The organism is Falsigemmobacter faecalis (genome assembly GCF_003863335.1).
Lineage (GTDB): Bacteria > Pseudomonadota > Alphaproteobacteria > Rhodobacterales > Rhodobacteraceae > Wagnerdoeblera > Wagnerdoeblera faecalis.
This window is the reverse complement of sequence record NZ_RRAZ01000008.1, coordinates 1-57,671: the sequence shown is the minus strand read 5'-3', so window position 1 is coordinate 57,671 and position 57,671 is coordinate 1. Positions and strand designations below refer to the sequence as shown.

Below are 57,671 nucleotides of genomic sequence, written 5' to 3'. Positions count from 1 at the left end.
AGGTGGTCGGGTGTTCTTCGCGCGGCTCCTCTTCCGCGTTCAGAATCGGAGTGCAGCAGACCCCCGCTTATCAGGCACGGGAAGGGCGAAGCTGTCCAGATAAATGTCTGACAATCCTGTCTGCCCTGGCAATCTGAGGTCCAGGCTGTCTTCAGTAAATCCTCCCGAAGGCGGTTGCCTGACCCGTAGCCAGACCTTGCTGCATTATTATTTTATCATTTAATTTCAGCCTGTTATTTGGGCATACCAGTATACCGGGATGGCGAAGTGCCTGCGGTTTTCCGCCCGGCCAACTGGTGCTGCTGCAATACGCCCTGCACGTGCTGCGGTGCGCTGAGAGACAGCCTGCCTGGGACAGCGCCGGTTCCACCTGGCCTGGAAACCGGGCTTTCCATCTGAAAGATAGTCGGCAGCTTCGACCCGTCTTGCCTTTTCCATGAAGAGGCAGCCTGGAGTGCCACTTCGGCAGCCAAACTTTGTTGCACAGGCTCCGCCTCGTCCTGCGGGGCCGGACCGGCGCTTGAAGTCGTCCGGACAAGGCGGGTGCAGGGGCTGACGGCGCTCAGGCTGTGGCTTTTGAAGTCCTGACAATCCATATCCATGACCCGGGCTGACGAGCCGACACGCCGCCTCGCTTGATCGCGATGTGCAGGTGAACGACCGGCCAGAGACTGCGCTCTGCCCAGGCCCGAAAGGAAAGTCAGACCTTTGCGCAATGGTGACAGCCCGGGGCCTCAAACGCCGCGGGGTGAGGCGGTTGTCGTCATCGGGCCGGTGCTGCTCAAAAACGGCCGCTGGTCTGACGGCGGCGCATGTCTACTGGCTGGCCAGCCGGGAGATTTCCACCACACGCTCCAGAAGATCCCCCTCGAGCGTGCTGGTTCCGATGCGGACGTGGTTCAACTCTTTCGTTCCATAACGCCTGCCGGGCGAGACGGCGATTCCATGTGCGGCGAAGGTCACAACGGCAAAGGTTTCGGAGCGCACCGGAAGCCAGGCGGACAGTCCTGCTCCCGCCTGACACGCGCCGCCGAGGGCCTGCACTCCGGTGACAAACCCGCTGTGGCGCGCGTTATAGATCTCGCGCGCCTGTGTCACCAGGGCGCTGGTCCCGGCATCCTCCAGCAGCCAGGCTGCCGCGCCCTGCAAAATCCGGCTCGACCACCCCGAGCTGAAAAGCCGATAGGCCCGGATGCTTTCCACAATCTCAGCGGGACCGGACAGAACGGCCATCCGCAGGTCGGGGCCATGGCTTTTGGAAAAGCTCAGAACGTGGATGACCCGCTCCGGAAAGCGCCCTCCCAGCGATTGCGCCGCAACGCTCGACAGAGAGCCGATGCCGTCATCCTCAATAATCAGCGTTTCACGGCCCTCAAGGACATCGCCGAGGGCCGCGAGACGCGCAGGGGTGACGCGCTGCCCGGTCACGGCATGCTGTCGCGGCTCAAAAAGAAAGGCGACGGGCTGTTTATGCAGCGCCCGGGCCAGGCTCTCTGGCAAAGGGCCTTCGCTGTCGGTCGCCACCGGCAGAATTTCACAGCCCAGATCCTCAAGGATATCGAGGTGCCGCAGCCCGGTCGGCTCTTCCACCGCAACGCGGCAGCAGGCAAAAGACAGGGCGTGAAAAAGCGTGTGGATGGCGCTGTAGCCCCCCGAGGTCGCAAGCAAAGCCTCTGGCTCATAGGGCCAGAGCCGCCGCGCCGCCCGCTCAAGGGCAGGTAAGATGGCGATGCGCTCATAGGAGTTCAGATCCTCCGCCTGCGCGCCCTGCAACAGGGCCGTCTGCAGTGGCGGCAGCAGCCGCGCATCCGGCACCGCGAGCGAGAGATTCAGCACATCGCGGGAAAAATGGCCCGAACTGGCGAAACGCGCGGGCGTCATCCGGCTTTGCTGCCCGCAGATCCAGCACCCGTTGCGCCCGCGGCTTTCAATCAGCTTTTGCTTTTGCAGGTTCTGCCAGACCGCCGAGATCGTGGCGGGCGAGACCCCGCATTCCAGCGCCACCTCCCGCACGGTCGGCAGCCTGCTGCCCAATGGCAAACGGCCCGCCTTGATCAGGGCCCGGAGCCCCATGGTGATTCCCGCCAGCGTCCGGTCCGGTAAAGCGGCGGCAAGTTCGGCGGCAGAAAGGCTGGTTTGGTGCTGATTTTCGATCATTTATCGTTCAATAACATAATAAAGATTGATTTTAACAATAATAACAAAAATTCTTTACGAAAGACAGTCGGGGATTTTCTGATGGTATTAAAATTACGCCTTGCGATGCGGGACTGGGACTATCTGACCCCGCTTGTCGTAGGGGATCTGCAGTCCGACCGACTGGAACTTGAGATCGACCGCGTGGGCACCCTGGTGAACCATGTCGGACGTGACCCCGCCTATGAGGGCGCGGAGGCCTCCTTCAGCCGCTACAGCCAGTTGCGGCTGGAAAATGACACCTCGCTCGTTGGGATACCGAATTTTATCATGCGCGGGTTTCGCAATCGCTGCGTGATCACCCGGGCAGACAGCCCGCTCACCCGCTTTGGTGAGCTGAAAGGAAAGCGCATCGGGGTGACCGGCTGGCGCGATTCCGGCAATACTTGGACCCGGGCGCTGATGCGCCGCGAAGGCGTGGGGGTTGAGGACGCGTTTTGGTATGCAGGTCGGCTGACCGAAGCGCATCCGATCACCGATCGCCTCGACGGCTTTGGTCGTGAGGGCCGCATTGAGGCCTGCCCCGAGGAGCGGCCGATGGTCGATCTGCTGCGGGAGGGCTTTCTGGATGCCGTCTGCACGCCCTTCATGCCGGATGGATTTTTCGACCCGGCCAGTGGTCTGCGCCAGCTGCAGCCGGATTACAGGGCTGCCGAGGAAGCTTATTTCCGCGATGTCGGCTATGTGCCTGGCATGCATCTTGTCACCCTGAAGGCCGATATTGTGGCGCAAAATCCTTGGGTTGCGGATGAACTCAGCCGGCTTCTGGCCGCATCGCAGGAGATGTGGCTGAGCAAGCGGCGGAAATATGCGGATACCACGCCCTGGATGTTTGACGAGCTGGCCCGCACCGCCCGTGCGCTGCCCGAAGACTGGAACCGCTCGGGTCTTCCGGCGAATGCGCGGATGATCGACGATTTCTGCGAAGAACTCTTTGCACAGGGTCTGAGTGCCCGGCGGATCACCGTTGACGATCTTTTCCCGAATTTTTCGGCCCATTGAGCCACAGCTGAGAGAAAGAGACTGATATGCGCGCGATGAAATCCACCCTGTTCGCTGCCACCGCTCTGCTCGCCGTCTCGGGCGTGGCACTGGCGCAGCAAAGCAACCTGCCGCCTCTGAGCAAAAACCAGGCCCTGCACGATCAGCTGCCCGAGAAATTCCGCACCGCGGGAAAGATGATCTCGGTCAACAATGGCTCCTTTCCGCCCTATGAAATCCTTGAGGGGCAGAAACTGAACGGTGCCTCTGCCGATCTTTCCGACGCCCTGAGCGAAATCCTCGGCGTGAAGATTGAGCATTCAACCGTGGGCGGGCTGCCCGCGCGGCTGACCGGGATTGATGCGGGTCGCTTTGACTTTGCTCTCGGGCCTGTCGGCGATTTCAAATCCCGCCAGGAGGCGAATGATTTCGTGGACTGGGTCAAGGAATATGTCGTTTTCGCTGTGAAAGCCGGCAATCCGGCGGGCATTACCTCGCTGGAAACCGCCTGTGGCACGCGGATCTCGGTCATGGCGGGCGGCTCTGCCGAGCGCGTGATTACCCGGGCTGCGGAAGACTGCGAAAAGAATGGCCAGCCCAAGCTGGTCGTGCAGTCCTTTACCGACCAGCCCACTTCGATCCTCGCCGTGCGCTCGGGGCGTGCCGATGCCTTCTTCTCTTCACAGGCCCCGCTGAGCTATTTTGTACAGCAGTCGAACGGCGAGCTGGAGCTTGCCGGTGTTGGGCAATCCAACGGGTTTGATGACCTGTTCCAGGGCGCGGTCGTCCAAAAGGGCTCGCCGCTGGGGCCGGTCCTGCTTGAGGGGATCAAACTGCTGCAGGAAAGCGGCCATTATCAGGAAATCATGACCCGCTGGGGCCTTGAGAATAACATGCTGCTCGAACCGGGCATCAATCTCGGGAAATGACGGAAATGACCCTGCATTCCCCGTCCCGCGCAGAGGCCCCTGCCTGGCAGGACGTCAGCGCGGCGCATCAGCCCGTCCAATATGGCCGCATCGCGGCCTGGGCGGTGGTGTTGCTGTTCCTGGCGAACTTTCTTTGGATCTGCGCCATCAATGCCAATTTCCGCTGGCCGGTGATCCGCGAGTTTTTCTTTCACCCCGATATTATGCGCGGCCTTGGCTTCTCGCTGATCCTGACAGTGGTGGGGATGGTGTTGGGCACCGTGCTGGGGCTTTTGCTGGCGGTGGCCAGGCTGTCGAATGACGGTCTGGCCAAAAGTGCCGCCGGGGCGTTCATCTGGTTTTTCCGCGGCACACCTTTGCTGGTGCAGCTGATCTTCTGGTTCAACCTCTCAACGCTGTTCCCCCATATCTCCCTGGCGATCCCCTTTGGCCCGGCGCTGATCAGCTGGGAGACCAATGCATTGATCACGCCGATGACCGCAGCCATTCTGGGGCTCGCGCTCAATGAGGCAGCTTATATGGCGGAAATTATCCGCGGCGGGCTGCTCTCGGTTGATCGCGGGCAGAATGAAACGGCTTCGGCTTTTGGCATGACACGGGGCCGCGCGTTGTGGCGGATCATCATTCCCCAGGCGATGCGCTCCATCGTGCCGCCGACCGGCAATGAGCTGATCTCGATGGTGAAAGCAACCTCGCTGGTCTCGGTCATTGCGATGTCGGATCTGCTTTATGCGGCGCAGTCGATCTACAACCGCACCTTTGAAGTCGTGCCGCTGCTGCTGGTTGCGGTGTTCTGGTATCTGATCATCACCACCGTGCTGAATATCGGCCAGGGCTTTATTGAGCGCTATTACGCCAAAAGTGACCGCCGGCTGACCACCCCCCAGACGGAGGCAGACCTATGAGCCAGACACCGCTTGTCCAGGCCCTTAATGTGCATAAAGCTTTTGATCAGCTTGAGGTTCTGAAGGGCATCAGTCTGGATGTGGCGCCGGGGGAAGTTGTGGTGATCCTTGGCCCCTCGGGCTCCGGGAAATCCACGTTTCTGCGCTGCATCAACAATCTCGAAGACATCCAGCAGGGTGCCGTCCTCGTCGACGGGGAGCAGATGGGCTACCGCCATGCCGGGCAGAAGCTGCTGAAGCTGAAACCCGACGCCGCCGCACGGCAGCGCCGCAGGATCGGCATGGTTTTTCAGCAGTTTAACCTTTATCCGCATATGACCGTGCTGGAAAATATCATCGAAGCGCCGGTCGGCATTCACCGCGAGCCCCGGGCGGCCGCCGTGGCCCATGCGCGCGAGCTTCTCAAACGGATCGGCCTTGCGGAGAAGGAGAACTCCTATCCCCGGCAGTTGTCCGGCGGGCAGCAGCAGCGCGTGGCCATCGCGCGGGCGCTTGCGATCCGGCCGAAGCTGATGCTCTTTGATGAGCCGACCTCGGCGCTGGACCCTGAACTTGTGGGAGAGGTTCTGGCCACCATGCGCGATCTCGCGACCCAGGGATTGACGATGATCGTGGTGACCCATGAGATCGGTTTCGCAAAAGAGGCCGCAGACCGCGTGGTCTTTATGGACGGCGGCCATATTATCGAAGAAGGACCACCCGGGGAACTCCTTGTGGCTCCGAAGCATCCGCGCACCCAGGCCTTCCTTGCACGTTTCATATGACCGGCCCCGGGGGAGATTACTCCTCCGGCTGCTTTGCAGGAATTTACGGAAAGATATCTGATGATGACCGACAACGCCTATGCGCGCACAGAAGACTTCGAGGCGATGAAAGAAGAGCTGATCGCCACCCGGCGCTGGCTTCACCAGCATCCTGAGCTGTCCCACGAAGAAGCCGAAACCGCGCGCTATATCGCCGACCGGCTGGAGGGCTGGGGCTATGAGGTGACGCGCAATGTCGGCGGCCACGGCGTGGTGGCGCGTATGACCGTGGGAACCGGCAGCCGCTCGGTCGCGATCCGGGCAGATATTGATGCTCTGCCCATCGAGGAGGCCCGGGATCTGCCGTGGAAAAGCCTGACCCCTGGGGTGATGCATGCCTGCGGCCATGACGGCCATACCACCGTGCTGCTGGGGGCCGCAGACTATCTGGCGCGCACCCGCCGTTTCAATGGCACCGTCACGCTGATCTTCCAGCCCGCTGAGGAATCCGGGCAGCGCAGCGGCGCCCGCGCGATGATCGCGGACGGACTTTTTGAGCGCTTTCCATTTGATGCCATCTTCGGCCTTCACAACCACCCCGGCGAGGCAGAGGGTGTGGTCCTGACCCGCGAAGGCGGAATGATGGCGGCGGGGGACTCTGCAAAAATCACCGTGCGTGGCAAGGGCGGTCATGCGTCGCGTCCGCATCTGAGCATCGATCCGGTGATGATTGCCTGTCAGATCGTGGTGGCCATGCAGGCCATTGTCTCGCGCTCGATTGACCCGACGCGCGCGGCGGTGCTGACGGTGGGCACCATCCATGCGGGGACGGTTGCCAACGTCATCCCCGACAGCGCCGAATTCCAGCTCAGCATTCGTTCCTTCGACGCCGACATTCGGGACCGCCTGCAGGAGCGCATCACCCGTGTTGCCCGTGATGTCGCCTCCGCCTTTGAGGCTGAGGCGGAGGTGGACTATGAGCGCGGCTACCCCGTGGTGTGGAACTCGTCTCAGGAGACCGCCTTTGCGACGGAAGTGGCGCGTGAACTGCTGGGCGAAGATCGCGTCAAACTGTGTCCGCCGATCCCCGGCAGCGAAGACTTTGCCTTCTACCTCGAGCATAAGCCCGGCGCCTTCCTGCGTCTCGGCAATGGCGTGAATTCCGCCATGCTGCACAACCCGAACTACGACTTCTCAGACGAGGCCCTCACCACGGGCGCTGCGCTCTGGGCCCGTCTGGCAGAGCGCTATCTGGCGCAGTAACGCCTGCACCCCCGGGTTTCCGCCCCGCCACGGGGTGACGGGGCGGAAACCTGTGCAGGCACCCCAGATATTGCACATACGCCCGATCAGGCGTCGTTAGAGCCGGTTGATACCGCCGGCATCCAGTCCGTCTGGTCTGTCTCTGCATAAGATTGTCCGGGCATTGCGCTACGCCCGCCAGCGCCGCAAGGACCGGGTAACCTTGCGACACGGTCAGACTGTTCGTGACCGTGATCAGCCTCAAGACAGCCTGCGCAATGCCGCCGATCTTCTTTGCCTGACCAAAGGAGAGGCGAACGACAGAACGATCCAGGCCAGTTCGGTCGCCAGGTGTTTGAGCTTGGGGGCCCGCCTGCAGATGGTCACCGCCGCAGACTTGCCCCGATCCTCTTTGCCCCCCTGAGATCAGTGACCTCATCCGGCCTGGTTAGTCAGTCGGGCTCATCACCGGCCGGTGCTTTCTGCGCTGGCCGCTCCGGGCCGGTCACGGCCGGTTGCGCGCGCATCTGACCGACCGCCAGCGGGGCAATGCCCGGCTTCAGACGCCAGTCATTCAGGTAATCGTCCCGCCCGTTGAAGGGGATCGGAGCCCCGTCGAATAGGCCCTCAAGGCGGCGCTCCCAATCGGAGATCATGGCCTGGCGCTCAGCCTCGCTGCGATAATTGACCGAATAGCTGATCTGCGGCGGCAGAACGTCAAAGCCGGTAAAGCGCAAAATCCCGTTCCGGATCGGCCAGAGAATGATCTCCATCTCGCCGTTAGGCATTCAGTCCCGGCCTCTGGTGGATCGGATTGAGGATGAATCTTTCCGGCCCTGAAGTCCGGATTTTGCAGATGTATTCCCAGGGCGTGAGGCCGTTGCAGGTCTTCAGCCTGCGGGCGTAGTTACAGGCAGCCATATGGTCGCCCAAGTGTGCCTTGAGTTGCTGGTGATGCTGATAGTGGAAACGTTTGACGTTCAGCAGGAAAACGATCCCCCGGATCGTTTTCTGATCCTCCTCATACTTCAGCCGTCTGCACTTCGGCGATATCAATGTGGAAGAAGCCCATCGGGTAGCGCTTGAACTTCTGCCGCCTGGGTTTGTCGCCGCTGACATCCTCCAGCGTTGAGGTCCCGTGCCGCTGTAAACACCGATGAAGGGCCGATCTGCTGAGGTGCGGGATGCTGGGCTGGAGGGCATAGAGACAGTCGTCCAGGGACAGCAGAGTGTGGCGCCGGAAGGCCACCACAATAGCCTCTTCTCCCTCGGTCAGAACCGTTGAACGAGGCTCTTTTGGCCCCGTCTTCTGATTTCAACGGAAGTCCGCTTACGCCACTTGACGACCGTCTTCGGGTTTATCCCGAGTTCCCGGCTCAACTCCGAGAGCCCTCAGACCCGCCCTCGAACCGATGGCGGGCAGGTCTTCGACCTGCGATCACTGTATAGCAGCTCGGACGGCGTGCCCTCGCCATGGTCACTCGGACCAGTGGCGTGCCATGGCTCGATCGTGGCGCTTCCATGACGAATTTGTCCCATAGGGCATCCTTCCATTCCCTTGACAGGATCACACCATCAATCCGTGGGATCAAACACCTAGCATGGGTGCGCAAGAGGACCGATATGGCAGTGATCTGCTGCCGCCGCACCACATCCGTCCGAAAGACCGTCACTCTCGCATTGAGCGGGATTTTTTTGATAGCTGAGAGGAAATACATACGCTAGTATGTTCATAACTCATTTGCCCTGTCTTTCGGCTGGGCGACCCTTCCGTTTCTACAGCTTTGCTGTGAGGTCCCCTGATGGCTGGTGATAAAATCAGACCGACCGACGATCAGCCGCGTGCGGCCCAGCAGGCGGCCGCGCTGCAGCCCGGCCGCGCCGCAGTGCCTGAGCAGGCGGCATCGCGCAGCGGTGGCGATGGCTTTGTCGCCAGCATCACCGCGGCGACCATCGGCCTTGGTCTGGCCATGCAATCGCGCGCCGAAGCGGCGCCTGCCCCCGAGGACGGCCAGCCGGCTGAGGGTCTGACCGACGGCGCGCAGACCCCGCTCGCAGCTGAGGGCACGCCAGAGCCGGCACATCCCGAAAGTGATCCGCAAGCAATTGAAATCGCTCAGCTCTCTGAGGCTGTGGCGCTGAATGACCCTGGCAGCACTGCCGGGGTTAGCCCCCCGGTCGTCCCGGTTGAAACCCCGGTTGCGCCGCCGCCTTCGGCCTATTTTGCGCCCGCAAAGCCGCTGCGCGAAACCAGCGGTGCAGGCGATGCGCCGGTGCAGATCGCCAGCAATATCACCCTGCCTGAGAGCGACAGCCCCCTGATATCCGCGCTGCCGCGTCCGGGCGCAGGTGGCATGGACAGCGCTTCGCCGCAGCCCCCCCTGGCGGGCGGTATTCTGACCCCGGTGACCGGCGCTGTAACGGCGGTGCTGGCCCCGGTTGGCGGTCTGGTGGGCGATCTTCTCGGCCGCGACGGTGTGGTCGGCTCGATTGTGAACCCGATTCTCGGACCGGACGGTCTGGTCGGCAATCTGCTGGACCCGCTGCTGGGTGAGAGCGGGCTGCTCACCGGGGTGCTTGACGGCCTTCTCGGATCTGACGGGCTGCTGGGCGGCCTGACCGAGCCCCTTCTGGGAGAGGGCGGTCTGGTCGGGGGCCTGATCGGCGGGCTGACCGGGGGGGTGCTGAACCCGCTTTTGGGCGAAGGTGGTGTGATTGGCAGCATCACCGCGCCACTTCTCGGTGAAGGGGGGCTGTTGCCCGGCCTTCTGGCACCGCTGAGCGGCGCCGGCGGTCTGGTCGGCACGGTGACTGGGGCCTTCGGCGACGGGCTGATCAGCCCGCTGCTCGGTGAGGGCGGGCTGAGTGAGACGCTGCTTTCGCCGCTTCTGGGTGACAACGGGATCATCGGCGGCCTGCTGAGCCCGCTGCTGGGGGGGGGCGGCCTGCTGGCTGGCCTGCTGTCGCCGCCGGGCGGTGAAACCAGCGTGACAGCCGGGCTGGCGGACTCGCTGTCCGAGGGCATTCTGACGCCCGTCTTCGGCGAAAACGGCGCGCCTGGCCAGGTAGGGGCACCGCTGGTGGGTGCCGATGGTCTGGTGAGCGGTCTGCTCGGAACGCTTATCGGAGAGGGCGGTCTGACCACGCAGATCCTGAGCCCGCTTCAGGGTGCAGGCGGGCTCTCTGAAGCTGTTCTGGCGCCGCTGCCGGGCAATGACGGCCTTCTCGGAGGCCTGCTTTCGCCGCTGACCGGCACGGGCGGCACCCTTGCGGATGTGGTGACACCGCTGATCGGGCCGGAAGGGCCGCTGACCTCGGTTGTTGGCACTGTCCAGGCGGGCGTTCTTCAGCCGCTTCTGGGACCTGACGGGGTGGCCGGAACGCTGCTCGGCCCGATTGTCGGCGATGAGGGCGCGCTGCGCTATGTGCTGGAGCCGCTGGTCGGTGAAGACGGGCTTCTGGACCAGTTGTCGACGCCGCTGATCGGTGAAAACGGGCTGCTGCCGACGCTCCTCGATCCTTTGCTGGATGAGAACGGACTGCTTTCGGGTCTGCTCAATCCGCTTGTCGGCGGGGGGGGTATTCTGGACGTGACACTGACCCCGGTGCTCAACAGCCTCGGACCGGTTGGCCATGTTGTTGATTCGCTTTTGGGCGGTCTCTTTGGCGGGTGGCGCAACCGTGGATCATCACAGCAGGAAGCAATTCCCGTTCAGGATGCGGAAACGCTCTACCCTGACGAGAACTCTGACGCTGATGACTTCCTCAGCACCCTGATCGGCGATGCGGCGAGTGACATGCTTCCGGGGGATCATGACGCGCTTGCAGACCTGCTTGGCGCGCCCGATGCGGCATTTTTCGCCGAGCTTTTCAACGGGACGGATGGCATCGCCGACCGCGCTGAAACGGGCGGCGAAGATCTGCTCTCTGAGCTTCTGGGGCTGACCCTCACCGGCACTCTGGCAGCGCCCGGACTGCTCGAACCTGCGGTGCCGGCAGAGACCCGGCCGGATGCGGAACTCGATGATCTTCTCAATGAAATCCTTGACAGCGGTGAGCGCGCGCTGGCGGGCGTGGCCGATCCGCTGAGTGCCATTCTTGAAGATGTCGCAGGCGGCAGCGCGGCGGATTTGGGCGATCTTTTCGGTCTCGCGCCCTCCGTGGATGGCGCACTCCGGACCCTCTTCGGGGCGGCGGATGCAGAGGTGGAGGTCTATTCGGCCCTCGCCGATGCTGCGCTGCAGCCGGACCTGCAGTCAGAGGAGCAGCAGGGTTAAATCCCTCACAACCATTGAGGAATTTTTCCACTCCGGAAACAATGCTGCTTCCTCTCATTCATTAAAATCTCTAAACATTAAACTGTAACGCACCTTTTCCTGGGCGCTGCGCCCTGAAGTCCCGGTTTTGCCGGGATCCGGTGACGTATTGCCCGTTGACAAAGGAATTGTCGTGCGCCGAATTGTAAAACACATGACAAACGCTCTGTCGCTGTCTGCAAGGCCTGTGCAGCCGCGCACACTCCTCCGGAAGGGCAGTATTGCTCTGGTTGCAGCGGCGGTGGCTTTTTCGGGCTCTCAGGCGGTCGCTCAGACCGCGCTCAGCGAAGCGGTCCTCACCAGTTCTGAGCGGGATCCCGGCATCACAGCCCTGCGCCATAAAGTGGCCCGCCGCGGTGTGGAAATTGAGGCGGCCCGCGATGAGCGCTATCCCCGCATAGGACTTTCTGCCGATACCGCCACCACCTCGACCGACGGGCCGGGGGTGACCCTGACGGTGTCGCAGATGATTTTTGACTGGGGGCGCGTCAGCAGCACGATTGCCGCCGCCTCGCAGGACCGGATTGCCGCCGTTGCAGAATTAAAATCTGGGGTTGAGGAACTTTCTCTCGATGTCTCCGGTTACTTCATCGACGTCGAAGTGATTAACCGCAAAATAACCCACACGCAGGAGTATCTTCGGTTTGCAACGCGGATCTGCGATCACGCCGAGGCGAGAGCCCTGGCCGGAAGCGGCGATCTGGGAGAGGTCGCCCGCGCGCGGCTGGAAGTCTCGCGCACCGAAGAACGCCTTGTTCAACTGCAAAGCGACCGAAAACTCGCCCTTGCGCAGCTTGAGTTCCTGATGGGCCGCGCGTCGGGGGCGCTGCGCCCTGCACCCGACCTCGACTTCCTCCGCCGCTACAGCCGCAGCGATGCCGTGGCCTCTGCAATCCGCCTTGCGCCGAAGTTCATCGCGGCTCAGGCCGGGACCGGTCGGGCTGAGGCTGAGATCCAGCTCGCCCGCGCCGCGCGGCTGCCCTCCATTCGCCTTCAGGCCCAGGTGCGCGGCGATATTGACCGCGGCCGCACCCGGACCTCGGTCGGGCTCTCGACCGGGCTTGATGTCGGCATGGGGGCGATCACCGGCCGTCAGATGGAGGCTGCGCGTCTGGCCGCTGAGGCCGCAAAATCCAACCAGGAAGCCGTGCGCCGCAATCTGGCCAATGCCGTGCGCAGCGCGCTGGAACGCATCACGGTGCTGCGCGCGCGCGAAGCCTCTCAGGCGCGGCAGCTGGCGCAGGCCAATGATGTGCTTTCGGGCTATGAGGCGCAGTTTATCACCGGACAGCGCCAGCTGATCGACCTTCTGACCACCGGGCGGGATCTCTATGACGCCCAGGTGGACCGGATCGCCACCTATGAGGAACGCAAGCGTGCCGAATATGAAGCGGCCTTCGATCTGGGCGTGCTGGGCACGCTGATCCTGGCAAGCAGCAAAGGAAACTGACCCGATGGCCATCGCTCCGGACAGCGCCACTGCTGCAATTCTCCCCGAAAGCGATCCGGTTGTTCTCGGTCTGATCGAACTCTGCCGCGTCCATGGCATCACCGCCTCCGCGCAGCGTCTGACGGACGGCCTGCCGCGCGGCAAGGGCGAGGCGCTGAAGCCCGAACTCGCCGCACTTGCCCTGCGCCGCGTCAATATGAGCTGTCGGGTCAGCCATGAGGCGCTGAGCGCCCTGCCCGACTACAGCCTGCCGGCGCTGATCCTTTTGAAAGACGGCAGTGCCGTTGTGCTGGAGCGGATCCGCGGCGCGGACGCCCATGTGATCCTGCCGCAGACCGGCGGTGGCCGCGTCAGCTGGCCGCTGGCGGATCTGCAAAGCCGCCAGGACGGGCGCGTCATCATCTCAAAACCCATCGACATCGTCTCAGGCCGCCTGGATGATGCGAAGAAAAGCGGGCGCCACTGGATCATCGGGCCGGTGCTCGACAACTGGCCGGTGTACCGCGATGTGGTGATCGCCTCTTTTGTGGCGAACCTGCTGGCGATCGGCACGGCGCTTTTCTCGATGCAGGTCTATGACCGCGTGGTGCCGAACCAGGCCTTTGACACCCTGTGGATCCTCGCGAGCGGCGTCGGCATCGCCATTGTGCTGGAGATTTCGCTCAGGATCATGCGCGCCTCGCTGATTGATGTCTCGGGGCGTGATCTGGATCTGCGGCTCTCGTCGCAGCTTTTTGAGCATGTCTCCAGCCTGCGCCTGGCGCATCAGCCGAAATCGACCGGGGTTTTTGCCAACCAGGTCCGCGACTTCGCCACGGTGCGGGAGTTCTTTACTTCCGGCACCGTGACCGCGCTGTGCGACATCCCTTTCGTGCTGATCTTTGTCGGCGTGCTCTCCTGGCTCGGCGGGCCGATGATGGCGACGGTCTGTATCCTGGCGGTCGTCTTCAGTGTGCTTCCGGGCCTTTTGATGCAGCGCCGCCTTGGCGCCGCCTCGCGCGAAAGCACCCGCGAAGCCGCCGCGCTGAACGGTTTGCTGCTTGAAACCGTCTCCAATCTTGAGACCGTCAAAGCCGCCCGCGCCGAAGGGCGCCTGCAGCGCGCCTATGCCCAGCTGACCGCGACCATGGCCACCACGGCCGTCAAAAGCCGCAGCCTCAGCAATCTGATGACGCAGATTGTCTCCTCGGTGCAGAAGTTCTCTTATGCGGCGGTGGTCATTGTCGGCGTTTATCTGATCGACGCGGGCAGCCTGACCGTGGGTGGTCTGATCGCCTGCACGCTGCTCTCAAGCCGCACCCTTGCGCCTATGGCGCAGGTGGCGGGTCTGCTGTCGCGCTGGCAGCTGGTGAAAGCGGCGATGGAAGGCCTTGATAACATCATGAAGCTGCCGGTGGAACGTCCGGCAGACCGCGATTACGTCCGCGCACCTGCCATGGCGGGGTCGTATCGCCTTGATCAGGTGGAATACCGCCACGACCCGGATGCCGCCCCGGTGGTGAACATCCGCGAGCTGGCTATTCAGGCCGGCGATAAAGTGGCCCTTCTGGGCGGAAATGGTGCGGGAAAATCGACGCTTCTGCGCCTGCTGGCGGGCCTGACCGATCCCCAGGACGGCGCGGTTCTGGTCGACAACCTGGCGCTGAGCCAGATTGATCCGATCGACCGCCGCCGCCAGATCGGCTATCTGCCGCAGAATGTGGCGCTGTTTCAGGGCACTTTGCGCGACAACCTGCTGCTCGATCATGCGCTGCACAGCGACGAAGAGCTGCTGGCCGCCCTCGATGCCGTGGGCCTTGGTCCCTATGTGCGCCGCCATGCGCGCGGGCTCGATCTGCAGATCCACAGCAATGCCAATGTTTCGGGCGGGCAAAAACAGGCCATCGGTCTGGCGCGCGTCATCCTGCAGGACCCGCGCGTGGTGCTGCTCGATGAGCCGACCTCGGCCTTTGACCATGTGACGGAAGCGAAGGTGATCACCTTCCTGCGCGGCTGGCTTGAGGGGCGCACCGCCATCATCTCAACCCACAAGCGCGAAGTTCTGGGCCTGACCCGCCGCGCCATCGTGATGAAAGACGGCCAGGTCGCGCGGGACGGTGATCTGCTGCAGATCCTCAATGCCGCACGCTCGGGCAAGGTGGCACAATCGAGTGTCCAAGTCGTGTCATGAGCGACAGCATCAGCAGCAGCCATATCGACGGCAGCTATCGCCGCGCGGCCATGCGGCGGGCGAAATGGACCATCCGGCTGGTGTTTCTTTCCGTGGTGATCGCGATTGCCTGGGCGGCGCTGGCGCAGATCAATCAAATCACCCGGGGGGACGGCCGCGTGGTGCCGATGCGCCGCATGCAGACGATCCAGAGCCTTGAGGGCGGCATCCTGCGCGAAATTCTCGTGCGCGAAGGCGATATCGTGCGCGAGGGTCAGACCATTGCCACGCTCGACCCGACCCGCTCCCGCGCGGCTTTTCTGGCCGCACGCAGCGAGATCGACTCCCTTCAGGCAGAGGTGACGCGGCTTGAGGCCGAAGTCATGGAGGCCGAAACCCTCGATTTCGGCCCCGAGCCCACCCTGGCCGAGCAGACCGAGCTGCGGCTCTTTTCGGCGCGGCGCACCCGGCTTCTGGCCTCGCTTGCGGCGCTGAAAGATGAACGCCAGGCCCTGCAGGAGCAGTTCGACATCACCAGCCCTCTGGCAGAGCGCGGCGCCGTCAGCCGGATGGAAACGCTTCAGCTGCGCCAGAAGCTGGCCGAGATTGACGGGCGCATCAATGAAGCCCGCAACGGCTATGTCCAGGACAGTTACCGCGATCTCGCCGCCCGCCGCGCGCGTCTGGCGACCCTGCAGGAAGAGGTGGTGCGCAAGGAAGATGAGCTGTCGCGCACTGTGGTGAAAAGCCCGGTTGAGGGGCGGATCAACAATATCCAGATCACCACCATCGGCGGCGTTGTGCAGCCCGGTGAGGCCTTTATGGAGATCACCCCGTTGGACGATCAACTGCTGATTGAGACGAAAGTCCTGCCCCGCGATGTCGCCTTCATCGCGCCCGAGATGCCCGCCAGCGTGAAGATCACCGCCTATGATTTCGCGGTCTATGGCGATCTGCGCGGCGTGGTCACCCAGATCTCAGAGGATACCGTGGAAGAAGACACCCCTTCGGGCAAACAGAACTTCTACCGCGTGATGGTGCAGACCGAGCGCAGCTATCTTGAGCGCTTTGGCGAAGAGTTTCCGATCCGTCCCGGCATGGTCGCCCAGGTCGATATTGAAAGCGGCACCCAGACGATCCTGAGTTATCTCACCCGCCCGCTGCTGCGCGCCCGGTTGCGCTGAGGAGCGGAAGTTTTGCCGGAATATCTGATGCTGAGATCTGCCCCCGTCGCTGCCGCGCTGCTCGCGGCCCTCACCCCTGTTGCCCCGGCCCTCGCGCAGGAGAGCGGCTTTCGCAGCTACGCGACGGCCGAGATCCGCGGCGCTGAGTTTATCCCCGAAGCCGATATCCGGCAGACCTGCGGCGAGCTGGAGGGGGTGGCCCTTGATGCGGTGGATCTGGCGGCGATTGAAGACTGCCTGATGTACACCGGCGTCTTTGAAGAGGTCACCCTGACCCCCCAGGGCGATGTTCTGCTGGTCGAAGTCCGTGAAGTTCCGCTGCGCCCCGGCCGGATCGATGCGGGTCTGGCCTGGAGCAATGACTACGGCCTCAGCGGCACGCTGAATTATGAGCAGCTCAATCTGATCCCCGGCACCTGGCTTGCGGTCCGCAACACCTGGAGCGAGGATTATAAAGCCTATCAGTTCAGCCTTTATGCGCAAAAACCCAGCCTGGCCGGGTTGAAATTCGCCCTCGATATCGGCGGCACCCGCGAGCGCTATGGCGATCTGGATTTCTCTGCCCGCAGCGATATCGCAGAGCTCTGGGCGCTCTGGGAAGCAGATCCCGCGCTGAGCTTTGAGGGCGGCATCGGATATCGGGATCAGCGTCTCTACGACGTTCAGCCCGGCGCCAGCCCGCTTTTGCGCCAGGAGGCGGGGGCGGTCAAAGCGCCTTTCCTGCGGTTTGCCTTCGACTATGCGACCCCCGCCGCCCCTGAGGGCGCGGAGGAAGGCGCCCGCCGCCCCCGCGCAAGCCTGCGGGTCGAGAGCTATCTGTGGAACCTCGGCACCGGCCGCAGGCTGAGCGAGCTGCGCATCGAGACCGCCTACCTGCAGCCGCTCGGCTCCGATTACCGCGTCACGGCCGCTCTGCGCGGCGGGCTGGTGCGCGGCCTCGGCGGGGCGCTGCCCAACGCCCAGGACCGCGGCTTTGCCGGTGGCGAGACCCTGCGCGGCTTCGCGCCCCGCGGCCTCGGCCCCATCCACCAGGGCAGCCGCCTTGGCGGCGAGCGCTGGCTGAGCGCGACCCTTGAGATGCAACGCCGCCTGCCGGTGGATCTGGCCAAGGGTCTGACGGCGGGGGTGTTTCTTGATGCCGGCACGGCCTGGCGTCTGTCAGACAGCCTCGGGGGCGTGATCGACGACACAGCGCGGCTGCGCACCAGTCTGGGCCTGTCGCTGAGCTTTGATGTGAGCAATGTCCCGGTCTCGCTTTATATCGCAACCCCGCTGAAAAGGGTCACCGGCGACCGCAGACAGGTCTTCGGCCTCTCCGCTGCCGCACGTTTCTGACCGGGGGCCCGCCGGGTGTGGCGCAGACCTGCCCCGACCTTCCCGGCCCTGATTGCAGAGTGTCACTGAGGCATGCCCCACCTGCGCGGTCAATTTTCATTGCCGATTGACCGATGTGGCCCATCCTCCATCGCAGCGAGCGACGGCGGGGCAAACGGTGATCGGCCCTGGGGCTTTTGACTGCCCTCCGCCAAATGACGCTTCGGAAGATGCCCCGTCACATCTTTCCGTCGCACACCCCCATCGGGACCTATGTGCGTTTGATACGATCGACCCCCGGTTCGCGGGGCCGCAACGCCGCAGGCCCGATCCGCTTACAGGGAAATTGGCCCGCGGGCTCAGGACAGATGGCGGACGGGCCTTCGACCTGCGAGATCCTTCGGGCCTGCGGTTGAGCCGATGGCGGGCAAGCCCTCAGTTCGCATGGCCTGGGTGGTCATGGCGCTTTGATGCAGCATGAAGCCAGGGGATACACTTGAGAAGGCAGGGCCCTTCGGCTTTGGGTCTGCAGATCAGAGGGCTGATGCGCATAAAACGGGGGGTCTGTTCAAAACAGGCGGCTTCCGAGCCCGCGCGGTGCACGGGACCGGCGGGCCTTCAATCCCTGACCGCCTCAAGGCACGGGAGCCTTCGGTTTTTATCACCCGCGGGCACGCGCAAACAGATGAGCGCCCCTGCCCCCGACAGGCAAACCTCCAGTGTCAGATCAGCTTGCGATCCCGCGCGGCGATCACGGCCTGGGTGCGGTTGCTGACGCCCAGCTTACGGCAGACCGACTGCACATGCATCTTCACCGTCGGCTCTGCGAGCGACAAAGCCGCGCCGATTTCCCGGTTGGGCATGCCTTCGGCCAGCAGTTTCAGCACGCTGAATTCGCGCTTCGACAGGGGGGACGAGGGCTCCTCGGGGACGGCTGCGCGCATTCCGATCAGCTCTATCGGCAGATAGCGCCCGCCCCCCGCCATGAAGCGGATCTCATTGGGCAGGTTCTTCAGCGAGGCGGTTTTCAACACGATCCCCGCGCCGCCCATGGCCATGGCCTCCTCGACGACGCGCGCGCTCGGGCTGCTGGTCAGAATGCCGACGGGGCGGCCGGCGTTCTTCTCAATCGCTTTTGCCAGACCGTTCAGACCGTCCATTCCGGGCATATCGAAATCGACCAGAGCCAGATCGAAAGGCCCCTGCGCCTCCATGGCTTCAAGGGCGCGCGGCAAATCCGGGACCGTGCTGACCTCAATATCGGCGACGCCATTAAGATACATCGCCAGCATCTCAAGGATCATGGCATGGTCATCGGCGATCAGCAGGCGGATCACAGCGGTCTGGTTCTCATTCATTCTTGTGACCTCTGGCACATCCGTTGGCAGTCATTCTGAGCGCGCGGCCATGTCCGGGCAAAGCCTTGAAAAGCCTTACCTCTGTGACAGGGCAGAGCGGAGTTCGGGATACAGCATTCCGCAGAGGCGCGACAGATGGTTTCGTCATGATGGAAGCTCTCCGATCGCCTGTTCCGTCCGGTTGAGTGCATCAACCAGCAGACGGCACAGCGGCTCAAGTCGGGGATTCGTGACGGCGACCTCTGCTTCCGCCTGCCGCAGCACCCGCTCAACCGCGCGCAGGCCCGTCAGCCCACAGGCTCCAGTCGCGGCATGAAGGCGGCGACCGGTATCGGGGCCCGGGCCATCGCGGCGCAGCTCCGGCAGCACCTGGCGCGCCTCGCGCAGCGCGCGGAGCATAAAGCCACGTGCCGGCTCCACCCCGATCTGCGCGATCAGGCTTTGCGTGACCTCCCCATCGAGCGGGCGGTCCCCGGCAGGGCCGGCAGCGGCGGCGCGCGGGGCCGCCGGAGCGGCACCGTTCAGCACGGCCGTCAGCCCCGCCGCCAGATCATCCGCCTGGATCGGCTTTTCCAGCACCGTCGCCATGCCCGCGCGCAGGCAGGCCGCCCGAATGCGGTCATCGGCATGGGCCGTCAGCCCCACAACCGGACCGCGCCAGACCAGGGCGGCGGCGGCATCGCCGTGGCTCAGCCGGGCTGCAAGCTCGATCCCCGTCATCCGCGGCAGGGTCACATCCGTCAGCACCAGGTCGATCCGGGTGGCATATTCCACCCGCGCCAGCAGCGCGAGCGCCTCCGGGCCTGAGCCGACGGCGGTCACCTCAGCCCCCGAGTGCCGCAGCATATGGCTGATCCAGTCGCGGCTCGACGGGCTGTCTTCGACCAGCAGAATCTGTCGGGCTGAGAGCGGCAGCGGGCGGCCCCCCGCGCCCTGCGCTGCGGACTGCGGCAGGGCGGGGGCGCGTGGCAGGGTAAAGGTGGCGGTGAACACCGTGCCGATCACCCGCTCTTCGCTTTGGGGCGGCAGGGCGGCCCCATCGGCACCGCGGTCCGCGACCGTCATTTCACCGCCCAGCTGACGCAGCGCATGAGCAAGCACACTCAGCCCCGCCGAGGGGCGCTGATCACTGCCCGAGATGTCGCGCCCCTCCGCATCCGCCTGGCGCGACAGAGCCTCGGCCAGCCGAGCGCGGTGCTCAGGCGGCAGTCCGCCGCCCTCGTCAGAGAGTTCCATCCGCACGCGCCACAAATCGCCCCCGCCATCCGTCAGCGGCAGAGCGGCGCTGAGCGCGGCCGCACTCAGCCGCAGCTCAACCCGCCCGCCACCGTGGTTGACGGAATTGTCGATCAGATTTTGGCACAGCGCGCGCACAAAGCGCAGCGGCCCGTGCAGCGTCAGATCGGCGGGGGTGTCGAGGGTCAGCACCACCTCTGTCGCCCGGGCTGCGGCAATCGGCTCGACCAGGGAGACGAGGGCCGAGACCTCCTCAACAAGGCGGAAGTCCTCGTCAGGCTGCCCGCCGCGCAGGCTCTGCTCACCGCGGATCACCGAGAGCACGTTTGAGACCTGATCGAGCGCCAGTCCCGCCGCCCGGCGCATGCGCTGCGCCGTTTCTTCCGTGAGGCCCGGCCCGTCGCTGCGGGTCAGCGCCCCGGCGGAGGCGAGCAGGGATTGAATCGGCGTGCGCAGGTCATGGGCCACCCGCATCAGCGTTGCCGCCCGTGCCCGGTTGCGCAGCCAGGTCGATTCCTGATCGCTTTCCGCCAGGCGCAGCAGAAAGCCTTCGGCGGAGCCCAGCGGCACATGAACCACCTCGCCCTCAAAGCAATGCGCCTCCTGCTGCCAGCGCGCCGCCGCACTGCCCGAGCGGCGCGCCATGGTGCAAAGCGCCTCCCAGTCGAGGTGCTGCAAAAGGCCGTCGCGGTCGATTCCAAGGCGCTGCGACGAGAGATTGGCCAGAAGGATTTCGCCCCGCGCACTCGCCAGCGTGACCGCGCGGCGGTCGGTCACCATCACGCGGGCCAGTGCCTGAAGAATGGGACGGGCGGCCTCTGCCTGACGCTGACGGTCGCGGGCGGCGGGGACCTCTGGGAGCGTGGATGGCAAGGGCAGATCTCCTGAGCATCGGGCGGTCATCGGCGGTTCCGGCGCTGTCGCAACGCCAGCCGGGCTATTGTGATCTGCCCGCCCGAACCGGACAAGCGGGATCTGAGGCCCCTGGGGCGTGCCGTCCGTTGAAGAAGTCCGGACCTGCGCGTCTGAGATATCATCACATACTATGGTATCGAGATGAATAGATAAACATACTTATTACTGTGCTTCCCCCAGGGAAACGGCAGCAGCGGTTAAAGGAACGCTTATTCCCGGCGGTGTGGATCCCGTGGAGACGCCTGCAAAGCCAGGGCTACGGTCAGTTGACGCCGTGTCGGGGTCTGCGCCTCAAACTGACCGGCAGAGACGCAGATGCAAAGTGAACGCCCGAATCCTGGATGCACCTCTGCGTCAGGCGCAGCTATCCTGGCGCGGCCGATCGGAGACAGGAAAGGAAACGGGTTCCGCCCCTGCAGCGCCTGTCTGCGCGCCGGCCCGTCCGCGGCCGCGCCGATCCCCGGATACTCCCGACAACACCAGCCCGATCAACGTGCCAGCCCCCGGACACGCCTGAGCACAGAGCCGAGCCCCCGATCTGCGGCTTCACCGGGGCGGTGACCGCCGGTGAAGCCAGTCTCAGCACACACAGAGGATGGCCTTATCGGGCGGGAGACAGCTGCAGCAAGCTGGTCTGCAGAGTTTCATTACTGAAATAATTTACCGAAAAAGTTTTGGAAACTGGCGTAGTTGCTATCTAAAATCGGCCTGCCGGGAGGCAAGCGACACAGGTCGGCTATAAGATTCGCCCCAGAGTCCGAATATAAATTCAATATATTATCATTATGTTACAGTTAAAACCTATAACATAAGCGGGAAAATCTCTGTCAAATCCAGGATCACGCCCGGTTCACGAGAAATCCAGCCCGCCCCGAAATCTCATTAATAATTCGAAGAAATAGCGGAATTTTTCTTGACGCCGCGGCAGGATCCGCTCTGATGCATCCTGCACATATCAGGTAAGAGTCATGCCGACTGAAGCTGCCGCCTCCCGCTCTGCGACCCTGCTGACACTGCCTGGCCTCTCGGCGGCAGTTGAGATCCGCTATGATATCTGGGGGGTGCCGCATGTCACCGCCGGCCCCGAGCGGGACCTTTTTGTCGCCAACGGCTGGATCCATGCCCGCGACCGTCTGTGGCAGATGGATGCGGCGCGCCGCCGGGCGCTTGGCCGCTGGGCGGAATGGGTCGGCGCTGAGGGCCTCGCCTCGGACCGCCTGATGCGCAAACTCGGGATTGAGGCGGTGTCGCGGGCGGATTATGCGGCGCTTTCGGCGCAGACAAAAGCGATGTGTGAGGCCTATAGCGCGGGCGTGAACGCCTTTATCGCGGCGGGTGATCTGCCACCGGAATATGCGCTTTTGGCCGAGACCCCTGAGCCCTGGGAGCCCTGGCACTGCGTGGTGGTCATGCGCCAGCGCGGCCTGTTGATGGGATCGGTGTGGTTCAAGCTCTGGCGGGCGGCGGCCTATGCGGTGGCGGGGCCGGAAAACCTGCATCTGCTGCGCTATGAAGATGGCGGCATTGAAGAATTTGTCACCCCGCAGGATCGTCAGCAGCCGCGCTGGACGGCGGCCCTGAAGGATCTGGCCCCGGCCATTGAGGGGCTGCAGGCGCTTTTCCCGACGGATGTCACCGGGGGCGGGTCGAACAACTGGGCGATCAATGCGCGCCATTCGACGACGGGGATGCCGATTGTGGCGGGCGATCCCCACCGCGCCTATGAAATCCCGGCGATGTATACCCAGGCCCATCTGCGCTGCGACAGCTTTGCGGCCCTGGGGCTGACGATGCCGGGCGTGCCGCTCTTTCCGCATTTTGGCCATAATGAGGATATGGCCTGGTGTGTGACCCATGCTTTTGCCGATATCCACGATCTTTACGTCGAGGATTTCCGCGGCCAGGAGCCGGGTCATTACCGCACCGCCACCGGCAGTGCCAAAGCGCGCCTGCGCAAAGAGGTGATCGGCATTCGCGGCGGTGCAGAGGAAGAGATTGAGATCTGGGAGACCGCCAATGGCCCTCTGATCCTCGGCAGCCCTGGCGAGGGTGCGGGGCTGGCGCTGAAATCCATGCAGCTGCAGGCCGGGGACACTTCGCTCGATTGTCTGCGGCCCATGGTGTCGCAAAAGACCGTCGCCGCCTTTTATGATCTGATGGAGCCCTGGGGGCTGATTGATCACAACCTGGTGGCGGCGGATCGCCAGGATACCATCGGCGTTCAGGTGCGCGCCCGCATCCCTGAACGGGACCGCAAAAACGGCTGGCTGCCGGTGCCGGGCTGGGATCCGGCTTTCGCCTGGCGCGGGATCATCCCCTTTGCGCGGATGCCGCGCGAGGAGAACCCCGGCTCAGGCATCATTGTGACGGCCAATAACCGCACGGTGCCGGAAGACTGGCCGGATTATATCTGCACCGACTGTCATCCGAGCACGCGGGCAAAGCGCATCCGCAGCCTGTTGAGCACGGGGGCGAAATTCTCGCCCGCGGATATGCTCGATCTGCTTTATGATCATTCCTCGGCTGTCGCTAAAGAATTTGCCGCCCGCTTTCTGGCCCGTCTGCCCCAGGCGGGGCCGGGGAGAGAGATGGTCCTGGCGCTGCAGGGCTGGGCGGGGGATATGGAGGCCGGAAAGCTTGCCCCCACCGTCTATTACACCCTTCGGCAGCAGATGACGCGGATCCTGGCCCGCCGCTCGGGCCTCGATCAGGTGGCGGGGCAGGAGATCGCGAAACTGCCGCCCGGCATCTCTCCTTTGACGCATCTGTGGTGGGCCCTGCCCGACCAGCTGCGCCGCGATGACACTTCGCTCTTGGGCGGAGCATCTTGGGATGAGGTGATCGACCAGGCGATTTCTGAATGCGCGGAAGGCTTTCTGCCCCGCCCCTGGGGCGAGGCCCATCGCCCGGTCTTTGCCCATCCGCTGACCGCACAGTTCAAAGAGGCGGCCGGTTTTGCCCCGGCTTCGGCACCGGTCTCGGGCGATGGCGACTGCGTGCTGGCCACCGGGGCACTGCCCTCGGGCGGGCTGGTGGCCAGCTATGGGCCAGTTGCGAAATATATCTGGGATCTGTCGGACTGGGACAACTGCTCCTGGGTGGTCTTTCACGGCGCCTCCGGGATTCCCGGCGACGCGCATTACAGCGATCAGAACACCCCCTGGTCGCGCGGCACTCTGGTGCCGGCGCCCTGGTCTGACGATCAGATCCGCGCCGCCACCCGCCAGCTTATCACATTGAACCCGGCATAAGACCGGGCTGACTTCGGGGTTCCGGCACCAGGCCCGGGCCCTGTCTGACGACACATCAGGGAGACAACGGAAATGACCTACGCCTTGCGTCAATCGCTCGCTGCTGCCCTGCTGGCCGGGACCGCGCTTTGTGCAGCAGGACCTGTGCTGGCAGAGGAGACGCCGAAAACCGGCGGCACTCTGATCTATGCCACCAATGGCGGTCCGGGCCATCTGGATCCGCATGCGGGCTCGGCGCTGATTGATCTGGAGGTCATGCATCAGATCTATGAGGGTCTGCTGACCATTGATGCCGATTACAACACCGCCCCCATGCTGGCCGAAAGCTATGAGTTGAGCGCAGACGGGCTGACGCTGACCTTCAAGCTGCGCCAGGGCGTGAAATTCCACGACGGCTCGGTGATGACCTCAAAGGATGTCAAAGCCTCCTATGAGCGATATGGCAAAGTCAGCTCCAATGCCTCGCTGCTGGCCGATGTTGCGGGCTATGAGATCCCCGACGATCACACCTTCATCATCAAATTCAAAAAGCTGAATGCGACCTTTGTCGATGCGCTGAAATCGCCGGTCTATCCGGTCTCGATCCTGCCGGCCTCTCAGGCGGAAAAACCCGCCCGCGAAGCCGAGATGATCGGCACCGGCCCCTTCAAAGTCGGCGAATGGCTGCGCGACAGCCATATCATCCTTGAGAAATTCGCCGATTACAGCGTCGATCCGCGCCCGACCTCGGGCTATGCAGGCGAAAAGAAGGTCTATGTTGACCGCGTTCGGGTGAATTTCCTCTCCGAGACCACCGCGCGGGCCGCCGCCCTGCAGACCGGCGAGGCCCATGTCGTAAGCCCCATCGGGCCGCAGGCGGTCAAGACCCTCTCCGGGGTCAGTGAGGTCAAACTCGTTGAGATCGTGCCCTTTTGTCAGCAATATCTGATCGTCAACACCCAGCAGGCCCCGACCGATAAATCGGAGATCCGCAAGGCGCTGCGCACGGCCGTCAATGCCGAAGACATCTCGATCGTCGCCGGGGATCCGGCCACGCTCAATGGCTCGATGTCCTATCCGGGCGGGTTTTACTATGATGAGGCCCAGGCCTCAGCCTGGTATAACCTCAATGATCCCGACAAAGCCTCGGCCATGCTGAAAGAGGCGGGCTACAGCAATGATGAGATCGTGCTGCAGACCAATACCAATTATGACTATATGCGCGACAGCATTGTCCTTCTGGATGAGCAGCTGCAGGCGGCGGGCTTTAATTCGCGCGTGGATGTCACCGACTGGCCGACGCAATCGGCGAATATGAACACCGGGTCGGGCCGCTGGAACGTGGCGACCACGTCGTTTTGTTCCAACCCGCTGCTCGGGCCGCAACAGTGGCGCTCGGTGGTCTATCTCTTCCCGCAGCTTAAATCTGAGCCGGTGATGGATGAGAACTACGCGAAGATCTATTCCTCGCTTGACCCGCAGGAGCGCCGCACCGCCTGGCTCAACATCGAAAAGCAGATCCTTGATGAAGGCTATATGATCAAGATCGCCAACCGCGCCTCGGTGCGCGGCTACCGCCCCGAAGCGGTGGGCGGCTACCGCGAGTATTACATGAACTTCTTCTGGGGCGTCTGGATGCGTTAAGCGCCGCCCCCCTTCGGCCCGCACAAAGGCGGGCCGGAGACTGTCCTGACATTCTTTGCCCGCGCCGCACCCGCGCAGGCGACCGAGCCTCTGACGGAGTGCCCGATGACCTGGCTTATCTTAAGACGCATCGCCCAGGCCGTTCCGGTCATGCTGATCGTTGCGATCCTGACCTTCCTTTTGATGAAAATGCTGCCCGGAGATCCGGCGATCCTTCTGGCGGGAGAGGGCGCGGACCCCGATAAAATCGAGGCGCTGCGCCGCAGTCTGGGCCTTGATCGCCCGCTGCTGGTGCAGCTTGGCTATTGGCTGCTGAACCTTGTGCAGTTTGATTTCGGGATCTCGCCCTTCCTCAATCAGCCGGTTTCAGAGGCGATCCTTGAGCGCATTCCGGTGACGCTTTCGGTGGCGGTGGTGGCCTTTGTCATGACGCTGCCGGTCGGGATTGCGATGGGGGTGGTGGCGGCCTATTGGCGCGACAGCTGGATTGATACCACGGTGATGTCGCTGGCGCTTGCGGGCGTCTCGGTGCCGAACTTCTGGCTGGCCATTCTGGCGGTCATCCTGTTTTCCGTGACGCTGGGCTGGCTGCCTTCGGCGGGCTATGTGCCGATGCGCGAAGGCTTTTTCCCCTGGCTTCATGCGCTGATTATGCCGGCCGCGGTGCTGGCGCTGTTTCAGATCGGCTATCTGGCGCGGATGACACGCTCGGAGATGCTGGAGGTGCTGGATCAGGATTATGTCCGCACCGCCCGCGCCAAGGGCGTGACCGAGGTCCGCACCGTCAGCAAACATGCCTTTCGCAATGCGCTGGTCTCGGTGCTGACGGTCTCGGGCTATATCTTCAGCCTGCTGGTCGGCGGCTCGGTGGTGATTGAGCAGATCTTTGCGCTGCCGGGCATCGGGCGGCTGCTGGTTCAGGCGATTATGGCGCGCGATATCGTCGTGGTGCAGGGCAGCATGCTCTTTCTCGGCTTTCTCTTCGTGGCGATCAATGTGCTCGTCGATATCCTTTACACCATCGCCGATCCGAGGGTGAATTATGACTGACGCCCCGGTAATTTCCGCCCTCCCCGCGGTGGCTCACAGCCCCGCAAGACTGGCGCTGCGACGGCTCTTGCGGCACCGCTCATTCCGGATCGGGGTGATCCTGCTGCTGGTTTTGATCCTGGCGGCGGTGCTTGCGCCCTGGATCAGCAATGGAAAACCCAATGCCACTTCGGTGCGCGTTCGCTTTACGCCGCCCTCCTGGGACTATCCCTTCGGGACCGATAACTTCGGCCGCGATATCTGGACAAGGGTGCTTTACGGCGCCCAGGTCTCGCTTTGGATCGGGCTGACGGTGGCCATTCTCTCGGCGATCTTTGGCGCGATTATCGGGGTTTGCGCGGCCTGGTTTCGCCGCCTCGACAGCCTGCTGATGCGGGTGATGGATGCGCTGATGGCCTTTCCGGCGATCCTGCTGGCCATGGGGGTCAGCGCCGTGCTGGGGCCGCATATCAGCTCGGTCATCATTGCGCTGACCTCAGCCTATATCCCGCGTTGTGCGCGGATCGTGCGCGCCTCGGCCCTGGTGATCCGCGAGCAGGATTATGTTGAAGCGGCGCGGATCGCGGGCGGCTCTGATCTGCGGATCATTCTGCGCCATATCCTGCCCAATTGCCTGGCGCCGCTGCTGGTCACGCTGACCTTCATCTTTGCCTATGCGATCCTTGCCGAGGCCACGTTGAGCTTTCTCGGCATCGGCACGCCGCCGCCCCATGCCAGCTGGGGAAATATCGTGGCCCAGGGCCGTGATTTCGCGATTGAGGCCTGGTGGATCATGCTGTTTCCGGGTCTCGCCATCAGCATCGCGGCGCTCGCGATCAATCTGCTGGGCGACGGGCTGCGCGATGTCCTTGACCCGCGCCTGAAAATTGAGGGCTGAGCCATGAGCGATACAGTTTTGCAGGTGCGCGATCTGGCGGTTTCTTTTCGCACCGACCGCGGCTGGGTGCCATCAGTTGACAGCGTAAACTTTGCGCTGAAAGGCCGCGAGGCCCTTGGGATCGTTGGCGAAAGCGGCTCGGGGAAAAGCGTCACGGCGCTGTCGCTGCTGCGGCTGCATGACCCGCGCAACACCGCCATCACCGGAGAGGTGCTCTGGCAAAAGCGCGATATCCTGGCCATGGGCACCCGCGATCTGCAGCGCCTGCGCGGGCGCGAGATTGCCATGGTTTTCCAGGACCCGATCCACACGCTGAACCCGGTTCTGACCATTGCCGATCAGATCGGCGAAAGCCTGCGGATCCATCAGGGGCTGACCGGCAAAGCGGCCCGCCGCCGCGCGATTGAGCTGCTCGATCAGGTGCGGATCCCCGATGCGGCGCGCCGGGTGGATGACTATCCCCACCGCCTGTCGGGCGGTCAGCGCCAGCGGGTGATGATCGCCATTGCCATCGCCTGTCAGCCGAAACTGCTGATCGCCGATGAGCCGACCACGGCGCTTGATGTGACCGTTCAGGCCCAGATCATGGAGCTGTTGCGCCAGCTGCGCCAGGATCTGGGGATGGCGGTCATTCTGATCTCGCATGATCTGGGGCTGGTCTCGGAATTCGCCGATCGGGTCATGGTGATGTATGCCGGCCAGCCGGTCGAGCTTTCGCCCGCGGAGCCGCTGTTTGAGCGGCCTTTGCACCCCTATTCTGAGGGGCTTCTGGCGGCGATCCCCGATCTCGACAGCGATCTTGACCGCCTGCCCACGATCCCCGGCGCCATCCCGGAGCCAACGCGTCGCCCGCCAGGCTGCCGCTTTGCGCCGCGCTGCAGCTATGCGCTGGAAAGCTGCCGCAGCCAGGCGCTGCCGATGCTGGTGGCGGCGGATGGCCGCGCGGCCCGCTGCACCCGTCATATCCCTGAAAGGCAGGTCTCAGATGTCTGATCCCCTTGTCAGCATTCGTCATCTCAGCCGCAGCTTTGACATCGGCTCCGGCCGCAGCCGTCAGGTTCTGAAGGCGGTTGAGGATGTGAGTTTCCATATCAACCGCGGTGAGACGCTGGGGCTGGTGGGGGAATCCGGTTCGGGCAAATCCACCATCGGCAAGATGCTGGTCGGCTCGCTGCCGCCAAGCTCGGGCGAGATGGAGATCCTGGGCCAGACCATCACCGCCGGCTCCGGGCGGCGCGACTGGCGGCGGCTGCGCGAGCGGGTGCAGTTTGTCTTTCAGGACCCGCATGCGGCGCTGAACCCCCGGATGCGCGTCGGGCAATCCATTGCCGAGCCGCTGGAGATACAGGGCAAACTCAGCCGCGCCGAGCGGGTCGCGCGGGTCGCAGATCTGATGGATCTGGTGGGGCTGCCGCCCTCCTGGACGGAGCGCTTTCCGCATGAATTCTCGGGCGGTCAGCGCCAGCGCATTGTGATTGCCCGCGCCCTCGCGCTGAATCCGGAATTTGTGATCTGCGATGAAGCGGTGGCCTCGCTTGATGTCTCGATGCAGGCGCAGATTATCAATCTGTTGAAAGATCTTCAGGACCGCCTGGGGCTGAGTTATCTCTTTATTGCCCATGATCTGGCGGTGGTGCGGGCGGCCTCGCACCGCATCGCGGTGCTTTATGCCGGCCAGGTGGTGGAGACCGCGCCACGCAGTGATCTTTTCCGAACGCCACTGCACCCCTATACCCGCGCGCTGCTGGATGCCGTGCCGCGGGCGCGGCGGCGCGGCGAGCGTCCGCCGGTGCTGGGCGGCGAGGTGCCAAGCCTTCTGAATAAGCCGAAGGGCTGCAATTTCTCCACCCGCTGCCCGCTGGCAAACGACCACTGCCGCAGGGTGGAGCCGGCTTTGCGCAGCTTTGGCCCGCGTCAGGTCGCCTGCCATTTCGCCGGGGAGGGCGGTGATGCCATCTCTGCCGCCTGACAGCGGAGCGGTGCTCTCCGACACCGTCTATGAGCGGCTGCGCCAGGGGTTGATGCGGGCGGAACTCCATCCGCATCAACGGCTTAAGATCCGCGATCTCGCCCGCGAGATGGGCACCTCAGAGACGCCGGTGCGTGAGGCGCTGTTGCAATTGTCGCGCGATGGGGCGGTGGAAATCCGGCCGCGCTGTTATGTGCGCATCCGCAGGCAGAGCTTTCGGGACTATGCGCAGATCCGCAGGCTGCGCCTGCTGCTGGAGCCGCAGGCCGCCGAAGAGGCTTTGCCCTTCATCACCGCCGCGGATCTGCAGCATCTGAGCGCACTGCACGCCCGATTGATCGCCGCCGAAGCCGCGGCAGACTGGCCCGCCGCGCTGCAGGCCAATGCGGATTTTCATTTCACGCTTTATCGCCGCTCTGCCAATCCGCATCTGATCGGGGTGATTGAGACGCTTTGGATACGGATCGGGCCGATGCTCAGCGAACTCTACCCCCATGCCAGCCCGCGTTATCCCGGACGCCACCAGCATGAGCTGATCCTTGAAAGCCTTGGCGCAGGCAATCTGCCGGAGCTGCGCCGCGCCATTGCGCTGGATCTGACCGAGGGCGGCGCCCGCCTCAGAGAGCGGCTGCAGGCCGTTGAAAATTCCCCCGTTTAACGCCATCTGAGAGAGATCATCCTCATGAGCGACACGCCTTTTAAGTTTCCCGAGACCGGCCCCCATGCCATCCGTCCGATGGCGGTGCGCCGCATGTATGGCGATGAGCATTTTCTGGCGGATTACCGCTTTCAGTTCCCCCGCGAAGACCCCGCCCTGCCCGAAGTCTTCGTCTATACCGATGAGATGTCCTATGACCCCGGCGCTGTGGTGGAGTTTCACGGCTCCACCGATGCGAAAACCTGGTCGATCCGGATTTACCGCGATGGCCACCGCCCTGTCATGATGGTTGAGGCGGAGGATCTGCCGGGCAGCTTCACCCCCACCTCTGCCACCGCCTATCAGGACGGCTGCGACTGGCCGGTGGTCTTTCGCTGGCAGGTGCCGCAGGATGCGCCTTCGGGCTTTTACCGCGTGGTCTCAGAATGCCTGCGCCCCGACGGGCAGCGCTTTGTGCAGCATCACTTTGTGGTGGTGCGCCCGAAGCCAGGGCCGAAACCGGGCCGCATCCTTCTGATGCTCGCGACCGGGACCTGGACGGCCTATAATGACTGGGGCGGCGCGAACCATTATTTCGGCACCTGGGGGCCCAATGGCAATGAAAGCGCCCCGATCCTCAGTCTGAAGCGGCCCTGGACGCGGGGCATGATCTGGCTGCCAAAGGGGGCCGCACGGATCATGACCAATCCGCTGCCGGATATGGGCGATGCGCCGCGCTATCCCTCAAAGGAATGGGGCTATTCGGGCGGCTGGGGGCAGTTTTATGCCGCCGCAGGCTGGGCGCAATATGACCGCCATTTCGCCGTCTGGGCGGAATCCCAGGGCTTTGAGATCGATTACATCACCCAGACCGATCTGCAGTACCGTCCCGAAATTCTGAAAGATTACAGCTGCCTGACCAGTTGCGGCCATGATGAATACTGGTCGCATGAGATGCGCAGAACGGTTGAGGATTACGTCGCAGGCGGTGGCCATTTCGCCCGCTTTGGCGGCAATTTCGTCTGGCAGATCCGGCTTGAGAACGGCGGGGCCGAGCAGCATTGCTATAAGGCAAAGGCCAAAACCCATGATCCGGTGCGCGAGGATCCGGCGCGCAGACATCTGCTGACCACGGGCTGGGATTCGGCGGATGTGAACTGGCCGGGGGCCACCACCGTGGGGGTGAACGGCGCCAATGGCATCTATGCCTCCTGGGGCGGCTTTGCCCCGCGCGGCAACCGCGGCTTCACGGTTTACCGCCCCTGGCATTGGATTTTTGGCGAGACCGATCTGCGCTACGGCGATATCTTCGGCCAGGAGGCGCAGATCTTCGGCTATGAGGTCGATGGGCTGGATTATCAGTTCCATCAGGGCCTGCCCTATCCCGAACCCGGCCGGGGCACCCCGGAAGAGGTTGAAATCCTTGCCATGTCGCCCGCCACCCTCTTTGAGTTCCCCCATGAGGGTGAGGGGGTGCGCTATTACATCGGCGACAATGACCTCAAGGGCATCGCCCGCAAAGCCGGGGGCGACCCGGAGGAAGCTCTGGCGCGCTACCGCTTTGGCTCGGGCATGGTGGTCGGCATGAAGCGCGGCGCGGGCGAGGTCATCACCGCCGGAAGCTGCGAATGGGTCATGGGCCTGACGCGCAACTGCGCCCATACGACCACCATCACCCGCAACGTGCTGGAACGCTTTCGTCAAAGCTGATCCCGCCCATCGGCCCCTTTCCATGGGCCACCCCCCACCTCCCCGGAGCAATAACGTGAAGACAGACCTGGGCATCATTGCCGACGACATCACCGGAGCCCTTCTGATCGCGGGCGTTCTTGAGGGAGAGGGCATCGCCGCGCCGGTCTGTTTCTCCCCCGAAGCGGTTGAAAATGACGGCGATATCGCCGTCCTTGCCACCCGCACGCGACTGGTCCCGGTGGCAGAAGCCGAGGCGATGGTGACGTGCGCCGCGGCGGCGCTGAAAGCGGCGGGCATTGCGCGGATTGCCTATAAGGCCTGCGCCAGTTTCGATTCCACCCCGGAAGGCAATATCGGCCCTGCGGCGCGGATCCTCTCTGATCTCGCGGGCGGTGCGCCCGTGCTGATGAACGCAGGCTTTCCGCGCTTTCGCGCCACGGTGCATCACGGCTATCTTTTCTACCGCGGGCGGCTGGTCTCCGACTCCGTCAAGCAAAGCGATCCCGTCACCCCGATGAGCGATCCTGATCTGGTGCGGTTCCTGTCGCTTCAGACCGACACGCCGGTGGGGCTGATCCCCCATCTGACGCTGCTGCAGGGGGACGGCGCGACCGATGCCGCCTGGGCAGATCTGCGCGCCGCGGGCCACCGCTATATCCTGACCGATTGCAGCAATGATGAGGATGTTCAGCGCAGTCTGGCCCTGGCGCTGCGCCAGTCTGCGGTGGTGGTGGCCAGCGACCCGCTGGTCATTGGCTATGCAAAAGCGCTGGTGGCGGCGCGGCGCGATCTGACGCCCCCTGCCCCCGGCCAGCGCTCCGGGATTTCGGGGCCCGGCGCGGTTTTCGTCGGCAGCGCGGGCCCCACGGCCGAAGCGCAGATCGCCCGGTTTTCCGCCGAAGGACATGAGGTGCTGGCCCTTGATCTGCTGGACCCTGAAGCTGAGGCCCGCGCCCTCGCCTGGGCAGCCCCGCGTCTGGGCGAGCGGCCTTTTGCGATTGTCACCGCCCCCGACGCAGAGGCCGTCGCGCGGGCGCAGTCCGCCCTTGGGCGGATGGAGGCCGCGCGGCGGGCTGAAGGTCTGATTGCGGGGCTTGCCCGCGCATTGACCGCGCGCGGGCTGCGCCGTCTGGTGATCTCAGGCGGTGAGACGTCGGGCGCGGTCGCGGAGGCCCTCGGCCTGCGCAAAGTGCGCGCGCTGCCGGAAACCGCACTGGGGGCGGGGTTTTGTCAAAGCGAGGGCGAGACGCCCCTCGCGCTGTTCTTCAAATCCGGCAAGCTGGGCAGCGAGGATGTCTTTGCCGCAGCCCTGGCGCAGATGCGCGGTTAAGCGGCGGGAGGAGGCGCCTTTTCCGGCAGGATGGCCGGCTCAGCTGCCACCTCCAGCGCGGCAAGTTCCTCCTGCGTGGGCACTTTGGGGATCAGCACTTCGGGCAGAAAGCGCCGCAGATAGCTGACGGCCATGGCCGTGCCTTCGCGGCGCAATTCCTCGCTGATATAGCCATGACGACCATAGGAAAGCGACCAGATCCCTTCATTGGCGGAGGCCGCGGTTTCCAGCTTGAAGGGGAAATTCTCAATATAGGGCATATGGAAATAGGCCGCGAAAAGCCGCGCACGGCTGCGGGCAATCCGGGCGTTGCCGGAAAAATCCGCGGCGCGGATCGCCACACTGACGCCTGCGCCTAAGAAAAGCCGCAGGGCTGCGGGGCGGCTGTTTTGAAAGGCGGCAGCCCGGGCGTGTTTGCGCGCCAGCAATTCCTGCCAGGTTTCGGGCAGCGGCTCGGCAAAAGGCTCAATGGAGTTGCGGTAGATCTCTTCGTTGAACCGCAGCGCCAGGGCCTCAAAGGCGGCATTGCGGTTGGGGAAGAAGTGATAGACCGAGGGCAGTGGCACCTCAGCAGCCTCAGCGATCTGCGCGAGGCTGATATCTTCGTCGGTGTGCAATTCAAGCAGCTTTTCGGTCGCATCCAGCAGCAGGTTCACCCGCTCAATCCCGCGCCGCCGCATCGCCCGCCCCGAAACCACTTCCATAGCCACCTCTCATATGCGCTCAGCTTTGTCAGTAACCACAGAGCCGCCGTGACATCAATCAACTGCGGCAGGGGTCTGTGGCGGAGTCTCCTGTAAACCCGAATTATTTATCATGTATATCGCAATATGAGCGGCCAGTCCCGATATTCATGGTTGGAATGCCGAATTATCTGCGCTTAACCTGAAGTCAGGAAAAACGCGTTGAAAGGGGACTAGGGTGCAGGAGCAAAGCCTGAGGGAAGAGATCACGGCCCTGGTGGCGCGGTTTGAGGCCGAGGGGCTGAACCACGGCAGTTCAGGCAATATCTCGGTGCGCGCAGGATCGCGGACCCTGATCACCCCGGCGGGTGCGCGGGCGGCAAATCTGACGCCGGAGCGGATCGTCGCGCTGGATATTGAGGGCGCGCTTTGTGACGGCGGGGCGGATGTGCCCTCGACGGAATGGCGCATTCATACCGAGATCTACCGCGCAAGGCCCGAGGTCATGGCCGTGGTCCACAGCCATGCCGACAACTGTGTGGCGCTGTCATGCCACCACCGCCCGCTGCCGCCCTTTCATTATATGATCGCCGGTTTTGGCGGCGATGAGGTGCCCTGCGCGCGCTATCAGCCGCTGGGCTCAGATGCGCTGGCCTTTGCGGTGACAGAGGCGCTTGGCGCGCGGTATAAGGCCTGTCTGATGGCCAGCCACGGCATGGTAGCGGTGGGAACGTCGCTGTCGCAGGCCAGTGATCTGACGGTAAAGCTGGAGATGCTGGCGCGGCAATATCTGCTGGCCCGCCAAGCCGGAGAGCCGGTTTTGCTAAGCGAGGATGAGCTGCGGGAGGTACATCGCCGCTATGGCTATTACGGCCATTCCCGCATGCCGCGTTGAGGTGATCCTATGAAAATCACCGGAAAAACCCGCATCATGTTCATTCTGGCAGATCCGGTCGCGCATGTGATCGGCACCGATGTTCTGAACCAGGCCTTTGCGGCGCGGGGCCTTGATCTTGCCTGCTCGCCGCTGCATGTGCCGCCTGAGGGGCTGGCGAGCGTGCTGCAGGGGCTGCGGCAGATCCGCAATCTGGCGGGATTTGGCTGCACGATCCCGCATAAAGCGGCCGTTTTACCGCTGCTCGATCAGCTGACAGAGGAGGCCCGCGCCATCGGGGCGGTCAATTTCGTGCGCCGCGAAAGCGATGGCAGCCTGACCGGCACCAATGTCGACGGAGCGGGCTTTATGGCCGGACTGAAGGCCCAGGGCGTTGAGGTCACGGGCCGGCGCGCGCTTTTGCTGGGCGCCGGGGGGGTGGGGCGGCCGATCGCCTTTTCGCTGGCCCTGGCCGGGCTGTCAGAACTGGTCATCGCCAACCGCGATCTGACCCGGGCTGAGGATCTGGCCGAGGGGGTGCGCGCCCTGGTTCCCGGCTGCCGCACCCGGGCCTGCGAAAGCCGCGAAATGCCGCCGCCTGAGGGGTTTGATCTGGTGATCAATGCCACCTCGCTTGGCATGAAGCCCGATGATGCTTTGCCCTTTGATCCCCGCAGGTTGCAGCCGCAAAGCGTGGTTGCGGAAGTCATCATGACGCCCGCCGTCACCCCGGTGATGGCCATGGCCGCGGCGCGGGGCTGCCTTTGTGTGCCCGGCCTTGCGATGATGCGCCCGCAGGCGGGGCTGGTGGCAGAGTTTCTGGGGCTCTGACGCAAAAGGCCGCCGGTCTCCCGGCGGCCTTGGGACCCCTCAGAGGTGGCTTACTGCGCCAGCCATTCGGTCCAGCGGGCGCGCAGCGCGTCGCGGTTTTCACCGATCCATTTGAACTCGGGCTTCAGCAGCTGCGCATAGTTTTCGGGATAGGTCGCAAAGAGCTTTTGCTCGGCCTCATCGAGCTTCGACAGCCCGTTGGTCGCATTGGTGGCATAGAGTGCGGCGCGCATGAATTCCGGCTGGCCATCGGCATTGCCATAAAAGAAGTCGATGAACTTCAGCGCGCCTTCGGCATTGGGCGCATTCTTCAGAACCGAGAAATAGCCGGTATCGCGGATGCCACCGTTCCAGGCGATATCCCAGGGCGCGCCATCCTTGATCGCCGCCAGCGAGCGGCCGGAATAGGACATGGTCATCACCACCTCAGCGTCGCGCATGATCTGCGCCACCTGGTTGCCGGTTTTCCACCAGACCGAGATATGCGGCTTGATCTCATCGAGCTTTTTATAGGCGCGGTCGAGATCCATCGGGAAAATCTGATCGGGCGCCACACCATCGGCGAGCAGCGCCACTGCGGGCAGCCACCAGTCGCGGTCACCGGTATCGGGCAGACCGCGCGGTCCGGGGAAATCGGCGATATTCCAGAAATCCGCCCAGCTCTGCGGGGCTTTGTCTTTGAAAACTTCTTTGTTGTAGCTCAGCACCATGCCGCCGGTGGTGCGCGCCACGCCCTTGGCCTCGCAGGAGCCGGGAAGCCCGAATTCTTTGACATTCTTCAGCGCATCGCAGTCGATATCCATCAGCATATCGGCCCGGGCCACCAGATCAGGGCCGGTCGCGGTGACGATATCAAACTCCACCTTGCCCGAGCGCAGCATGCCTTCAGCCCGCGCCCATTGGTCGGGCACTTCGATGTCAAAGGGGATGATCTCGGTGCCGGTGGCGGCCTTGAAGGGGATATACATATGCTCTTCGAGCTTTTGGCGCATCAGCCCGCCGGTGGTGGCATAGACCACCTCATCGGCATGAAGCGCGGGCGCGCAAAGCAGCCCCAGGCTCAGCGCGAGCCCCGGCAAAGTGGCAGCAGTCAGGCGGGAAACAGACATCTAAGAACCTCCTGTTGGGGGGTGTTTATGGTTCAGACGGCGCGGCGGGGGCTTTGCGCTCTGCGGCGCGTTTCAGCAGCCAGCCCGCAAGAAGAACGACTATGGACAGCAGCGTGAGCAGCACGGCAATGGCAGGGATCACCGGGGTCAGATTCTGCTCGATATCGTCAAACATCATCCGCGGCAGTGTTTTGTCGCGAATGCCTGCCAGGAAGAAAGCCACCACCGGCTCGTCAAAGGAGATGATGAAGGCAAAGAGCCCGCCCGAGATCACATTGGGCAGGATGAGCGGCAGGGTCACCAGCCGAAAGGCAGTGACGCGCGAGGCACCGCAGCTCATGGCGGCATCCTCAAGGGCCGGATCCACCTGGCTCAGCGCCGCGGCCACGGTGAAAACCACGAAAGGCAGCGCAATCACCGTATGCGCCAGGACATAGCCCAGCCGCGTGCCCGAGAGCCCGGTCTGTTGGAAAAACAGATAAAGCGCCACCGCAAGTGCGATATGCGGCACCACGATCGGCCCGATCAGCAGGCCCTGGAACACCGCCCCCAGCCCGCCCGCGCCCCGCACCAGGGCATAGCAGGCGGCGGTGCCGATCACCGTGGTGCAAAGCGCCGTCAGCAGACCGATCTCCGCCGAGAAGCGCAAAGCGCCCATCCAGCGCGAAGAGGCAAAGAAGCTTTCAAACCAGCGCAGCGTATAGCCCTTGGGCGGAAAGGCCAGATAATCGGTATCAGAAAAGGCCATGGGCAGAATGATCAGGATCGGCAGCAGGATAAAGACCAGCACCGCATAGACAAAGGCGTTCAGCATCCAGTTCTGTTGGCTCATTTGCGGCCCCCCAGCATGCGGTCAAAGCCAAAAAGGCGCGAAAAGACCAGGGTGATCGCCGTAACAAACAGCGTCAGCAGCCCGACGAGTGCGGCGGCAAAGGGCCAGTCGAGATGCTCACGGATCTGCTGCGAGATCAGGGTTGAGATCATCATCTCTTTCGGCGAGCCGAGCAGCGAGGGGGTGATGAAATAGCCAAGCGCGGTCAGAAAGACCAGGATGAAGCCCCCGATCACCCCCGGCAGCGCCAGTGGCAGGGTGACATGCAGAAACCCGCGCCAGGGCGGCGCGCCACAGATCGCCGCCGCGCGGGCGTAATCGGCGGGGATATTGCGCAAAGCGCCATAGATCGGCAGCACCATAAAGGGCATCAGAACATGCACCATGGCCACCACCACAGCGCCCTGCGTATAAAGCAGTTTCAGCGGCTCTGCGGTCAGGCCAATGCCCTGCATCCCCTCATTAATCAGGCCCTTACGCTGCAAAAGCACCGACCAGGCGGCGGTGCGCACCAGCACCGAGGACCAGAAGGGCAGCAAAATACAGGCAGTGATAAAGGCCAGCTTCGGCCCCTCTGAGCGCGCCATCAACAGCGCCACCGGAAAGGCCAGCAGCAGCGAAACCGCCGAGACCCAGAGCGCAATCACCAGCGTGCGCCAGAGCACACGGGCATAGACCGGATTGTCGATCGCGCGCTGATAATGCGCAAGCGTCGGCTCCGGCTCCAGCACCGAGAGCGACAGAAGGCTCAGAAGCGGCCAGAGAAAAACCAGCGCAATCACCGAGAAAAAGGGCAGCATCAGCGCCGTGACCGCCGCTTTTGAAAGCCGCCGCCCCTCGGGCTGGAAAAAACCCGCAGCCATTATGCAGCCGCCGGATAAAGAAGCAGCCCCTCAGGCGGCAGGGCAAAGCCCAGAGGCGCGCCCGCAGCGGGCGGCGCGATCCCGGCAGAGGAGATCCGGGCGCGAAACTCGGTGCCGCCGGGCAGCTCAGCAATGATCAGCGTGCCCGCGCCGCTGTAGATCACATCGCGCACCACGCCCTGCAGATCGCCACTGCCCGGGGCCACCGGGCGCACGCGCTCGGGCCGGATGGTGAGCGTGGCGGGTCCGGGCGGCACGGGGGCGACCAGGGCCGTCTGCGGCACGGCCAGAGAGGTACCGTCGCTGAAATGCGCCCTTGCCCCGTCATAGCGGGCGTTCAACTGGTTCATCTCGCCAATAAACCCGGCGGCAAAGAGATTGGCAGGACGCTCATAAAGCTCACGCGCGGGGGAGATCTGCTGCAGCCGCCCGCTTTGCAAAATGGCCACACGGTCGGCCATGGTCAGCGCCTCACCCTGATCGTGGGTGACAAAAACCACCGTAATCCCAAGGCTTTCCTGCAGACGCTTGATCTCAATCTGCATCTCTTCGCGCAGGTTTTTGTCCAGCGCCGACAGCGGCTCATCCATCAAAAGAACGCGCGGATTATAAACGATCGCCCGGGCAATCGCGACGCGCTGCTGCTGCCCGCCCGAAAGCTGTTTGGGCAGCCGGTCGCCAAAAGCGCCCAGCCGCACGGTCTCAAGCGCGGCGGCGGCGCGGGCGCGGCGCTCTTCTTTGGCAACGCCGCGCATCCGCAGCGGAAAGGCCACATTGTCGAGCACCGACATATGCGGAAACAGCGTATAATGCTGAAACACCATACCAATATTGCGCCGGTGCGGCGGCACATGGGTGCAGTCCTCGCCGTCAATGCGGATCGTGCCCCCCGTCGGCGGCTCAAAGCCCGCCAGGGCCATCAGAACCGTCGATTTCCCCGAACCGGAGGGGCCAAGCAGGGCCAGAAACTCGCCGGGGTGAATATCAAGGTCCAGATGATCAATGGCCGTCACCTGGCCAAAAGCCTTGCGAAGTCCGCGTATTTCTATGCCCGTGCCGCGTTGCGTAAGCGTCATTCCCCGTCCCGTTCTCTGCCCGTCCCATGGCCGTGAAAGCCACCTCAGACAGGTTAACGCCAAAATGATATATCTCAAGAAAATTATGGCTATTTTCGGAAATCTTCGCAAGAGACCTGAGGCGCTGCTCACTTGTCATCGGGCTGCCATCCTGAGATTTAACTCGAATATATTCCTGAAATTGCTGCATTAAATTGAGTTGAGTGCAGTTAATTCACCACGTGTAGCGCCAAGGTTGCAGCAATATTAATCGAAATAATTTCCGCTAACTTCCGCAAAACGCTTGACAGAACCCGGTTGTATTTCCCCAACTGGAGACAGCCTGCCCGTGGGGATGATCCCCAGGGACAGCCATCTGTTACGGAGCGGTATATGACCCCGGCACCCCAGCATTCCCTGACCCCGGACCAAGATCTGCGCCAGCGCGCGGCAAGGGTAATTCCCGGTGGCCTTTGGGGCCACCAGCGCGCAGCCGCCGTGCCGCGCGGCTATCCTCAGTTCTTCAAAGGCGGCAAGGGCGCGCGCGTCACCGATGCCAATGGGCAGAGCTATATTGATTTCATGTGCGCCTGGGGGCCGATGGTGCTCGGCTATGGCAATGAGGTGGTCGACCGCGCAGCACTTGGCCAGATTGCCATGGGCGACAGCCTGAACGGGCCGACCCCGCATCTCGTTGAGCTGGCAGAGCTGATGGTGGAAACGATTCCCCATGCCGATTGGGCGATGTTTCAAAAGAACGGCACCGATGCGACGACGGCCTGCGTGACCATCGCGCGGGCGACCACCCAAAAGCGCAAGGTTCTGGTGGCGCGCGGGGCCTATCACGGGGCCGCGCCCTGGTGCACCCCCTCGCTTTTGGGGGTGACGTCAGAGGATCGCGCGCATCTGCTGCATTATGACTATAACGACGCCGAAAGCCTGAAAGCGGCCGTGGCCGAAGCGGGTGAGGATCTGGCGGCGGTCATCGTCTCGGCCTTCAAGCATGATCTCGGCAAGGTGCAATCCGCGCCCGATCGTGACTTTGCCACCGCCGCGCGGGCGCTGTGCGATGCCACGGGGGCGGCGCTGATCGTCGATGATGTGCGCGCGGGCTTCCGGCTGAACCTTGGCGGCACCTGGGAAGAGGTGGGGGTACGCGCCGATCTGTCCGCCTGGTCCAAAGCCATCGCCAATGGCTATCCGCTCTCGGCCGTCACCGGGGCGGAGCGTTTCCGCGAGGCGGCGGCGCAGATCTATGTCACCGGCAGCTTCTGGTATGGCGGCACCCCCATGGCCGCAGCCGTGGCCACCATCCGCGAATTGCACCGCCTGAACGGGCCCGCGCTGATGAAAGCCTCGGGCGAGGCCTTCCGTCAGGGCCTGAGCGAGCAGGCCGCGCGGCATGGCTTTGAGGTGGATCTCTCCGGCCCCGCCGCCATGCCGCTGATGAAATTTGCAGGCGACGATGAGCTGTCGACCCTCGGCGAGCAGTTCTGCCAGCAGGCCCTGGCCGAAGGGGTCTATCTGCACCACCGCCACAATATGTTCCTCTCAACCGCCCATGACGCCGCCGTCATCGCCGAGGCGCTGGAGCGGACGGAAAAAGCCTTTACCGCTCTGGCGCAGAACCGCCGGACCTGATCCTATAGCACTGCGCGGCGGCGGCGAAAGCGGCCGCCCGCAACAGGAAGCCGCGAGAGACGGCAGAGGGACATATGTCAGACAAGAGCTTTATCTACCCCGAGATGGGCCCCCATGCGGTGCGGCCCTGGAACGTCCGCAAAGGCTATGCGGATGAAAGCTATATCTCGGATTTTCGCTATAATTTCCCGCGCGAAGACCGCGAGCTTACGGAAGTCTTCGTTTATACCGACCGGATGTCTTATGATCCCGGCGAAACGGTCGAGCTGCGCGGCTCGACCACGGCGGACCGCTGGAACCTGCATATCTACCGCGATGGCTATACCCCCGAGATGGTGCATGAGGCCCGCGATCTGAGCGGCTCTTTCACCGCGACCTCAGAGACCGCCTATATCGACGGCTGCGACTGGCCGGTGGTTCACCGCTGGGAGATCCCGCAGAGCCTGCGCCCGGGCTTTTACCGCATTGTGGCGACCTGCCAGCGCAAAGACGGCAACCGCTTTGTGCATCATCATTTCGTCGTCGTGCGCGCGCGCAAAGGCGAAAGCCGCGCGAAGATCGTGATGATGCTCTGCACCGCGACCTGGCAGGCCTATAACGACTGGGGCGGCGCGAACCATTATTTCGGCACCTGGGGGCCGAATAAAAACGAAGGCTCACCGCTGCTGAGCCAGAAACGGCCCTGGTCGCGCGGCATGCTCTGGCTGCCCCAGGGGGCGGCGCGGGTCATGCAGGATGCCATGCCCGATATGGGCGATCACCCGCGCTATCCGACGCGGGAGTTCAGCTATACCTATGGCTGGTCGCAATATTATTCCTCAGCCGGCTGGGCGATGTATGACCGCCATTTCGCGATCTGGGCCGAAGAGATGGGCTATGATTTTGACATCATCACCCAGACCGATCTGCATCAACGCCCCGATCTTCTTGAGGATTATACCTGCCTCGTGACCGTGGGCCATGATGAATACTGGTCCTGGGAGATGCGCAAGGCGGTCGAAGACTGGACCGAACGCGGCGGCCATTTCGCCCGCTTCGGCGGCAACTTCCTGTGGCAGATCCGTCTGGAGGATGAGGGCGCGCGTCAGGTCTGCTACAAGGTCAAAGCGCCGAAGCTGGACCCTCTGGCCCAGGCCCCGGCGACGCAGCATCTCTCGACCGCGACCTGGGAGAGTGAGCTGGTAAACTGGCCGGGCGCTTCGACCGTGGGGGTGAACGGCTGCCATGGGGTCTATGCCTCTTGGGGCGGCTTTGCGCCGCGCGGCTCGCGCGGGCTGACGGTCTATCGGCCAGAGCACTGGGCCTTCAAGGGCACCCATCTGCGCTATGCCGATATCTTCGGGGCCGAGGCGCGGATCTTTGGCTATGAGGTGGACGGGCTCGATTATACCTTCCACCGCGGCCTGCCCTATGCGGTGCCCGCCCCTGGTATTCCCGATAACATCGAGATCCTTGCCATGTCCCCCGCCGTGCTGCGCGAGGATGAGCATGAGGGCCCGGGCCACCGCTATTATATCCGCGACGGCGATCTGTCCCAGGTGGCTGAGCTGGCGGGCGGCGATTACGATGAGGCTTACCGCAAGATGACGCTTGGCTCGGGGATGCTGGTCTCTATGGCCAAGGGCCGGGGCGAGGTTCTGACGGCAGGCACCTGCGAATGGGTGATCGGCCTGACGCGGCACTGCGCTTTCACGCAAAAAATCACCCGCAACGTGCTCGACCGGTTCTCGGGAAAATAAGCGCGGTGAATGAAAAGGGGGCGCGACAGATCTCTGCCGCGCCCCTCTTTCTTTGCGCTGCCGTCCTTATTCGGCAGTGATTTCCGACAGCGGCAGGTTGCAGCAGGCGCTGTAGCGCACGCCTTTGATGCCATCGCCATGCGCCAGCACCAGATTGGGCGAGACCATCGGCAGGATGATGCGGGCCTTCATCATCTCTTCACCCGCTTCAAACCAGATCTTCGCCGCCGCCTCTGCATCCGGGGCCGCAAGCGCCTGAGCCGTCAGCTCTTTCGTGCGGGTGCTCAGAATGGAAGGGTCCTTCGCGCCCCCCGCCCGGTTCGCCCAGACCGAACCTTCGCTCAGTCCGAAGACATCGACATATTGGCTCGCCCCGTAGAAATCCGGCGCAAAGAAAACGGCGGTGAAGGGGATATGATCGGTATTCGCGATCTCGCGCCAATTGGCGAGAGGCACCGGCTGAAGCTCCAGCTTCACGTTGATTTTGTTCAGATCCTGCTGGATCTTTTGCATCATCAGCGAGAAATCCACGCCGTAGACATTCAGATCCGGATAGATCGCCGGCAGGGTAAAACCGCCGGAATGGCCCTGCGCCGCCAGCAGCTCTTTGGCCTTTTCCGGGTTATACTGCGGCTCTTCATGGCCGTCACCGCCGGGGAACCCAAGGGGGATCGGCGAGGGCTGAATGCGGCCCTCGCCGCCAAGGGTGAAATCGATCAGCGAGGCGCGGTCAATCCCCAGCGAGATCGCCTCGCGCACCTCAGGACCCATGGGCGAAGGCGCGCCTTTTCCGGCGGGCGACAGCGCCACATAGACGAAGTTGAACGAGGGCAGCGTGGTCACGCTGACCCCGGCAACCCCCTGAAGCGAGCGGGCGGTTTCGGGATCAATCTGCATCGCCAGATCGACCGAGCCCGATTGCAGCATCTGCGCCTGGGCGACGGCATCTTTCACCTGGCGAAAGACCACTTCCGGCAGGGCGGGTTTTTCGCCCCAGTACGCGGCGTTGCGGGTCAGGCGCAGCTCAGAATTCGGCTCATAGCGGGTCAGAACGAAAGGTCCGCTGCCGGCCGAATTTTCCAGAAACCAGGTCTCTGCGCCGTCTTTATCGGCGGCGGTCTCATCGGCGAGCGCGCCATTGGCGGCGGCCACTTCGCTGTTAATGATGGCCATATAGCCCGCCGAGACCTGGCTCAGAAATTCAGAGCTGGGCTCGGTCAGGGTGATGACCACGGTGGCGGCATCGGGGGTCTCAATGGCGGCAATCGGCTCGGCCAGGAAAGAGCCGCTGGCCTTCATATGCTTCAGCCGCTCCAGCGACCATTTCACATCCGCCGCCTCAACCGCAGAGCCGTCAGAGAAAGTCGCCGCCGGGTTCAGCCGGAAGGTAAAGACCTTCTGATCGGGGCTGATCTCCCAGGAGGTGGCCAGCATCGGCACGACTTTGTTGTCGCGGTCCAGGGTGACCAGCTGCTCATAAACGGAAGTGTTGTAGATCTGGCAGGTGTCACACCAGGCCCGCGCCGGATCAAGCGCATTGATATCCATATCCCGCGCGATGATGAGCGCTTTTTCCGCAAGCGCCGCCCCCGGCAGGGTGGCCGCACCAAGCGCGGCGCTGGTAAGCAATAATTGCATCAGACGGGTCGTTGAGCGTTGCAGTCTGCCGATCATGGGTTTCCCCTCCCTGTGGCTGCCAGCGGTCAGTTCCTTAGTCAGAAAGCGGTGATGCGCTCCATCGCGGCGCGGAGATCTGCGACCTGGCCCAGAGCGGCGCGGTTCAGCACCGCCGAGACCGCAGGCGCCGCAAGCCCCCCCGTGACGCGCAGGATCTCATAATCAAGGCTGTCAAAGAAGCGCGATTGCAGCCCATCGGCCCAGCTCGCCCCCATGGAAAGGCCGCGCGCGGTCTGCTCGGCCAGGATCACCCGGCCGGTCTTTTCCACCGAGGCCCCGATGGTCTGCCAGTCGAGCCCGTTCATATCGAGATTGCGCAGATCAATGATCTCGGCATCAATGCCGCTTTCATCGGCGGCCCGCAGCGCCTGGCCGACCATGACCGAAGTGGCCAGCACCGTGCAGGCACGTCCCGCCCGCACCACCCGCGCGCTTTGCAGCGGCAGGCAGAAGCTGCGGTCGCCCTGAGGCACCTCATGCTCTTCCTGGTAAAAGGCGCTGTGCTCGAGGATCACCACCGGATCTTCGCAGCGCAGAGCCGTGTTCAGCATACCGATATAATCAAAGGCCGTGGTCGGCGCAAAGATCCGCCAGCCGGGGAACATGGCAAACAGCGCCGAAGGATCAGAGCTGTGCTGCGAGCCATAGCCGGTATGCGGCGAGACCCGCACCCGCAGCACCAGCGGCACCCCAAAGCCCGAGCCGAACATATGCCGCAGCTTGCCCGCGCCATTGGCGATCTGATCGGCGGCCACGAGGCAGAAATCGCCAAACATGATCTCCACCACCGGACGCAGCCCGCAGAGCGCGGCCCCCACCGCTACGCCGGTAAAGCCGTTCTCTGAGATCGGCATCGGCAGCACGCGGTCGGGCCAGGTCTCCAGCGCGCCTTTGGTAAAGCCCGAGACGCCGCCGCGCATCTGATGCACATCCTCGCCCATGACCACGATCCGGGGATCTGCGGCCATGGCCGCCGCCAGGGTCTCAGAGGCGGCAGTGACGAATTTGATCCGCTCGGTCGGCAGGCCCGCGAGATCGGCGTGATCGAGAAAGCGCGCGCCGTCAAATTCGCTCAGATCGCCCAGAATGCCGTCGTCCACCGTTGCGGGATCGGGCCAGAGAGCGGCGGGGATGCGCAGGACATTGCTGCCCGGCACCGCTTCGGTCAGCGCGGCGGCCGCCGCCGTCACCCGGCTGAGCATCTGCGCATCGAGGCGGTCCAGATCCGCCGCGCCGCAAAGGCCCAGCTCCAGCAGACGCCGTCTCGCCAGATCAAGCGGGTCGCGGGCGCGCCACTCGGCCTCTTCCTGCGTGCTGCGATAGCCAAAATCGCTGCCCGCGCGGCTGCCCGACTGGTGGTAAAAGCGGTAGAGCATCGCCTCGATGACCACCGGGCCCCCCTCTTCGCGGATGATGCGGCGCGCCTCGCGCATGGCGAGATGCACCGCCACCACATCCATGCCGTCCACCTCAATCGACGGGATGCCCAGCATCGCGCCGCGCGCGCTCATCCGCGTCTCGCGGGTGACGTCCGAGATATGGGTGGAGACGCCGTAGAGGTTGTTTTCCACAAAGAAAATCGCCGGAACGCTTTGGGCGGCGGCGATATTCATCGCCTCATAGCTGCCGCCGTTCTGCGCCGCGCCATCGCCAAAGAAGGTGACCGAGACCGCATCGCGACCGAGCAGCTTATCGGCGAGCGCATAGCCCACCGCCTGGGGCGGATTGCCCCCCACAATCGCCGAGGTGCCCACCACCCCTTCGGCGGCCGCCCGCATATGCATAGAGCCGCCGCGCCCGCCGCAATAGCCCGGTGCCAGCCCCATGATCTCGGCCATAAAGCGGGTGATGGCCGCATCCATGCCCGGTGTGAAGGCATCCTGCAACGGATCCCAGCCGGGAGGGGTTTCGCAGTTCACCAGCTTCATCAGCACCTGGTGGTGGGCGCGGTGGGTGCCGTTGATCTTATCTTCGCGGCGCAGCACCGACATGGCACCGACCGCCCCGGCCTCCTGGCCGATGCTGGCATGGGCGGGGCCGTGGATCAGACCGGCCTTCTCCAGCTCCAGCAGTTTCTCTTCAAAGCGGCGGATCAGCAGCATCTGGCCATACCAGCGCAGCAGCTCCTGCGGAGCGATGCTGCGCCAGTCGGCCAGATCAGCCTCCAGTCGGAACCAGGCAGGCGCGGGGGCCAGGGGGATCTGTCGGGCCATGAAGTCCTCGGTCGTCTGAAAGGTGGGAAAGGCTCAGGAGCGCGCGCGGCGCATCTCGCTCAGGATCGCGCCAATGGCGCGGGGGTATTCAAGATGGGGCAGATGCCCGCAGGCGTCAAAAGCATGAAGCGCCACCCGCCCCGGCAGATTGCGGGTCGACCGGAAAGGCAGGATACGGTCATCGCGCCCGAAGATCACCCGCGTCGGAAGGTCCAGCGCGGCCAGATCATCGCGGATCGACCAGGCCTGAGTGGCATCGGGAAAGACCCGCGCGGCAAAGCGCTGCATCGCCGCCGTGAGGCCGGGATCGCGGCGGGCCTCTTCGGTGGCCGACAGAAAGGCGGGGGTGATGAGAGACGGATCATGGACCAGCTCCTGCAGCCAGGGCTTCAGACTGGCGGCGGTGGCGGCACGCAGAACGCCTGCGAGAAAGGCCCCGTTGATCTGCGGATCAAGCCCGGCAGGCGCGATCAGCGCCAGACCCCGCAGATCACATTGCCCCCGCGCCGCGATCCGCGCCGCGACCAGCCCCCCGAAGCTGTGACCCACCATCAGACAGGCGCCGACGCCCGCCGCCTCCAGCGTTGCCTCCACCCCGGCAGCGATCGCATCGGGATCATCGGGGCAGAGGCGATGAGAGCCGCCATGGCAGGGCAGATCCAGCGCCAGGACCGGAGCACGGATCTGCGAGGCGGCGAGGAACCCGCGCCAGGCGTTCAGATCCGCGCTGAAGCCGTGCAGCAACACCAGCGGCAGGCCCTCGCCCTCGCGCAGCCAGCGATGATTGAGAATGTCTGCCCCGGACGTGCGCGCGCCACCGGGGATGGCCTCTGCCGTCCTGACCGGCTGACCGCGCCCGACATTGGCCAGCAGCGCCTGCACATCGCTGCGCTGCACCCGCCCGCGCGGGCCACTTCCCGCAAGCCCCTCGAGTGAAAGCCCGTTTTCACGCGCCATACGCCGCGCAAGGGGCGTGGGATTGGGCGCGCGGCCCTCCCCCTGCCCCGGTGCGGGCCGCGCGGGGACCGCGGGGGGGTGCACCCCCTCCGGCGCGCCGGGCTGCGGCGCGGGCGGAACCTCCGGCCTTCCCTCGCCCGCGAGGAGGATCTGAGCGACTGTCGCGCCGACCTCCACCGTCTGACCCTCGGCGATCCGCGCGATCAGGCGTCCGGAGGCCGGGGCCTCGGCTTCCACGGCGGCCTTGTCGTTTTCAATTTCAAAGATCACCTGACCTTCGGACACCTCCTCCCCTTCGGCCACCAGCCAGCGGCTGATGCGGCCGGTGACTTCTTCCAGTGAGACTTTAGGGTAGAGCACCGGCACGGGCATGGCAGATCCTTCAGCTTTCGACCGACGGCGAGATTCGGTTCATTTTCCCGAATTTTCCATCATTAAATTCGAAATGCAAGAACTCTCGCTCCGGGCCTCCCTCACAGCAATCCGGTGCAGGTCCGGTTGCAGGCCAGATATATCGCCGCCCTCCAAGATCGTCCCGGCGGGGCGACACAGCCCTGCAGTATCCGAAAATCAAAATTATTTTCATTTATGTTGACGCCTGCCCGGACCCCCGTCAATAGTTTCAAAGCAGGTCCGCGCGCGCCAGGCCGGGCCTGCGGAGGCCGAAGGGAGGGGCGGATGACAGGCTATATATTGCGCCGCCTGCTGGCGATGCCCTTCCTGATCCTGGGGATCATCACTCTGACCTTCGCGCTGACCTCGGTCACGCGCGGCGATCCGCTGGCGGGGATCATCTCAGACCGACAGATGACAAACCCTGAGGTGGTGGCCGCCGCCAAGGCCCGCTGGGGCCTCGATAAATCCCTGCCAGAGCGCTATGTGACCTATTTGGGAAACCTTATGTCCGGGGATATGGGCACCTCTTTCATCACCCGCCGCCCCGTCGCGCAGGATGTGATGGCGCGGCTGCCCGCCACGCTGGAGCTGGTCACGGCCGCGATGATCTTTGGCGCTGGTGCCGGGATCACCCTCGGCGTGGTGGCGGCGGTCTGGCGCAATACCATTGTCGATCATCTGGCGCGGCTTCTGGCGCTGATCGGAGCCTCTATCCCGGTGTTCTGGATGGGACTGGCGCTGCTGTATCTCTTTTCGGTGCAATGGGGCGTGCTGCCGGGGCCGGGGCGGCTGGATCCACGGGCCACGACGCCGCCACAAGTCACCGGGTTTATGACCCTCGACACTCTCATTGCCGGGGATCTGCGGCTCTTTGGCAATGCGCTTTATCATCTGCTGCTGCCGGCGGGCGTGCTGGGCTGGTCGGTGGCGGGGACGATCTCGCGGCTGGTGCGGGCCAATATGATTGAGATCCTGCACCGTGAGTTCATCACCACCGCACGCGCCAAGGGCGCCGGAGAGCTGCGCGTGGTGCTGCGCCATGCGCTGCGCAACACCCTGGTGCCGACGCTGACGGTGATCGGCTATTCTTTTGCCTATCTGCTGACCGGGGCGGTGCTGACCGAGACGATCTTTTCATGGCCGGGGATGGGCTCTTATGCCGTCTCAGCCGCGCGGGGGCTTGATTATCCGGCGATCATCGGGGTGACCATCGTGGGCGGGGTGATCTTTCTTATAACCAATCTGGTAACGGATATTGCCTATGTCATTGCCAATCCGCGCGTGCGGCCGGGGTAAGCCATGAGGGCCGCCGCGAGATCCTTTGCAACAGGGCCGCTCCGCCCGCGCTGGCTGAAGCTGCCGATGGCCTGCGGGCTGGTCATCCTTGGCTTCTGGCTGCTGGCGACCTTCGCCGCACCCCTGATGGCGCCTTATGATCCGCTGGATCTGGCGGGGCGGCGGTTGCAGCCCCCCTCGGCGGCGCATTGGCTGGGGACCGATGCGCTTGGCCGCGATGTCTGGTCGCGCACGCTGCACGGGGCGGTCCATTCGCTGCCGCTGGCGCTGGCGGTGGTGGCGACGGCCGTGGCGATCGGGGCCGGGCTTGGGGCGCTGGCAGGCTATATGGGCGGGGTCTTCTCGGGCGTCATCATGCGGCTTGCGGATGTCACGCTGTCCTTTCCGCCGATGCTGCTGGCCATGGCGGTGGCAGCCTCGCTGGGGCCTGGGCTTGGCAATGCGGCCATTGCCATGGTGATTGTCTGGTGGCCGGTCTATGCGCGGCTGATGCGCGCCCAGGTCCTGGAGGTGCGCGAGCGCGAGCATGTGGAGGCCGCGCGCGCCGCCGGAGCGGGGCGCGTTCGGGTGCTGACACGCCACATTCTGCCGCTCTGCTGGACGCCGGTTCTGATCAGCGCGACGATGGATCTGGGCCAGGTCATTCTGCTGGCGGCCTCGCTGTCCTTCATCGGCCTTGGGGCCACGCCGCCGACGCCGGAATGGGGAGCGATGATCTCGGACGGCGCCTCGCAGTTTTATTCCTGGTGGGTGGCGCTTGGACCGGGTCTGGCGATCCTCAGCATTGTGCTGGGCTTTAACTTCATCGGGGACGGCCTGCATGATTATTTCGACCCGAGGTCCGAATGAGCCACACGCCGCTTTTTGAGGTCAGCGACCTGCGGGTCAGCTTTGGTCGCGGGGCCGCCGCCCGCGAGGCGGTGCGCGGCCTTTCGCTGTCGCTTGCCGCCGGAGAGGTCCTCGGCATCGTCGGCGAAAGCGGCTCGGGGAAATCGCTGGCCATGCTCTCGGCACTGGGGCTGAACCCGGAGGGCTCTGAAGTGCGGGGCTCGGTGCGGTTTCAGGGCCGCGAGATCGCGGAACTGCCGCGCGCGGCGCTGCAAAAGATCCGCGGTGCGCAGATCGGGATGGTTTTTCAGGACCCTTTGTCCTCGCTGAACCCGGTGATGCGGGTGGGCGCGCAGATTATGGAGGCGCTTTATCTGCACAACCCCCGCCTCACCCGCAGGGAGGCTGAGGAGCGCGCCACTGAGCTTTTTGAGCGTGTCGCAATCGCCCAGGCCCGCGACCGGCTGCGCGCCTTCCCGCATGAGTTCTCCGGCGGGATGCGCCAGCGGGTGATGATCGCCATGGCCATCGCCAATACTCCCGCGCTGCTGATCGCTGATGAGCCGACGACGGCGCTCGATGTGACGGTTCAGGCGCAGATCATGGAGATGCTGTCGGACCTGCAAAAGCGGCTCAATCTGGGCCTGGTTCTGATCACCCATGATCTGGGCGTTCTTGCCGGCTATGCCGACCGGGTGGCGGTGGTCTATGCGGGCCAGGTGGTGGAACAGGCCCCGGTGCATGCGCTTTTTGCCCGGCCGGCGCATCCCTATACCCGCGGCCTGATGGCCGCCAGCGCCGATCTGAGCCAGCCCGGAGAGGCGCTTTACTCCATCCCCGGCACCCCGCCGCCGGCAGGACCGCTGCCGCCAGGCTGCCCCTTTGCGCCGCGCTGCGACCGCGCCGGGGCCATCTGCCGGGAAACACCGCCCCCCCTGCGACGCGCGCCCGACGGCGCGGCAGAGGCCCGCTGTCATTTCGCCTGGCAGGACGGGGAGTGCCGATGACCGAGCCGTTGCTTCAGGTGCGCGATCTGCGCAAATCTTACCCCCTGCGCGGCGGGCTGATCTTTGATCGCGTGATCGGAGAGTTGCAGGCGCTGAGCGGGGTGTCATTTACCCTCAACCAGGGAGAAACACTCGGGCTGGTGGGGGAATCGGGCTGCGGAAAATCCACCCTCGGTCGCTGTCTGCTGCGCCTGATTGAGCCGACGGGGGGCGAGACGCTCTACCGGGGAAGCGACATCAACCGGCTTTCTGCAGCCGGGATGCGCGCGCTGCGGGCGCAGATCCAGATGGTGTTTCAGGACCCCTATGGCTCGCTTCACCCAAGGATGCGGATCGGCGACACCATTGCCGAGCCTTTGCGCCTGATGCCGCTGAGTGCCGGAGCGCGCAAAGACAAGGTGCATGAAATCCTGACGATGGTGCGGCTCGACCCGAGCTATGCCGAGCGCTATCCCCATGCGCTTTCGGGCGGACAGCGCCAGCGGGTGGCGATTGCGCGGGCCTTTGCACCGGATCCGGATCTGGTGGTGCTCGATGAGCCGGTCTCGGCGCTGGATGTATCGGTTCGGGCCGGGGTGCTGAACATGCTGCGCGAGGTGCAGCGGCAGAAGGGCACCGCCTATCTCTTTATCTCGCACGATCTGTCGGTGGTACGCCACATCTGTGACCGGGTGGCGGTGATGTATCTGGGCCGGATCGTTGAACTGGCCCCGAAAGCGGCCCTTTATGCGACCCCGCGTCATCCCTATACCGAGGCGCTTCTCTCGGCCGTGCCGCGCGCGGATCCCGTGACCGAGCGCGGCCGCCAGCGGATCATTCTGCACGGCGAGGTGCCGGGGCCAATGAACCCACCGTCGGGCTGCCCCTTTCGCAGCCGCTGCCCGAAAGCCACCGATCTTTGCGCGGCAGAGCGCCCTGCCCTGCGCGATCTTGGTCACGCCCATGCCGTGGCCTGTCATTTCCCGAGCCCCGCTCCCCTCGAAGAGAAGGTGTAACCCATGCAAAAGCTGCCGCTTGAAGGCATCCGCGTGCTTGATTTCAGCCGCGTTCTCGCCGGTCCCTGGGCCAGCATGTCGCTGGCGGATCTGGGCGCTGAGGTCTGGAAGGTCGAACACATCAGGGGCGGCGATGACACCCGCGCCTGGTCGGTGCCCAGCCATAAGGGGGTCAGCACCTATTATCTTTGCGCCAATCGCGGCAAGCAAAGCCTGGCGCTGGATCTGAAAACCCCTGAGGGTCTGGCCATCGCCCGCGATCTCGCCGCCAAAGCCGATGTGATTGTTGAAAACTTTCGCGCCGGCACCATGGAGCGGCTGGGCCTTGGCTATGACGCGCTGCGCGAGATCAATCCGGGGCTGATCTTCTGCTCCATCTCGGGCTACGGACAGACCGGGCCGGAACGCGAGCGGCCGGGATATGACTTCATCATGCAGGCCGAAAGCGGGCTGATGGCGGTCACGGGTCCGGAAGGTGGCCCCCCGAGCCGCCTTGGCGTTGCTTTTACCGATGTGGTGGCCGGGATGCATGCGACGCAGGGGATCCTTGCCGCGCTCTATCAGCGCCGTGACACCGGGCAGGGACAGCATCTGGATGTGGCCCTTCTCGATTCCACCCTGAACCTGCTGATCAATCTGGGCACCGGCTATCTGAACGCCGGGGTCGAGCCTGGCCGCTACGGCAATGCCCATCCGAGCGTGGTGCCCTACCAGCTGCTCGACACCGCAGACGGGCAGTTCGCGCTGGCGGTCGGCAATGATCGGATGTTCCGGGATTTCTGCAACAAGGTCATAGGGCGTCCGGACATGGCGACCGACCCTGACTATGCCACGGCCGCCGCAAGGGCGCGCAACCGACCCGCGCTGCTGGCGCAGATCGGCGAGGTGATGCTGACGCAAAGCTCAGCGCACTGGCTTGCGGCCTGTCGCGCGGCGGATGTCCCCGCCGGTCCGGTGAAATCCGTGGCAGAGGCGCTCTCTGCCCCTTCGGTAACAGAGCGGGGTGTGATCCGCACGCTGAGCCACCCGCATCTGGGGGATCTGCGCGTCATCGGCCCGGCACAGGGACTGGCCGCGCAGCACGAGGCCGACCGGGTCGTCAAAGCGCCGCCGATGCTGGGCGAGGACAGCGCCGATCTGCTGCAGCGCGTCCTTGGCCTCTCACCTGAGCGGATTGAGGCACTTGCCCGGGCGGGGGTGGTCGGGATCTGGCAGCCACCGGCAGGCGGGGCTCTGTAGCGGCACCGCTGAGTTCGCACTGGTGCGCAGGCCACAGAATCGTGAAGGGTATGGGATCACGATTCGTCCTTTCAACGCTTTTGGCGGCCTCATCCGCAGCGGATCGGGGCGAAATCAGGAAGCGATGTCGCGAAAAATCTGTCGGCCTTAGCGCTTAATCCGTTGAAACTGCGGGGCAATACCAGGAAATCTCCCCCGTCAGAAAACGATTGATAGGTGACAACACATCGTGCAATGTGTACTCACGCTCAACAGCGATAATAGAGACGGGCAGCGTGAAGACGCGCAGAGGTCCGCAAGAGGCAGTGATGACGCAAACAGCAGGCCTGCACCAGACCGCCGACCCGGCAGCATCCGGGGTCGGCGCAGAGACTTTGAACCGCTATGCCGAAGCGCTTGCCGCTTCGCTTGATGAGGAAATGCGCAAGGCCTATCGCCCGACCGAGCGCAAAACCCTTCGCAAGTTCACCGTCAGCGAAGTCGCTGATATGACGGGAATTTCCGCCTCAAACCTGCGCCAGCGCCACAACGACGGCTCCTTCCCGGAAGTTGAGACCGACGCCCGTGGACACCGGCTTTATTCGGCTGAAGAAATCCTTCAGCTGCGCGAAATCATGTATCGCACCGGTAAAAACGGTGAGCTTTACAAGCCTGGCCGCCGCAGTGACGACGAGATGCAGGTCATCTCGGTCGTCAATTTTAAAGGCGGCTCGGGGAAAACCTCCACCACCATCTCGCTGGCACACCGCTATGCCCTGCGCGGCTATCGGGTGCTGGCGATTGATATGGACCCTCAGGGCTCACTTTCGACCTTTTTTGGCTTTCGTCCCGAGATCGACTTTGAGCAGGACGACAGCCTGACGATCTATGATGCGCTCTGCTATGACGATGCAGAGGCCGAAACCTCGCGGCGTCCGATGCGGGATGTGATCCGCAAGACCTATTTCCCCAATCTCGACGTCGCCCCCGCCAGTCTGATCCTGTCGGAATATGAGACCGAGACCGCCAATGCGCTCGCCGGAAATGCCGCGGGCCTGCCGCGCCAGTCAATCTTTGCGGTGCGGCTGACAGAGGCGCTTTATGGTGTGCGCGATGATTATGATCTGGTTTTGATCGATTGCCCGCCGCAGCTGGGCTTCATCACCCTGACCGCGCTGGCGGCCTCGACCGGGCTTTTGGTCACCGTAGTGCCGGGCATGCTTGATATTGCCTCAATGAGCCAGTTTCTGAAGATGGCCGCAGGCACGATGACGGCGATTTCCAACTCGCTCGGTCAGACCCATGAGTGGGATTTCGTGAAATTTCTGATCACCCGATATGAGCCGTCCGACGGCCCGCAGACCCAGATGGCCAGCTATCTGCGCCATATCCTTGGCAAGCAGGTGCTGATCAACCCGATGTTGAAATCGACCGCGATTTCTGATGCCGGGATGACCCATCAGACCCTCTATGAGGTTGATCCAAAACAACTTGTCCGCTCAACGCTTGAGCGGGCATTAAAGAGTTCCAATGCGGTTGCTGATGAGATCGAGGCAATCCTTCAAAATGTCTGGGGTCGCGAATGGCACGCAAGCTCTTCGGTATGATCGAGGCCGGCGCAGCCGGTGTTGTTGATAAAACCAATCCAAATTTGGACCAGGGACCGAATTCCGGTGCCGGTCGGATGATGTCTGTGAACCGCCTCAGCAGCGGGCTGATGGATCTGACGAATAACTCCGTGCGCGAGATCGCCTTGGATTCAATCATCGCCTCGGACATCAAAGACCGTATTGCGCTGGATGATCCGGGCATCCAGGATCTGGCCCGCGCGATCGCCAAACACGGTCAGATCGTACCGATCATGGTGCGCCCCCTGCCCGACCGTCCCGATCGCTATCAGATCATCTACGGCCGCCGCCGTCTGGCCGCCATTCGGCAGCTTGACCAGGCGCAGACCATTAAGGCCATCATCCGTCACGTTAAGGATGAAGATGCGGTGATTGCCCAGGGCCAGGAAAACAACCTGCGCCTTGATCCGTCTTATATCGAGAAGGCACTCTTTGCCCGCAGCCTTCAGGAGCAGGGCTTTGACATCACCACAATCGGTGAGGCGCTGAATATCGACCGCTACTCAGTGTCGAAATTCATCAAAGTCGCCGAAGATACCGGCGAAGATGTCATCAGCCTCATTGGTGCGGCCCATGAAATTGGCCGCAGACCCTGGCGTGAACTCGGTGATCTGGTTCAAAGTTTCGGACCAGAGGCCGCAGCCCATATCGCCCCGGCCCTTGAAGCGCTCGATGACAGCAATGATCGCTTCCGCACCGCTTTGACCCGGCTGAAGGCTGCCGTTGTGCAGGAACCGGACAAAACTGCGCCAAAGAAGCCGGCAAAAGCGATTTCAGCCCGGGATTTCCGTCTCGTTGGCAAGGAAGACGCCCCGCAGATGACCTATCGCGGCAGCAGCCGTCAGATTGCGCTGAGCATTGAGCGCACTGCCAACAAAGATTTCACAGACTGGCTGGATCAGAATATCGATCAGATTGCCATCGAGATCCAGCAACGCTGGAAAGCCGCGCGTCAGCCCTGACGCATCCCAGTCCCGTAACCCTCAATTCAGGAGCACGATCCCAGAGCAGAAAAGAGCCCCCCGAAGTCACCCCCGGAGAGCCCTGATCAACGTGTAGCAACCTGATCTAGCAGCCCGGTTTAACAAACGTCAAGCCTGCCTTCGTGCGGGACAAATGATTTGTACCATTTTTCTGTCACGCCTGTGTTACGGCGGACGGAAAGCGACTTCGTATGGCCTGCGATGCCCTGCCGTGATGACATATGTTTCACAGCCCTGCCCTGCATTCGGCGCCGCGCCGGATGCCCTGCCCTGTCATGCCCAAAACCTCCGAAGAGTTCTGGCCAATCTTTCGCGATCTGGTCGAAGCGCGCGAGCATTTCAACCTCGCGCGCCCGGTGCTGACCACGCTGCGGGCGCTGATCAGCTTTATGGACCAGGGCTGCATCGTCTTTGCCGGGAACCGCAAGATCTGTGAGCGTGCGGAAGGTATTTCACAAAGCTCGCTTCGCCGCCATCTCACTGCGTTGATCAGTGCGGGCCTGGCCCGACGGGTCAGCAGCCCCAATGGCAAGCGCTATGCGCTGCGCACGGAGGGCCTTGATGATCTGATCTTCGGCATCGATCTTACCCCGATGCGTGAGCTTGCGGATCAGATCGCCGACGCCGCTGAGATGCAGCGTAACAAACAGGCCCGTATCCGGCACCTTCGTAAAGAAATGGGCGCCCTTCTCTATCAATGCACGCTTGTGGGCCTATCAGAAGATCAACTGACATCCTGGCGTCGGGATTTGCGCCGCAAGCTGAGCGTAAATTGCTTTGAGATCCTCATTGCTGAGATTAAGGCCGTGCTCCACACCCTCAACGGTTCCACTGAAACAGCAGGCAAAACGCATGTCAGTGACAGTCAGAATGACTGCCAAATTGACACTACAAAAGAAAGAATCAAGATTGTTATAAAGCCTGGTTCTGAAACTGACTTTGATCTCATGGCCAAAGCCAGACTCTTTGCCCCAGAGGCATTGGATCTGCTCCAGAATGCTATGAATGAAGATCTGAATCTTACCGGGCAGGTTCTCGGAAAATGGATCGGCGTGCCCGCGTCACTTATCGAAAGGGCCAGCTTCAGCATCGGTGCACCGATGACGGTGATGAGCCTGCTTTTGGTCATTCAAAACATTGACCGTATCCGCAACCCGGCAGCCTATTTTTCTGCAATGACACTTAGCAATCGTCGCGAGGCCTTCCTACGCTCAATGAGCGGGCCGAAGGTCGGCCTTAAGCACTGAAGCCGTGCGGATAGAAGCGGTGGGTTCAGCGGCTCACTGGAGGCCGAGTGCAGGTATAATGATCAGTATGGGATCAAGGCCTAGGTGTTCAGTCCCGGCATCTGGTGGATCGGATTTAGGATCAATTTTTCCGGCTCTGAAGTCCGGATTTTGCAGATGCCTTCGTAAGGCGTGAGGCCGTTCAGGGTCTTCAGGCGGCGGGCTAGTTGTAGGCGGCCATGTCGTCGCCGAGGTGCGCCCTGAGCGGCTGAT

At 63.5% G+C, this 57,671-nt stretch carries 43 protein-coding genes and 3 pseudogenes; 31 read left to right on the top strand and 15 right to left on the bottom strand.

Translation table 11 applies throughout. From position 1 onward, the window contains the following. Window positions 1–816 precede the first annotated feature (816 nt). Window positions 817–2,157 (bottom strand): aminotransferase-like domain-containing protein, encoded by a 1,341-nt coding sequence (locus EG244_RS07015; RefSeq protein ID WP_124964300.1) that lies wholly within the window; start codon window positions 2,155–2,157, stop codon window positions 817–819. A gap of 81 nt (window positions 2,158–2,238) precedes the next feature. Between EG244_RS07015 and EG244_RS07010 the strand changes: the two genes are divergently transcribed. The 5 genes from EG244_RS07010 to EG244_RS06990 are packed head-to-tail and all read left to right on the top strand — an operon-like array spanning window position 2,239 to window position 7,017. Next, window positions 2,239–3,198, top strand: a complete 960-nt coding sequence (locus EG244_RS07010; protein WP_124964299.1) for an ABC transporter substrate-binding protein — start codon at window positions 2,239–2,241, stop codon at window positions 3,196–3,198. Between the two features lie 26 nt (window positions 3,199–3,224). Further along, window positions 3,225–4,106: an ABC transporter substrate-binding protein gene (locus EG244_RS07005; protein WP_233588925.1), complete on the top strand. Its 882-nt coding sequence runs from the start codon at window positions 3,225–3,227 to the stop codon at window positions 4,104–4,106. Between the two features lie 5 nt (window positions 4,107–4,111). Beyond that, entirely contained in the window at window positions 4,112–5,011 is a 900-nt protein-coding gene (locus EG244_RS07000) for an amino acid ABC transporter permease (protein WP_124964298.1), read from the top strand. Then, window positions 5,008–5,775 carry an amino acid ABC transporter ATP-binding protein gene (locus tag EG244_RS06995; protein ID WP_124964297.1) on the top strand — a complete coding sequence of 256 codons (768 nt, stop codon included), beginning with the start codon at window positions 5,008–5,010 and terminating at the stop codon, window positions 5,773–5,775. Before EG244_RS07000 ends, EG244_RS06995 begins: the two co-directional genes overlap by 4 nt. 60 nt (window positions 5,776–5,835) lie before the next feature. After that, the gene (locus tag EG244_RS06990) at window positions 5,836–7,017 is read left to right on the top strand and encodes a M20 aminoacylase family protein (protein WP_124964296.1); all 1,182 of its coding nucleotides are present in this window, start codon (window positions 5,836–5,838) and stop codon (window positions 7,015–7,017) included. 431 nt (window positions 7,018–7,448) lie between these two features. Here EG244_RS06990 and EG244_RS06985 read toward each other — a convergent pair whose 3' ends face one another. The 3 genes and pseudogenes from EG244_RS06985 to EG244_RS21450 all read right to left on the bottom strand — a co-directional run. Continuing rightward, entirely contained in the window at window positions 7,449–7,784 is a 336-nt protein-coding gene (locus EG244_RS06985; protein ID WP_124964295.1) for an NADPH-dependent FMN reductase family protein, read from the bottom strand. Continuing rightward, window positions 7,777–7,977 (bottom strand): annotated as a pseudogene (locus EG244_RS21455) (IS481 family transposase); the annotation flags it as partial. The gene EG244_RS06985 and the pseudogene EG244_RS21455, both read right to left, overlap by 8 nt. A 49-nt stretch (window positions 7,978–8,026) precedes the next feature. Next, window positions 8,027–8,376: pseudogene (locus EG244_RS21450) on the bottom strand (IS481 family transposase); the annotation flags it as partial. Window positions 8,377–8,798: 422 nt separating this feature from the next. Between EG244_RS21450 and EG244_RS06970 the strand changes: the two are divergent. The 5 genes from EG244_RS06970 to EG244_RS06950 all read left to right on the top strand — a co-directional run bounded on the left by EG244_RS06970 (window position 8,799) and on the right by EG244_RS06950 (window position 17,430). Beyond that, complete coding sequence (locus tag EG244_RS06970) at window positions 8,799–11,273, top strand: hypothetical protein (RefSeq protein WP_124964293.1); 2,475 nt, start codon at window positions 8,799–8,801, stop codon at window positions 11,271–11,273. A gap of 193 nt (window positions 11,274–11,466) precedes the next feature. After that, complete coding sequence (locus EG244_RS06965) at window positions 11,467–12,762, top strand: TolC family protein (RefSeq protein ID WP_124964292.1); 1,296 nt, start codon at window positions 11,467–11,469, stop codon at window positions 12,760–12,762. A 4-nt stretch (window positions 12,763–12,766) separates the two neighbouring features. Further along, a complete protein-coding gene (locus EG244_RS06960; RefSeq protein WP_124964291.1) occupies window positions 12,767–14,932 on the top strand; it encodes a type I secretion system permease/ATPase in 2,166 nt (721 codons plus the stop codon). Then, entirely contained in the window at window positions 14,929–16,095 is a 1,167-nt protein-coding gene (locus tag EG244_RS06955) for an HlyD family efflux transporter periplasmic adaptor subunit (RefSeq protein WP_124964290.1), read from the top strand. The genes EG244_RS06960 and EG244_RS06955 overlap by 4 nt, the downstream gene beginning before the upstream one ends. Window positions 16,096–16,122: 27 nt before the next feature. Beyond that, entirely contained in the window at window positions 16,123–17,430 is a 1,308-nt protein-coding gene (locus EG244_RS06950; protein WP_124964289.1) for a BamA/TamA family outer membrane protein, read from the top strand. Between the two features lie 701 nt (window positions 17,431–18,131). Here EG244_RS06950 and EG244_RS06945 read toward each other — a convergent pair. Then, a complete protein-coding gene (locus tag EG244_RS06945; protein WP_124964288.1) occupies window positions 18,132–18,767 on the bottom strand; it encodes a response regulator transcription factor in 636 nt (211 codons plus the stop codon). Between the two features lie 144 nt (window positions 18,768–18,911). Next, a complete protein-coding gene (locus EG244_RS06940; RefSeq protein ID WP_158617261.1) occupies window positions 18,912–20,876 on the bottom strand; it encodes a hybrid sensor histidine kinase/response regulator in 1,965 nt (654 codons plus the stop codon). Between the two features lie 1,010 nt (window positions 20,877–21,886). On the opposite strand from EG244_RS06940, the gene EG244_RS06935 reads away from it, so the two are divergent. The 9 genes from EG244_RS06935 to EG244_RS06895 all read left to right on the top strand — a co-directional run bounded on the left by EG244_RS06935 (window position 21,887) and on the right by EG244_RS06895 (window position 33,347). After that, window positions 21,887–24,169: a penicillin acylase family protein gene (locus tag EG244_RS06935; protein WP_124964286.1), complete on the top strand. Its 2,283-nt coding sequence runs from the start codon at window positions 21,887–21,889 to the stop codon at window positions 24,167–24,169. A 72-nt stretch (window positions 24,170–24,241) separates the two neighbouring features. Continuing rightward, complete coding sequence (locus EG244_RS06930; RefSeq protein ID WP_124964285.1) at window positions 24,242–25,792, top strand: ABC transporter substrate-binding protein; 1,551 nt, start codon at window positions 24,242–24,244, stop codon at window positions 25,790–25,792. A gap of 105 nt (window positions 25,793–25,897) precedes the next feature. Then, a complete protein-coding gene (locus EG244_RS06925) occupies window positions 25,898–26,842 on the top strand; it encodes an ABC transporter permease (RefSeq protein WP_124964284.1) in 945 nt (314 codons plus the stop codon). After that, window positions 26,835–27,719: an ABC transporter permease gene (locus EG244_RS06920; RefSeq protein WP_124964283.1), complete on the top strand. Its 885-nt coding sequence runs from the start codon at window positions 26,835–26,837 to the stop codon at window positions 27,717–27,719. Before EG244_RS06925 ends, EG244_RS06920 begins: the two co-directional genes overlap by 8 nt. Window positions 27,720–27,722: 3 nt before the next feature. After that, window positions 27,723–28,712 carry an ABC transporter ATP-binding protein gene (locus tag EG244_RS06915; RefSeq protein WP_124964282.1) on the top strand — a complete coding sequence of 330 codons (990 nt, stop codon included), beginning with the start codon at window positions 27,723–27,725 and terminating at the stop codon, window positions 28,710–28,712. Further along, window positions 28,705–29,688, top strand: a complete 984-nt coding sequence (locus tag EG244_RS06910; RefSeq protein WP_199737842.1) for an ABC transporter ATP-binding protein — start codon at window positions 28,705–28,707, stop codon at window positions 29,686–29,688. Before EG244_RS06915 ends, EG244_RS06910 begins: the two co-directional genes overlap by 8 nt. Next, window positions 29,669–30,346 carry a GntR family transcriptional regulator gene (locus EG244_RS06905; RefSeq protein WP_124964280.1) on the top strand — a complete coding sequence of 226 codons (678 nt, stop codon included), beginning with the start codon at window positions 29,669–29,671 and terminating at the stop codon, window positions 30,344–30,346. Before EG244_RS06910 ends, EG244_RS06905 begins: the two co-directional genes overlap by 20 nt. A gap of 24 nt (window positions 30,347–30,370) precedes the next feature. Continuing rightward, window positions 30,371–32,035, top strand: a complete 1,665-nt coding sequence (locus EG244_RS06900; RefSeq protein ID WP_124964279.1) for a N,N-dimethylformamidase beta subunit family domain-containing protein — start codon at window positions 30,371–30,373, stop codon at window positions 32,033–32,035. Between the two features lie 55 nt (window positions 32,036–32,090). Continuing rightward, window positions 32,091–33,347 (top strand): four-carbon acid sugar kinase family protein, encoded by a 1,257-nt coding sequence (locus EG244_RS06895; RefSeq protein WP_124964278.1) that lies wholly within the window; start codon window positions 32,091–32,093, stop codon window positions 33,345–33,347. On the opposite strand, the gene EG244_RS06890 is transcribed toward EG244_RS06895, so the two are convergent. Continuing rightward, window positions 33,344–34,051, bottom strand: a complete 708-nt coding sequence (locus EG244_RS06890) for a TetR/AcrR family transcriptional regulator (protein WP_124964277.1) — start codon at window positions 34,049–34,051, stop codon at window positions 33,344–33,346. The two genes, EG244_RS06895 and EG244_RS06890, sit on opposite strands and share 4 nt — an antisense overlap. 217 nt (window positions 34,052–34,268) lie before the next feature. Here EG244_RS06890 and EG244_RS06885 point away from each other — a divergent pair, with 217 nt between their 5' ends. Together EG244_RS06885 and EG244_RS06880 are read left to right on the top strand one after the other, a co-directional pair. Continuing rightward, a complete protein-coding gene (locus tag EG244_RS06885; RefSeq protein ID WP_199737840.1) occupies window positions 34,269–34,925 on the top strand; it encodes a class II aldolase/adducin family protein in 657 nt (218 codons plus the stop codon). A 9-nt stretch (window positions 34,926–34,934) separates the two neighbouring features. Beyond that, window positions 34,935–35,735, top strand: coding sequence for a shikimate dehydrogenase family protein (locus tag EG244_RS06880; protein WP_124964276.1), 801 nt, complete (start codon window positions 34,935–34,937; stop codon window positions 35,733–35,735). A 50-nt stretch (window positions 35,736–35,785) separates the two neighbouring features. Here the strand turns inward: EG244_RS06880 and EG244_RS06875 are convergent, their stop codons facing one another. The 4 genes from EG244_RS06875 to EG244_RS06860 are packed head-to-tail and all read right to left on the bottom strand — an operon-like array spanning window position 35,786 to window position 39,615. Further along, window positions 35,786–36,844 carry an extracellular solute-binding protein gene (locus tag EG244_RS06875; protein ID WP_124964275.1) on the bottom strand — a complete coding sequence of 353 codons (1,059 nt, stop codon included), beginning with the start codon at window positions 36,842–36,844 and terminating at the stop codon, window positions 35,786–35,788. 25 nt (window positions 36,845–36,869) lie between these two features. Further along, window positions 36,870–37,676, bottom strand: a complete 807-nt coding sequence (locus EG244_RS06870; RefSeq protein WP_124964274.1) for an ABC transporter permease — start codon at window positions 37,674–37,676, stop codon at window positions 36,870–36,872. After that, window positions 37,673–38,539, bottom strand: a complete 867-nt coding sequence (locus tag EG244_RS06865) for an ABC transporter permease (RefSeq protein ID WP_124964273.1) — start codon at window positions 38,537–38,539, stop codon at window positions 37,673–37,675. The genes EG244_RS06870 and EG244_RS06865 overlap by 4 nt, the downstream gene beginning before the upstream one ends. Next, window positions 38,539–39,615: an ABC transporter ATP-binding protein gene (locus EG244_RS06860; RefSeq protein ID WP_124964272.1), complete on the bottom strand. Its 1,077-nt coding sequence runs from the start codon at window positions 39,613–39,615 to the stop codon at window positions 38,539–38,541. The genes EG244_RS06865 and EG244_RS06860 overlap by 1 nt, the downstream gene beginning before the upstream one ends. A 372-nt stretch (window positions 39,616–39,987) precedes the next feature. Here EG244_RS06860 and EG244_RS06855 point away from each other — a divergent pair, with 372 nt between their 5' ends. Together EG244_RS06855 and EG244_RS06850 are read left to right on the top strand one after the other, a co-directional pair. Beyond that, window positions 39,988–41,235: an aminotransferase class III-fold pyridoxal phosphate-dependent enzyme gene (locus tag EG244_RS06855; protein WP_124964271.1), complete on the top strand. Its 1,248-nt coding sequence runs from the start codon at window positions 39,988–39,990 to the stop codon at window positions 41,233–41,235. A 74-nt stretch (window positions 41,236–41,309) separates the two neighbouring features. Then, window positions 41,310–42,974: a N,N-dimethylformamidase beta subunit family domain-containing protein gene (locus tag EG244_RS06850; RefSeq protein ID WP_124964270.1), complete on the top strand. Its 1,665-nt coding sequence runs from the start codon at window positions 41,310–41,312 to the stop codon at window positions 42,972–42,974. A gap of 66 nt (window positions 42,975–43,040) precedes the next feature. Here the strand turns inward: EG244_RS06850 and EG244_RS06845 are convergent, their stop codons facing one another. The 3 genes from EG244_RS06845 to EG244_RS06835 are packed head-to-tail and all read right to left on the bottom strand — an operon-like array spanning window position 43,041 to window position 48,193. Further along, a complete protein-coding gene (locus EG244_RS06845) occupies window positions 43,041–44,648 on the bottom strand; it encodes an ABC transporter substrate-binding protein (RefSeq protein ID WP_124964269.1) in 1,608 nt (535 codons plus the stop codon). 41 nt (window positions 44,649–44,689) lie between these two features. Further along, window positions 44,690–46,864, bottom strand: a complete 2,175-nt coding sequence (locus EG244_RS06840; RefSeq protein WP_124964268.1) for an alpha-ketoacid dehydrogenase subunit alpha/beta — start codon at window positions 46,862–46,864, stop codon at window positions 44,690–44,692. Window positions 46,865–46,897: 33 nt separating this feature from the next. After that, window positions 46,898–48,193 (bottom strand): acetoin dehydrogenase dihydrolipoyllysine-residue acetyltransferase subunit, encoded by a 1,296-nt coding sequence (locus tag EG244_RS06835; protein ID WP_124964267.1) that lies wholly within the window; start codon window positions 48,191–48,193, stop codon window positions 46,898–46,900. A gap of 306 nt (window positions 48,194–48,499) precedes the next feature. Here EG244_RS06835 and EG244_RS06830 point away from each other — a divergent pair, with 306 nt between their 5' ends. The 8 genes from EG244_RS06830 to EG244_RS06795 all read left to right on the top strand — a co-directional run bounded on the left by EG244_RS06830 (window position 48,500) and on the right by EG244_RS06795 (window position 57,419). After that, window positions 48,500–49,513 carry an ABC transporter permease gene (locus tag EG244_RS06830; RefSeq protein WP_124964266.1) on the top strand — a complete coding sequence of 338 codons (1,014 nt, stop codon included), beginning with the start codon at window positions 48,500–48,502 and terminating at the stop codon, window positions 49,511–49,513. A gap of 3 nt (window positions 49,514–49,516) precedes the next feature. Further along, entirely contained in the window at window positions 49,517–50,362 is an 846-nt protein-coding gene (locus EG244_RS06825; protein ID WP_124964265.1) for an ABC transporter permease, read from the top strand. After that, the gene (locus tag EG244_RS06820; RefSeq protein ID WP_124964264.1) at window positions 50,359–51,348 is read left to right on the top strand and encodes an ABC transporter ATP-binding protein; all 990 of its coding nucleotides are present in this window, start codon (window positions 50,359–50,361) and stop codon (window positions 51,346–51,348) included. Before EG244_RS06825 ends, EG244_RS06820 begins: the two co-directional genes overlap by 4 nt. Beyond that, window positions 51,345–52,343, top strand: coding sequence for an ABC transporter ATP-binding protein (locus tag EG244_RS06815; protein ID WP_124964263.1), 999 nt, complete (start codon window positions 51,345–51,347; stop codon window positions 52,341–52,343). Before EG244_RS06820 ends, EG244_RS06815 begins: the two co-directional genes overlap by 4 nt. A 3-nt stretch (window positions 52,344–52,346) precedes the next feature. Continuing rightward, the gene (locus EG244_RS06810) at window positions 52,347–53,582 is read left to right on the top strand and encodes a CaiB/BaiF CoA transferase family protein (RefSeq protein WP_124964262.1); all 1,236 of its coding nucleotides are present in this window, start codon (window positions 52,347–52,349) and stop codon (window positions 53,580–53,582) included. A gap of 308 nt (window positions 53,583–53,890) precedes the next feature. After that, window positions 53,891–55,168, top strand: a complete 1,278-nt coding sequence (gene repA, locus EG244_RS06805) for a plasmid partitioning protein RepA (RefSeq protein WP_124964261.1) — start codon at window positions 53,891–53,893, stop codon at window positions 55,166–55,168. Window positions 55,169–55,245: 77 nt separating this feature from the next. Further along, complete coding sequence (gene repB / locus EG244_RS06800) at window positions 55,246–56,151, top strand: plasmid partitioning protein RepB (protein WP_199737837.1); 906 nt, start codon at window positions 55,246–55,248, stop codon at window positions 56,149–56,151. A 296-nt stretch (window positions 56,152–56,447) separates the two neighbouring features. Continuing rightward, window positions 56,448–57,419, top strand: coding sequence for a helix-turn-helix domain-containing protein (locus EG244_RS06795; protein WP_158617259.1), 972 nt, complete (start codon window positions 56,448–56,450; stop codon window positions 57,417–57,419). A gap of 80 nt (window positions 57,420–57,499) precedes the next feature. Here the strand turns inward: EG244_RS06795 and EG244_RS20865 are convergent. Beyond that, window positions 57,500–57,671, bottom strand: a pseudogene (locus EG244_RS20865) (IS481 family transposase); the annotation flags it as partial.

Coding starts and splice junctions, on each gene's coding strand:
- EG244_RS06965 (WP_124964292.1), top strand. CDS start 11,467: ATGACAAACGCTCTGTCGCTGTCTGCAAGGCCTGTGCAGCCGCGCACA.
- EG244_RS06900 (WP_124964279.1), top strand. CDS start 30,371: ATGAGCGACACGCCTTTTAAGTTTCCCGAGACCGGCCCCCATGCCATC.
- EG244_RS06825 (WP_124964265.1), top strand. CDS start 49,517: ATGAGGGCCGCCGCGAGATCCTTTGCAACAGGGCCGCTCCGCCCGCGC.
- EG244_RS06850 (WP_124964270.1), top strand. CDS start 41,310: ATGTCAGACAAGAGCTTTATCTACCCCGAGATGGGCCCCCATGCGGTG.
- EG244_RS06930 (WP_124964285.1), top strand. CDS start 24,242: ATGACCTACGCCTTGCGTCAATCGCTCGCTGCTGCCCTGCTGGCCGGG.
- EG244_RS06865 (WP_124964273.1), bottom strand. CDS start 38,539: ATGGCTGCGGGTTTTTTCCAGCCCGAGGGGCGGCGGCTTTCAAAAGCG.
- EG244_RS06925 (WP_124964284.1), top strand. CDS start 25,898: ATGACCTGGCTTATCTTAAGACGCATCGCCCAGGCCGTTCCGGTCATG.
- EG244_RS06845 (WP_124964269.1), bottom strand. CDS start 44,648: ATGATCGGCAGACTGCAACGCTCAACGACCCGTCTGATGCAATTATTG.
- EG244_RS07010 (WP_124964299.1), top strand. CDS start 2,239: ATGGTATTAAAATTACGCCTTGCGATGCGGGACTGGGACTATCTGACC.
- EG244_RS06905 (WP_124964280.1), top strand. CDS start 29,669: ATGCCATCTCTGCCGCCTGACAGCGGAGCGGTGCTCTCCGACACCGTC.
- EG244_RS06860 (WP_124964272.1), bottom strand. CDS start 39,615: ATGACGCTTACGCAACGCGGCACGGGCATAGAAATACGCGGACTTCGC.
- EG244_RS06990 (WP_124964296.1), top strand. CDS start 5,836: ATGATGACCGACAACGCCTATGCGCGCACAGAAGACTTCGAGGCGATG.
- EG244_RS06935 (WP_124964286.1), top strand. CDS start 21,887: ATGCCGACTGAAGCTGCCGCCTCCCGCTCTGCGACCCTGCTGACACTG.
- EG244_RS06915 (WP_124964282.1), top strand. CDS start 27,723: ATGAGCGATACAGTTTTGCAGGTGCGCGATCTGGCGGTTTCTTTTCGC.
- EG244_RS06995 (WP_124964297.1), top strand. CDS start 5,008: ATGAGCCAGACACCGCTTGTCCAGGCCCTTAATGTGCATAAAGCTTTT.
- EG244_RS06970 (WP_124964293.1), top strand. CDS start 8,799: ATGGCTGGTGATAAAATCAGACCGACCGACGATCAGCCGCGTGCGGCC.
- EG244_RS06950 (WP_124964289.1), top strand. CDS start 16,123: ATGCTGAGATCTGCCCCCGTCGCTGCCGCGCTGCTCGCGGCCCTCACC.
- EG244_RS06920 (WP_124964283.1), top strand. CDS start 26,835: ATGACTGACGCCCCGGTAATTTCCGCCCTCCCCGCGGTGGCTCACAGC.
- EG244_RS06960 (WP_124964291.1), top strand. CDS start 12,767: ATGGCCATCGCTCCGGACAGCGCCACTGCTGCAATTCTCCCCGAAAGC.
- EG244_RS06815 (WP_124964263.1), top strand. CDS start 51,345: ATGACCGAGCCGTTGCTTCAGGTGCGCGATCTGCGCAAATCTTACCCC.
- EG244_RS07005 (WP_233588925.1), top strand. CDS start 3,225: ATGCGCGCGATGAAATCCACCCTGTTCGCTGCCACCGCTCTGCTCGCC.
- EG244_RS06810 (WP_124964262.1), top strand. CDS start 52,347: ATGCAAAAGCTGCCGCTTGAAGGCATCCGCGTGCTTGATTTCAGCCGC.
- EG244_RS06875 (WP_124964275.1), bottom strand. CDS start 36,844: ATGTCTGTTTCCCGCCTGACTGCTGCCACTTTGCCGGGGCTCGCGCTG.
- repA (WP_124964261.1), top strand. CDS start 53,891: ATGACGCAAACAGCAGGCCTGCACCAGACCGCCGACCCGGCAGCATCC.
- EG244_RS06835 (WP_124964267.1), bottom strand. CDS start 48,193: ATGCCCGTGCCGGTGCTCTACCCTAAAGTCTCACTGGAAGAAGTCACC.
- EG244_RS06855 (WP_124964271.1), top strand. CDS start 39,988: ATGACCCCGGCACCCCAGCATTCCCTGACCCCGGACCAAGATCTGCGC.
- EG244_RS06795 (WP_158617259.1), top strand. CDS start 56,448: ATGCCCAAAACCTCCGAAGAGTTCTGGCCAATCTTTCGCGATCTGGTC.
- EG244_RS06985 (WP_124964295.1), bottom strand. CDS start 7,784: ATGCCTAACGGCGAGATGGAGATCATTCTCTGGCCGATCCGGAACGGG.
- EG244_RS07015 (WP_124964300.1), bottom strand. CDS start 2,157: ATGATCGAAAATCAGCACCAAACCAGCCTTTCTGCCGCCGAACTTGCC.
- EG244_RS06910 (WP_199737842.1), top strand. CDS start 28,705: ATGTCTGATCCCCTTGTCAGCATTCGTCATCTCAGCCGCAGCTTTGAC.
- EG244_RS07000 (WP_124964298.1), top strand. CDS start 4,112: ATGACCCTGCATTCCCCGTCCCGCGCAGAGGCCCCTGCCTGGCAGGAC.
- EG244_RS06890 (WP_124964277.1), bottom strand. CDS start 34,051: ATGGAAGTGGTTTCGGGGCGGGCGATGCGGCGGCGCGGGATTGAGCGG.
- EG244_RS06870 (WP_124964274.1), bottom strand. CDS start 37,676: ATGAGCCAACAGAACTGGATGCTGAACGCCTTTGTCTATGCGGTGCTG.
- EG244_RS06880 (WP_124964276.1), top strand. CDS start 34,935: ATGAAAATCACCGGAAAAACCCGCATCATGTTCATTCTGGCAGATCCG.
- EG244_RS06955 (WP_124964290.1), top strand. CDS start 14,929: ATGAGCGACAGCATCAGCAGCAGCCATATCGACGGCAGCTATCGCCGC.
- repB (WP_199737837.1), top strand. CDS start 55,246: ATGATGTCTGTGAACCGCCTCAGCAGCGGGCTGATGGATCTGACGAAT.
- EG244_RS06945 (WP_124964288.1), bottom strand. CDS start 18,767: ATGAATGAGAACCAGACCGCTGTGATCCGCCTGCTGATCGCCGATGAC.
- EG244_RS06820 (WP_124964264.1), top strand. CDS start 50,359: ATGAGCCACACGCCGCTTTTTGAGGTCAGCGACCTGCGGGTCAGCTTT.
- EG244_RS06840 (WP_124964268.1), bottom strand. CDS start 46,864: ATGGCCCGACAGATCCCCCTGGCCCCCGCGCCTGCCTGGTTCCGACTG.
- EG244_RS06830 (WP_124964266.1), top strand. CDS start 48,500: ATGACAGGCTATATATTGCGCCGCCTGCTGGCGATGCCCTTCCTGATC.